Annotated in this window: 54 protein-coding genes, 1 pseudogene and 1 riboswitch (2 of these 56 only partly in view); of the genes and pseudogenes, 23 read left to right on the forward strand and 32 right to left on the reverse strand. The window is 41.2% G+C overall.

Annotated features, from left to right (window positions below):
* Positions 1-2315, reverse strand: partial view of a S8 family serine peptidase gene (locus tag ACXAFE_RS17180; protein WP_475155400.1) — the 5' portion only. It extends 190 nt beyond the left edge of the window; 2315 of the gene's 2505 nt are visible here — the first part of the coding sequence; the start codon lies at positions 2313-2315; the stop codon falls past the left edge of the window.
* A 397-nt stretch (positions 2316-2712) separates the two neighbouring features.
* Here ACXAFE_RS17180 and ACXAFE_RS17185 point away from each other — a divergent pair, with 397 nt between their 5' ends.
* From ACXAFE_RS17185 to ACXAFE_RS17210, 6 genes and pseudogenes are all read left to right on the forward strand, one after another.
* A complete protein-coding gene (locus ACXAFE_RS17185) occupies positions 2713-3195 on the forward strand; it encodes a curlin subunit CsgB (RefSeq protein WP_054979285.1) in 483 nt (160 codons plus the stop codon).
* Positions 3196-3213: 18 nt separating this feature from the next.
* On the forward strand, positions 3214-4722 hold the full coding sequence (locus ACXAFE_RS17190) for a curlin (RefSeq protein ID WP_475155407.1): 1509 nt from the start codon (positions 3214-3216) through the stop codon (positions 4720-4722).
* A 33-nt stretch (positions 4723-4755) separates the two neighbouring features.
* Positions 4756-5151 carry a CsgE family curli-type amyloid fiber assembly protein gene (locus ACXAFE_RS17195; protein WP_475155412.1) on the forward strand — a complete coding sequence of 132 codons (396 nt, stop codon included), beginning with the start codon at positions 4756-4758 and terminating at the stop codon, positions 5149-5151.
* An 8-nt stretch (positions 5152-5159) separates the two neighbouring features.
* Positions 5160-5582 carry a curli assembly protein CsgF gene (locus ACXAFE_RS17200; protein ID WP_475155415.1) on the forward strand — a complete coding sequence of 141 codons (423 nt, stop codon included), beginning with the start codon at positions 5160-5162 and terminating at the stop codon, positions 5580-5582.
* A pseudogene (locus tag ACXAFE_RS17205) lies at positions 5579-6349 on the forward strand (CsgG/HfaB family protein); the annotation flags it as partial. The gene ACXAFE_RS17200 and the pseudogene ACXAFE_RS17205, both read left to right, overlap by 4 nt.
* 120 nt (positions 6350-6469) lie before the next feature.
* On the forward strand, positions 6470-6793 hold the full coding sequence (locus tag ACXAFE_RS17210; RefSeq protein WP_475157764.1) for an OmpA family protein: 324 nt from the start codon (positions 6470-6472) through the stop codon (positions 6791-6793).
* Positions 6794-6883: 90 nt separating this feature from the next.
* On the opposite strand, the gene ACXAFE_RS17215 is transcribed toward ACXAFE_RS17210, so the two are convergent.
* The 9 genes from ACXAFE_RS17215 to ACXAFE_RS17255 form a co-directional block, all read right to left on the reverse strand.
* Complete coding sequence (locus ACXAFE_RS17215; RefSeq protein WP_475155422.1) at positions 6884-7561, reverse strand: hypothetical protein; 678 nt, start codon at positions 7559-7561, stop codon at positions 6884-6886.
* A 185-nt stretch (positions 7562-7746) separates the two neighbouring features.
* Positions 7747-8445 (reverse strand): helix-turn-helix transcriptional regulator, encoded by a 699-nt coding sequence (locus ACXAFE_RS17220; RefSeq protein WP_475155427.1) that lies wholly within the window; start codon positions 8443-8445, stop codon positions 7747-7749.
* A gap of 397 nt (positions 8446-8842) precedes the next feature.
* Positions 8843-11605, reverse strand: coding sequence for a tetratricopeptide repeat-containing sensor histidine kinase (locus ACXAFE_RS17225; RefSeq protein WP_475155433.1), 2763 nt, complete (start codon positions 11603-11605; stop codon positions 8843-8845).
* A gap of 151 nt (positions 11606-11756) precedes the next feature.
* A complete protein-coding gene (locus ACXAFE_RS17230) occupies positions 11757-13712 on the reverse strand; it encodes a methyl-accepting chemotaxis protein (protein ID WP_475155439.1) in 1956 nt (651 codons plus the stop codon).
* A gap of 337 nt (positions 13713-14049) precedes the next feature.
* Positions 14050-14718, reverse strand: coding sequence for an endonuclease III (gene nth / locus ACXAFE_RS17235; protein ID WP_475155441.1), 669 nt, complete (start codon positions 14716-14718; stop codon positions 14050-14052).
* Between the two features lie 344 nt (positions 14719-15062).
* Entirely contained in the window at positions 15063-15416 is a 354-nt protein-coding gene (locus tag ACXAFE_RS17240) for a GFA family protein (RefSeq protein ID WP_475155442.1), read from the reverse strand.
* A 118-nt stretch (positions 15417-15534) separates the two neighbouring features.
* Positions 15535-16002, reverse strand: a complete 468-nt coding sequence (locus ACXAFE_RS17245; protein WP_475155445.1) for an N-acetyltransferase family protein — start codon at positions 16000-16002, stop codon at positions 15535-15537.
* A gap of 6 nt (positions 16003-16008) precedes the next feature.
* The gene (locus tag ACXAFE_RS17250) at positions 16009-16422 is read right to left on the reverse strand and encodes a hypothetical protein (protein WP_475155447.1); all 414 of its coding nucleotides are present in this window, start codon (positions 16420-16422) and stop codon (positions 16009-16011) included.
* Positions 16423-16461: 39 nt separating this feature from the next.
* The gene (locus ACXAFE_RS17255; RefSeq protein WP_475155449.1) at positions 16462-17088 is read right to left on the reverse strand and encodes a hypothetical protein; all 627 of its coding nucleotides are present in this window, start codon (positions 17086-17088) and stop codon (positions 16462-16464) included.
* 172 nt (positions 17089-17260) lie between these two features.
* Here ACXAFE_RS17255 and ACXAFE_RS17260 point away from each other — a divergent pair, with 172 nt between their 5' ends.
* Both ACXAFE_RS17260 and ACXAFE_RS17265 read left to right on the forward strand, forming a co-directional pair.
* The gene (locus ACXAFE_RS17260; RefSeq protein WP_475155452.1) at positions 17261-18163 is read left to right on the forward strand and encodes a LysR substrate-binding domain-containing protein; all 903 of its coding nucleotides are present in this window, start codon (positions 17261-17263) and stop codon (positions 18161-18163) included.
* 487 nt (positions 18164-18650) lie between these two features.
* Positions 18651-20921 carry a tetratricopeptide repeat protein gene (locus ACXAFE_RS17265; protein WP_475155453.1) on the forward strand — a complete coding sequence of 757 codons (2271 nt, stop codon included), beginning with the start codon at positions 18651-18653 and terminating at the stop codon, positions 20919-20921.
* A 138-nt stretch (positions 20922-21059) separates the two neighbouring features.
* Here ACXAFE_RS17265 and ACXAFE_RS17270 read toward each other — a convergent pair whose 3' ends face one another.
* Positions 21060-21395 carry a zinc ribbon domain-containing protein YjdM gene (locus ACXAFE_RS17270; RefSeq protein WP_475155456.1) on the reverse strand — a complete coding sequence of 112 codons (336 nt, stop codon included), beginning with the start codon at positions 21393-21395 and terminating at the stop codon, positions 21060-21062.
* 301 nt (positions 21396-21696) lie between these two features.
* Here ACXAFE_RS17270 and ACXAFE_RS17275 point away from each other — a divergent pair, with 301 nt between their 5' ends.
* From ACXAFE_RS17275 to ACXAFE_RS17290, 4 genes are all read left to right on the forward strand, one after another.
* A complete protein-coding gene (locus tag ACXAFE_RS17275; RefSeq protein ID WP_475155459.1) occupies positions 21697-22224 on the forward strand; it encodes a PAS domain-containing protein in 528 nt (175 codons plus the stop codon).
* A gap of 10 nt (positions 22225-22234) precedes the next feature.
* Positions 22235-23716 (forward strand): methyl-accepting chemotaxis protein, encoded by a 1482-nt coding sequence (locus ACXAFE_RS17280; protein WP_475155461.1) that lies wholly within the window; start codon positions 22235-22237, stop codon positions 23714-23716.
* Positions 23717-23847: 131 nt separating this feature from the next.
* The gene (locus ACXAFE_RS17285) at positions 23848-24246 is read left to right on the forward strand and encodes a hypothetical protein (protein ID WP_475155464.1); all 399 of its coding nucleotides are present in this window, start codon (positions 23848-23850) and stop codon (positions 24244-24246) included.
* Between the two features lie 29 nt (positions 24247-24275).
* Positions 24276-24602, forward strand: coding sequence for an Imm58 family immunity protein (locus ACXAFE_RS17290; RefSeq protein ID WP_475155466.1), 327 nt, complete (start codon positions 24276-24278; stop codon positions 24600-24602).
* Between the two features lie 252 nt (positions 24603-24854).
* On the opposite strand, the gene ACXAFE_RS17295 is transcribed toward ACXAFE_RS17290, so the two are convergent.
* Positions 24855-25106: a DUF2999 family protein gene (locus ACXAFE_RS17295; RefSeq protein ID WP_010559531.1), complete on the reverse strand. Its 252-nt coding sequence runs from the start codon at positions 25104-25106 to the stop codon at positions 24855-24857.
* A gap of 100 nt (positions 25107-25206) precedes the next feature.
* Positions 25207-26526 carry an NAD(P)/FAD-dependent oxidoreductase gene (locus tag ACXAFE_RS17300; protein WP_475155472.1) on the reverse strand — a complete coding sequence of 440 codons (1320 nt, stop codon included), beginning with the start codon at positions 26524-26526 and terminating at the stop codon, positions 25207-25209.
* Positions 26527-26800: 274 nt separating this feature from the next.
* On the opposite strand from ACXAFE_RS17300, the gene ACXAFE_RS17305 reads away from it, so the two are divergent.
* Entirely contained in the window at positions 26801-27328 is a 528-nt protein-coding gene (locus tag ACXAFE_RS17305) for a DUF2799 domain-containing protein (RefSeq protein ID WP_475155475.1), read from the forward strand.
* On the opposite strand, the gene ACXAFE_RS17310 is transcribed toward ACXAFE_RS17305, so the two are convergent.
* Complete coding sequence (locus tag ACXAFE_RS17310; protein ID WP_475155478.1) at positions 27329-27637, reverse strand: DUF6419 family natural product biosynthesis protein; 309 nt, start codon at positions 27635-27637, stop codon at positions 27329-27331.
* Positions 27638-27659: 22 nt separating this feature from the next.
* Complete coding sequence (locus ACXAFE_RS17315) at positions 27660-28094, reverse strand: GNAT family N-acetyltransferase (protein ID WP_475155482.1); 435 nt, start codon at positions 28092-28094, stop codon at positions 27660-27662.
* Positions 28095-28225: 131 nt separating this feature from the next.
* Between ACXAFE_RS17315 and ACXAFE_RS17320 the strand changes: the two genes are divergently transcribed.
* Positions 28226-29302, forward strand: coding sequence for a type 1 glutamine amidotransferase domain-containing protein (locus tag ACXAFE_RS17320; RefSeq protein ID WP_475155486.1), 1077 nt, complete (start codon positions 28226-28228; stop codon positions 29300-29302).
* Positions 29303-29330: 28 nt separating this feature from the next.
* Here ACXAFE_RS17320 and ACXAFE_RS17325 read toward each other — a convergent pair whose 3' ends face one another.
* Complete coding sequence (locus ACXAFE_RS17325) at positions 29331-30497, reverse strand: GGDEF domain-containing protein (protein ID WP_475155490.1); 1167 nt, start codon at positions 30495-30497, stop codon at positions 29331-29333.
* A gap of 402 nt (positions 30498-30899) precedes the next feature.
* On the opposite strand from ACXAFE_RS17325, the gene ACXAFE_RS17330 reads away from it, so the two are divergent.
* The 3 genes from ACXAFE_RS17330 (at position 30900) to ACXAFE_RS17340 (ending at position 32999) form a co-directional block, all read left to right on the forward strand.
* Positions 30900-31724 carry a trypsin-like serine protease gene (locus ACXAFE_RS17330; RefSeq protein ID WP_475155494.1) on the forward strand — a complete coding sequence of 275 codons (825 nt, stop codon included), beginning with the start codon at positions 30900-30902 and terminating at the stop codon, positions 31722-31724.
* A gap of 67 nt (positions 31725-31791) precedes the next feature.
* Positions 31792-32643, forward strand: a complete 852-nt coding sequence (locus ACXAFE_RS17335) for a hypothetical protein (RefSeq protein WP_475155497.1) — start codon at positions 31792-31794, stop codon at positions 32641-32643.
* Between the two features lie 44 nt (positions 32644-32687).
* Complete coding sequence (locus ACXAFE_RS17340; protein WP_475155500.1) at positions 32688-32999, forward strand: DUF1330 domain-containing protein; 312 nt, start codon at positions 32688-32690, stop codon at positions 32997-32999.
* An 89-nt stretch (positions 33000-33088) separates the two neighbouring features.
* On the opposite strand, the gene ACXAFE_RS17345 is transcribed toward ACXAFE_RS17340, so the two are convergent.
* Positions 33089-34489, reverse strand: coding sequence for an arylsulfatase (locus ACXAFE_RS17345; protein WP_475155502.1), 1401 nt, complete (start codon positions 34487-34489; stop codon positions 33089-33091).
* Positions 34490-35045: 556 nt separating this feature from the next.
* Between ACXAFE_RS17345 and ACXAFE_RS17350 the strand changes: the two genes are divergently transcribed.
* Positions 35046-36341, forward strand: coding sequence for an MFS transporter (locus ACXAFE_RS17350; protein WP_475155505.1), 1296 nt, complete (start codon positions 35046-35048; stop codon positions 36339-36341).
* A 77-nt stretch (positions 36342-36418) separates the two neighbouring features.
* On the opposite strand, the gene ACXAFE_RS17355 is transcribed toward ACXAFE_RS17350, so the two are convergent.
* On the reverse strand, positions 36419-36967 hold the full coding sequence (locus ACXAFE_RS17355; RefSeq protein WP_475155506.1) for a YbhB/YbcL family Raf kinase inhibitor-like protein: 549 nt from the start codon (positions 36965-36967) through the stop codon (positions 36419-36421).
* 242 nt (positions 36968-37209) lie between these two features.
* Here ACXAFE_RS17355 and ACXAFE_RS17360 point away from each other — a divergent pair, with 242 nt between their 5' ends.
* Positions 37210-37614 (forward strand): hypothetical protein, encoded by a 405-nt coding sequence (locus ACXAFE_RS17360; protein WP_475155510.1) that lies wholly within the window; start codon positions 37210-37212, stop codon positions 37612-37614.
* Positions 37615-37629: 15 nt separating this feature from the next.
* On the opposite strand, the gene rimJ is transcribed toward ACXAFE_RS17360, so the two are convergent.
* The 3 genes from rimJ to ACXAFE_RS17375 all read right to left on the reverse strand — a co-directional run bounded on the left by rimJ (position 37630) and on the right by ACXAFE_RS17375 (position 40100).
* Complete coding sequence (gene rimJ / locus ACXAFE_RS17365) at positions 37630-38181, reverse strand: ribosomal protein S5-alanine N-acetyltransferase (protein ID WP_475155512.1); 552 nt, start codon at positions 38179-38181, stop codon at positions 37630-37632.
* Positions 38178-39092 (reverse strand): hypothetical protein, encoded by a 915-nt coding sequence (locus ACXAFE_RS17370; RefSeq protein WP_475155517.1) that lies wholly within the window; start codon positions 39090-39092, stop codon positions 38178-38180. Before ACXAFE_RS17370 ends, rimJ begins: the two co-directional genes overlap by 4 nt.
* A gap of 72 nt (positions 39093-39164) precedes the next feature.
* Positions 39165-40100, reverse strand: a complete 936-nt coding sequence (locus ACXAFE_RS17375; protein ID WP_475155519.1) for a LysR family transcriptional regulator — start codon at positions 40098-40100, stop codon at positions 39165-39167.
* Positions 40101-40263: 163 nt separating this feature from the next.
* Here ACXAFE_RS17375 and ppc point away from each other — a divergent pair, with 163 nt between their 5' ends.
* Positions 40264-42825, forward strand: coding sequence for a phosphoenolpyruvate carboxylase (gene ppc, locus ACXAFE_RS17380; protein ID WP_475155523.1), 2562 nt, complete (start codon positions 40264-40266; stop codon positions 42823-42825).
* Between the two features lie 74 nt (positions 42826-42899).
* On the opposite strand, the gene ACXAFE_RS17385 is transcribed toward ppc, so the two are convergent.
* From ACXAFE_RS17385 to ACXAFE_RS17405, 5 genes are all read right to left on the reverse strand, one after another.
* Complete coding sequence (locus tag ACXAFE_RS17385) at positions 42900-45581, reverse strand: DEAD/DEAH box helicase family protein (RefSeq protein ID WP_475155527.1); 2682 nt, start codon at positions 45579-45581, stop codon at positions 42900-42902.
* Positions 45582-45667: 86 nt separating this feature from the next.
* Positions 45668-47005: an N-succinylarginine dihydrolase gene (gene astB, locus ACXAFE_RS17390; RefSeq protein ID WP_475155529.1), complete on the reverse strand. Its 1338-nt coding sequence runs from the start codon at positions 47003-47005 to the stop codon at positions 45668-45670.
* 112 nt (positions 47006-47117) lie between these two features.
* The gene (locus tag ACXAFE_RS17395; RefSeq protein ID WP_475155533.1) at positions 47118-47936 is read right to left on the reverse strand and encodes a cobalamin-binding protein; all 819 of its coding nucleotides are present in this window, start codon (positions 47934-47936) and stop codon (positions 47118-47120) included.
* Complete coding sequence (locus ACXAFE_RS17400) at positions 47929-49296, reverse strand: cobyrinate a,c-diamide synthase (protein ID WP_475155538.1); 1368 nt, start codon at positions 49294-49296, stop codon at positions 47929-47931. The genes ACXAFE_RS17395 and ACXAFE_RS17400 overlap by 8 nt, the downstream gene beginning before the upstream one ends.
* Positions 49286-49912 (reverse strand): hypothetical protein, encoded by a 627-nt coding sequence (locus ACXAFE_RS17405; RefSeq protein ID WP_475155542.1) that lies wholly within the window; start codon positions 49910-49912, stop codon positions 49286-49288. The genes ACXAFE_RS17400 and ACXAFE_RS17405 overlap by 11 nt, the downstream gene beginning before the upstream one ends.
* Before the next feature lie 186 nt (positions 49913-50098).
* A riboswitch (cobalamin riboswitch) is annotated at positions 50099-50288 on the reverse strand.
* Between the two features lie 132 nt (positions 50289-50420).
* Between ACXAFE_RS17405 and ACXAFE_RS17410 the strand changes: the two genes are divergently transcribed.
* Positions 50421-51140, forward strand: coding sequence for a lipoate--protein ligase family protein (locus ACXAFE_RS17410; RefSeq protein ID WP_475155547.1), 720 nt, complete (start codon positions 50421-50423; stop codon positions 51138-51140).
* A 78-nt stretch (positions 51141-51218) separates the two neighbouring features.
* Entirely contained in the window at positions 51219-52709 is a 1491-nt protein-coding gene (locus tag ACXAFE_RS17415) for a dipeptidase (RefSeq protein ID WP_475155552.1), read from the forward strand.
* A gap of 163 nt (positions 52710-52872) precedes the next feature.
* Here ACXAFE_RS17415 and ACXAFE_RS17420 read toward each other — a convergent pair whose 3' ends face one another.
* The 3 genes from ACXAFE_RS17420 to ACXAFE_RS17430 all read right to left on the reverse strand — a co-directional run bounded on the left by ACXAFE_RS17420 (position 52873) and on the right by ACXAFE_RS17430 (position 54705).
* On the reverse strand, positions 52873-53178 hold the full coding sequence (locus ACXAFE_RS17420) for a hypothetical protein (protein WP_475155555.1): 306 nt from the start codon (positions 53176-53178) through the stop codon (positions 52873-52875).
* Between the two features lie 127 nt (positions 53179-53305).
* Positions 53306-54034, reverse strand: a complete 729-nt coding sequence (locus tag ACXAFE_RS17425) for a hypothetical protein (protein WP_475155557.1) — start codon at positions 54032-54034, stop codon at positions 53306-53308.
* 71 nt (positions 54035-54105) lie between these two features.
* Positions 54106-54705 (reverse strand): TetR/AcrR family transcriptional regulator, encoded by a 600-nt coding sequence (locus ACXAFE_RS17430; protein WP_475155562.1) that lies wholly within the window; start codon positions 54703-54705, stop codon positions 54106-54108.
* A gap of 123 nt (positions 54706-54828) precedes the next feature.
* On the opposite strand from ACXAFE_RS17430, the gene ACXAFE_RS17435 reads away from it, so the two are divergent.
* A complete protein-coding gene (locus ACXAFE_RS17435; RefSeq protein ID WP_475155565.1) occupies positions 54829-55956 on the forward strand; it encodes an MBL fold metallo-hydrolase in 1128 nt (375 codons plus the stop codon).
* A 65-nt stretch (positions 55957-56021) separates the two neighbouring features.
* Here the strand turns inward: ACXAFE_RS17435 and ACXAFE_RS17440 are convergent, their stop codons facing one another.
* The 3 genes from ACXAFE_RS17440 to ACXAFE_RS17450 form a co-directional block, all read right to left on the reverse strand.
* Entirely contained in the window at positions 56022-56816 is a 795-nt protein-coding gene (locus ACXAFE_RS17440) for a substrate-binding periplasmic protein (protein ID WP_475155569.1), read from the reverse strand.
* Between the two features lie 97 nt (positions 56817-56913).
* Positions 56914-57153 carry a hypothetical protein gene (locus ACXAFE_RS17445; protein WP_475155572.1) on the reverse strand — a complete coding sequence of 80 codons (240 nt, stop codon included), beginning with the start codon at positions 57151-57153 and terminating at the stop codon, positions 56914-56916.
* Positions 57154-57343: 190 nt separating this feature from the next.
* Positions 57344-57671, reverse strand: partial view of a S8 family peptidase gene (locus ACXAFE_RS17450; protein ID WP_475155576.1) — the 3' portion only. 1529 nt of this gene lie beyond the right edge of the window; only the last 328 of its 1857 coding nucleotides appear in the window; its start codon lies off the right edge, out of view — the gene reads right to left on this strand; its stop codon occupies positions 57344-57346.

Below are 57671 nucleotides of genomic sequence, written 5' to 3' on the forward strand. Positions count from 1 at the left end.
ACGCGCATAAAGCCTGTACGCGATAAGTTTGCACGTTTCACATCAACCACAATATTGGCGTCTGAGATTTGGACATCTTTACTTGCAGTATCACTTAGGCCTTCTGCATCAGTTGTGGTTAACGACACGCTGTAACTACCCGCAGCCGCATACGCATGAACGGGGTTTGCTTCAGTTGATGTATTGCCATCACCGAAGTCCCACAGATACGACACAATATCATTGTTGCGATCACTACTTGCATTAGTGAACATCACATTGTAGCCATCACGCTCAAAGGTAAAATCAGCAACCGGTGCTACTGGCGCAACATCACCAATTGCACTGAAGGTTAACGACCAGCTGTCTAATGAGCCAGTGTCTGCGCTGTAGGTATCTTCAACATGTAGGGTCCAATCGCCAGCTGCATTTTCACCATTGAAAATAACTGCTTCATACGTTTGGTTAATATTGTCACTCGAACCGCCCGATTTATTGTGCAGTGTTGTCACAGTGCCTGTCGGTGAAGTAAGAGTAACAATTAAATCACCAATGTAGGTGTGAGTAATATTAACCGTCGCGAGTGTGTTAAAGATGGTGATTTCATCTGGCACAGTAATGACAGACGATACACCCGCTGGGTCATTGTCTGGAATTGATACTGCGTCGCTGTTGTCGTAAGTGAAATCAGCGAGCCCTTGTGGGTTAACATATAAACCAACTGTACTTGATTTCTCTAACGCGCCACTTTGACCTGTTACCGTGAAACTATAATCACCCCACTGCGTATCAGCGGCAGTAGGTACTGTTAGCGTAACGATCTGACCCGGTGTGGCAGTGTCAGTTGACAGTGCTGCACCAGCAATTGATGAGTCTAACGTAAGTGTTACTACGTCATCCCAATTAGCAACAGACGCAATTTCAAACTCATACGTTGCTGTTTGACCTGCTGTTACGGTTTGTGATGTTGGGCTTGTGATCAATCTAAATCCAGGCTCAGGATTAGACTGTTCAAGTGCGCTGTATACGTTTAGTCGTGTACCAGCAACTGTTTTACCTTGCAGTGCCGCGTTTGCGTCACCTGAGTTCATTAATAACTCTTTTAACTCTAATGCACTCAGCGTTGGGTTTAACGATAATACTAATGCTGCAGCACCCGCAACATGTGGTGTTGCCATTGACGTACCTGAGTAAGTTGCATAGCCATTACCTGGCACAGTAGACAAAATACTTGAACCTGGTGCGCCCATATCAACGCTTGTTAAACCCCACTGTGAGAAACTCGACATATTGTCAGAGTGATCAGTACTTGCTACAGCTAATACGCTGTCATGCTCGTAACTAGACGGGTAATGAGGGTTCGCGTCGTTATCTACCGCGTCGTTACCTGCCGCGGCAACAAATAAGATATCAGCTTGTTCAGATGCTGTGATCGCGTCAGATAGCGCTTGGCTAAAGCCACCGCCACCCCAGCTGTTATTTAGTACCTTGATATCGACACCAGCATTTTTTAAGCCAACCATGTAGTTGATACACTTAATTGCATCTGAAGTTGAACCCGTACCCTGTGCTGATAAGAACTTACAACCAACCATAGACACAGTGTGGTTAACACCCACTACACCTTGGCTATTGTTACCCGTTGCACCAATTGTGCCGGCAACGTGCGTACCGTGACCTTGGTCATCCATTGGGTCGCCCACATCGGTGATTGCATTAATACCGTGAATATCGTCAATGTAGCCATTGCCATCGTTATCGATGCCATCGCCTGCGATTTCATTTGGGTTAACCCACGCATTGGCTTGAATGTCTTCATGTGTATGGTCAACACCGGTATCGATAATGCCCACGACAACGTCGCGACTACCGGTTGAGATATCCCACGCTTCTGGTGCATCAATATCGGCATCATTGGTGCCACCGGTTTGACCTGTGTTGTGAAGGCCCCATAAATCACTGAACTGTGGATCATCAGGTTGTGCATTAATCGACACAATATGATCAGGCTCTACATAGTCTACAGCTGGGTGATTTTGCAGTTTTGATATTGCGCCTTTTACATCGTTATCGTTCAACGTGTATTGCGCCATACGACCTTTAAGAATGTGGTTATAACGATCATCTATTTCATCAAGGTTTGCATCTGAAATAGTCGCTGCTACAAGTTTACGTGCAGCTGCTTTATCTGCTGCGCGAGCATGTTGTTTGTACACAACAATAACTGAATTATTTTTGTAACCATCAGCGCTTTTAACCGCTGGTGTCGTTATTGCTGATGCGCTTGCAACCAAAGGAAGCAAAGCAAGTGAAATTGCAGAAAGTTTCGCTTTCATTATTGAAATTCCATTTTTTTATAAAATGTACGCTCGACAATCGAGCACCTATCTCAACAACTCATCAATCTAAATTTTTAAGCAACCTTTTTATCAAACACAGTTCCCAACAAAGGCGCAAGCGTTAATATAAATAAAAACTGATAAAACCTTTAACAAGCTGATTTTTATTGGAATTAATTTCTTTTAGCTATTTTTAATCAATTAAATATGACTGTTTTATGACTAGCACTTTTTTGGTAGCTGGCCTTTCACAAATATTTAAAACCACCGTAAAAAACAACATAAGTTATTGTTTATTAGCTGAAATTCAAGAAGCACAAATTTGGCTGATAGCGCTCGCTTTCGTAAAAATAGTAATTTAATCGCTGTCGTGTTCTTACTCTAAAGCTCTGTGATGAAAGCAAAACTCTGTAAAACTCAATCTGGTATATGCAAATCGTTAGGTACGGTTTTGTGTACCTCTGTATTTTACTTAGCAGCGCTTAGTAATTCTCACTTAGCATTAGCGAAGGACCTACAAGAATCTCCTCTCTCTCTCAGTCTAAATACTTCCCTGCAATACCGAGTAGGTGCGCAACAGCATCAAGTGGTTATCACTCAGTACGGGATTTTAAACAAAGCAACAGTTAATCAAATAAACGAAACGTCCAATCAAGCGCATGTTACCCAATACGGTACTAACAACGAAGCTGCGTTGTTTCAGTATGGCGCAAATAACGTTGTAAACCTGTTACAACAAGGAAATAACAACCAAGCACATATACTGCAACAAGGCGACGGCAATACCGCCAATATCTCTCAAGCTGGCGAACAAACCTTTACAGTTCAGCAAATAGGTAACGGTATTGAAGTGAATGTGACGTTTTACAAGCAATAATTTTACAGGAGATACTCCGTGAATAAGAATAAATCTTTATTAGCCTTAGCTGTAGCACTGGCTGTTGGCTCTACTTCGGCAATGGCAAGTACAAAAGACGACAGTAAATCGGTTAAAGCAAATAACACAGTGCAAAATGTCGCAAACACTATGGTTGTAAACCAAACATCTGAAACCGGTGCGGCATTTGGTAACGATTTAGTTGCACTGCAAGAAGGTGATTTGAACTACCTTAAAACTGAAACGCAAGGTAGCGCGAACAGCACACAAACCACACAAGTGGGCACTTCTAATATGTTGCTGCTAAACACACAAGGTAATGACAACCTTGAATCGTACGACCAAAACGGCTCATCACACATTGCGCTAACTGAGCTAACAGGTGACGCAAACCAAATTACGGTTAATCAGTCTGGTGCTGACTTTTTTGGTATTTCTAATGAAGCGGTAAACATTGTGACAGGTGATAATAACGATATCACAATTGAGCAAGGTGACGGCGGTCATTGGGCTTACAACCAAGCAATGGAAGGCAACGACAATACGGTTTACATTAATCAGTCGGGCGTGTGGAATGAAACTAATCTAGAAAGCGTGCAAGGCGATGTAAACAATATTGAAGTTGAACAGTCTGGCTTTTGGAATGTGCTTGGCGTTCAAGAATTGGTTGGTCACAATAACGAGCTAAGTGTTAATCAACAAGGCGATGTGCAGCGCGTTGCAATTGGCTCAGTTACTGGCGACGATAACGACATCAGCATTGTACAGGAAGGTGCTGAGAATGATTTCACAGCAGCCATTGTTGAAGGTTCAGATAACACTGTTTCAATCGACCAAGAAGGCACAGGCAACAAGTTTGATAGCACTTACATTATTGGTTCTGATAACGAATTAATCGTTGAACAAAATGGTGACGGCAACGAATCAAGCAGTGACATTGTTGGCGACAACAATGATTTCCAAGTAACACAACTTGGCAATGACAATAGCTCATATGTTGGCGCAATTGGCGATAACAACGAACTAATCGTACACCAAGACGGTGATGCTAACGCAAGTCACCTAGCACATTTCAATGGTAGCGATAACGACGTTAACATCACGCAAGTGGGTAACGAAAATAGCAGCTATGTTCAGTCGTCTTACCCTGATCAATCACTTACTAGCTACAACAACGACATTAACGTGCAGCAGCTAGGTAATCAAAACGAATCAGCGGTGACATTTAGCACAGCGGTAGACAGCAATGATAATACCCTTGATATTGCCCAAAACGGTGAAATTAACTCGCTTGACCTACTAATTGAAGGCAGCGGTAACACGCTTAATATCGCGCAAACAGGTAACTACAATATGATTGGCGGTATGGGTACCGGCGGATTTGTAGTGCAAGGATCTGATGTTGAACTATCAATTTCACAAGTTGGCGACGGCAACTTAGTGGATGGTGGTATTTACAGTGCATCAGGTAGCGTAACTGTAACGCAAACAGGTGATTACAACACTGCAACGATTATTCAGCAGTAACAAAATGGTAGGGCCGCCCGCGGCCCTTTTCTAATGTATTCAATTATAAAACTAATCATAACGCTAACGCTTTTGGGCGCCTCGTTTAGCCCTCAAGCAAATGGCGAAGATATTGAAATTAGCGGCCTGTTACTCGACAGAACATTGAGTCGCTCGGGTAAAGAGTTTTACCACACGTACAGTTTGTTATGGCAAGACATGCCAAGCACTACTGGCATTAATGTCGTAATAAAAGAAGCGGTTGTACCGCGCGCTGGTACTAAATTGTTTGTTGAAGTTAATAGCAAAGCAATTTATGCCACTTACATGGGTCGTCGTATCGAGCCGGTAAAAGATAAAGTAGAACAAGCGATTTTCGCGACAATTGACGCAATCGCCAAGTCTAAGTTTTCTGAGCAAAGTGAAGACTTAGCAAGTAGTGGATGGTAACCATAAAAATGATAAATAAAATAATAGTAAGCAGCGTTTTATTGGTATTTTCAAGCTCTGTTGTCAGCACCGAGTTGGTGTATACGCCGGTTAATCCAAGTTTTGGTGGCAGTCCGCTCAATGGCGCGATGCTGCTAAATAAAGCACAATCACAAAACAAACACCGTGCGCCCATCAACGAAAAAACCTACGCCGAAAAATTTCAAGAATCATTAGAGCGTTCTTATATTAACCGCATGGTGCGCGAAATCACCGATCTCGCGTTTGGTGAAGGTGTAGAAGACAGCATGTTCAATCAAGACTCCATTTTCACCAGCGGTGACTATGAAATTCAAATCTTAACCAGTGGTAGCGACACCATCACGGTGCAAATCACCAATATGGTTACGGGCGAAGTAGTGGTTGTTGAAGTACCGAGGTTTGGCGAATGATTTGGCGTGTATTTATTAGTATTGTGTTGGTGTTATTAGCAGGTTGCAGCACCATCAAAAAAACCTTACCACCCGAGCTTGAGGTGGCACAGCAGCTTGCTCAAACAAAAACCTTTAGTGAGCTGAGTGGTCTTCCGGCGCCCGCTGGCAGCATTCCTGTATCGGTTTATTCTTTTCGCGACCAAACCGGACAATACAAACCGCAAACCAATGTCAGTTCATTTTCTACCGCAGTAACGCAAGGGGCGAACTCGATTTTAGTGCAAGCACTGCATGAATCAGACTGGTTTATTCCGGTTGAGCGTGAAGGTCTGCAAAACATTCTCACTGAACGAAAAATTGTGCGTGCTGCGCTATCGAACAAAGAAGATGAAGCTTCCCAATTACCGCCACTTACCACAGCAAAAATTATTCTTGAAGGCGGTGTGATTAGCTATGACTCAAATGTAAAAACCGGTGGTTTAGGTGCCGAATATTTTGGTATTGGTGCATCTGAGTTATATCGCGAAGACATTATTTCAATTTACCTGCGCGCGGTTGATGTACGTACCGGGCAAGTGTTGCTTTCCGTTGCGACCACCAAAAAGGTACTCAGCGTAGAAATGCGTGCGGGCTTTTTCCGTTATGTAAGCTACAAACGTTTAGCCGAAGCGGAAGCGGGCTTTAGTGAAAACGAACCTATGCATATTTGTGTCAAGCAGGCGATAGAAAAAGCACTCTCTGAATTGGTACATAAAGGTATTGATAAAGGGGTGTGGACTACTAAACAGCAAAGCATTGCCCTTGCTAAAGCCCGTCAGCAAAAACAGCTGCAACTTGCCGCGTTAAAAGCAAAACAACAAAAAGTACAAAGTGCGAAACGTAACGTCGCACCAAGCATTTCATTTATGGTGCAATTTAGAACGGCTACTGCTGAAATCGAGCCGCTATATAATACCCAATTAGAACAAGTATTGGCATTATTATCACAGCAAAAATCAGCTCATGTTGAACTGTTTGGTTACGCAGACAAACGTGGTAACGACCAGAACAATCATGCGCTCTCGCTTGCTCGTTCAAATGCCATCGCCAACTACCTCATTACTAACGGCATTGCCAAAGAGCGCGTAAGTATTATGGCCCGTGGCGATGATGATGCCCAGTACGACACAGCAGATAACGAAGGTTTGTTTTTCGACAGACGCGTAATTATTAATTTAAAGTCGAGCTAATTTAGCGAGGCGCAAATTAACACGCATCATGCCGACTGAAACAAGGCAAAAAGTCGGCATGATTACTTTTTTACTTAAGCTAAATACGCGCTAGTTGGAATAACCAAAAACCGATTCGAAACGTTCACCTTCGTTTAACCTCTCGATGCCTTTGTAAAACGTTTTTGGGTTTACGCTCTCAAATGCAACTCGTGATGCTTGATAAGCCCATGTATCGCTTGGCGAAAAATCGGATAACATTGTCACTTTTTCTACTACAGCTTTATCAAGCGCAATATTTTCTAACTTTAGGGCAGACCTGTAATCAACATATGTGCCAGCCCCTTCCAGCAACCATGGTTTTATTTTGAACGTTTGAGTAATAAAATTTGCGCGATAAAACACTTCTGCATGAGATGTTTCATGGGCGATAACATCGACATTGATGCCTTTAGGACCAATAAAAACACACTCTCGTGTTAATGAACTCCTGGCCATGCCTGTTGGGTTAAAGCCAAATTGAGCACTCTTTTTTGTCACTATATAACGAGGTGTTGAACTCATATCACCAAAAGCTGTACTCACCCTTTCTTTCGCTTTATCAACAAAGGTTATCAGGGATTCTCGTTCTGTTTGACTTAATGTTGCATCGACATAAATTTCCGCATCAATTTGCTCAAACCCAAGCAGCGGCGCTGCTTCGCATGCAATCCCATGCTTATTGTAAAAAAGCATAGATGAAAGCAGTAAAATACCTGTAACGGTCATCGCTAGTTTAAATAACCTCATCTAATTTCCCGTTGAAGCCCTTTTTTGTTTTACATATAAGATTCGAATCATAAAGCTAGTGTATAACTAAAGACACGGGCATAAAAAATCCGATGTTGTTAGCTCATCGGATTTTGCTTTTTTTGTATTAAATGTCAATCGCTTAACCGATTAATATCGCTAATCCAAAACGCTATTTATTGGATTTAACTTTGGTGACTAATATCAATGCCGCTTTTAACCAGCGAAGGCAAAAACTGTTGTGCCCAGTTAACCAATTCAATGCGGTTTCGCGCTTTAGTTTTGCGAAACGCACTGTAAAGGTGGGTTTTGACCGTATGATCACTAATATGCAGCTGCTCAGCAACGTCTTTATTTTGTGCGCCTTGCGACACCAAGCGAATAATGGTGCGTTCGCGGTTGGTAAGCTTGTCTAACGCCTCATTGTGCCCGTTACTATCTTGCCGTTGTAACTGTAGCGCCAACAGATTTGAAAAAGCATCACAAATTGCACCACGTTGAAACCACAACTCGCTATTCAGTACTTTTTGTAAACCTTTAAACAAGACATCGGGTGTGTCGTTTTGGTAAAAAACGCCTTTAACATTAGCAAGCAGTAGTAATTGTTCGCAAATATTATCTTTATGCGCGTCATAAATCACTACTTTATGGCGGCGCGCCAAATTAATCAGAGCACTGGGTAACATATCATTCCACGGCGCATCTTTAGCGCAAATTAAATACAGCTCTGCACTATCAGTTGATTCGATTGTTGCGGGGAACAGCGACTCTACCTTTACGTTTAAGCACAATGTTTCGAGTACTTTAAGTAGAATTTCCGTTGTGTTTTGTTGTTGCGTATTAGCTGCAACTTGTAAATAAACTTGAGATTTCGTCCTTGTCACTTATAACGTCCTTTAGTTAATTGTCATAAGAATGCCATCTCCAGATTATGTGATTTTACACAGCAAGTAAAACAATAAGTTATAACAATATGTAATTAAAACGGGTACTAAAATTCTTTTCATATTGAGGTAAATTAGCAACTTTATACTAGGAAAGCGTAAGGCATAAAACGCAATTAAACGTTAGTTGTAAATTGTCTATATTTAAACGTATTTAATGACGCTTACAAATGATAAAGGCACTTCACTAACTTAGATTTAAATGGTTGATAAATATAACCTTAGTTAATTACTTTTGTCTTGAAAAGCTGGCATTCTCTCGTTTCATTTTGCACTTAAGGCAGGCAATAAAGACGTCCAGATATCATTAATTCTGAACACCTAGCCAGTTAAATTTTTAACTTTCAATAGAGGGTAACTTTATTTTATAACCGAGCCCTTTGCTTGCATCGCGGTAACACTCAATACTGCCATTAAGGTCTTGGGTTACGTTATTGTAGGCAATGTGCAAACCAAGTCCTGCATATCCGCACTGCCGTTTTCGTGTATAGAAAGGCTCAAATATCCGTTTTTCATCGCCAACCTGAATGTTTTTACCGTTATCATAAAAATTTATTTCAGCACCTGAGCCTACTTTAGATAGTTCACAGGTTATTTCTACATACGGTACCTCAGCATGCAGTAACGCATTTTCTACTAGAATATTAAATACTTGCGCTAATGTTGCCGTAAAACTAACTAACTCCACATCACCACTGATGGTTAAGTTGGCAGTTTCGGGGTCACGTTGCAACGTGTTTAACGCCACTTTAAAGCTTTCTAATAGTAGGGTCGCAAGGTTTATCACAGTCGGCTTTTGTGCGCTATTTTTACCGGCAAGTAGTTTAAAGCGCTCTACCAGTTCGCCCGCCTTACCAACCCCACTTTCAATCAATTCGCTACTGTTATTTACATCATTTAAGAAACTCTCAAACGCTTGGCTTGATAAGGTTTTACTTTTAAATTGCGACTCTGTGGTCACTGTTTGCATTTTAAGATGGCTTACTGCGGTGATCGCAGTGCCGAGCGGCGTATTTATTTCATGGGCAAGCCCCGCAACCATACTGCCTAGTGCTGCGTGTTTTTCGGCTTCAATAATATACTCTTGAGCAACTTCTAATTTTTCAATTGTATGCATCAATTGCTGATTCATAGTTGCAAGTTCAGTCGTTCTTTGAGCAACGCGCTGCTCAAGCTCGCTGTTTAACTCTAATAGCGCAACTTCTTGTTGCTTTAGTTTGGTAATATCTCGTTGCGTTCCGGTAATGCGCAATGCTTTACCATGCTCATCGGTATCAACTACTTTCCCCCTATCAAGCAGCCAGCGCCATTCACCTTGTTTGTCTAGCACCCGATAACTCGCTTCAAAAAACGGCGTTTTATTGCGAATATGGGCGTCAAACGCATCGGTAAGTGATGAATAGTCGTCGGGGTGCACAAATTCTTTCAGTGCTTTTGCATCAAGCCCGGATGCATTTGATGAAAAGCGCGAGTAAGTCGGTAAGTTTTCGCGCGTAATTTCGCCACTAGTTAAGTCCCAGTCCCAGAGCGTATCGCCGCTGCCCCAAAGTGCGAGGTTGAGTCTTCGCTCGCTTTCTTCTAATGCTTTGCGCGCTTCGATCTCTACTTTTATACGATTATGCTGCTGCACTTTTCGATAAATTAACCAGCTAATAATAAAAACAACAACCAGGGTAAAAGCGCTCCAGTTTCGGTGTGTTTCTACCCGCTCTAACTCGGCCTGCTTTAATTTACCCTCTTGCTGAGCAAACTTTAGTTTTTGCTGGGCGTTAAATAATTGATTTTCTACAATTAAGGATTCAAGTCGCTGTTGGCTTTGCTTATCGAATAAGGCCGATTTTAACCCTTGATAGACAATCAATGCGTTAAGTGCTTTTTGGTAATTTTGCTGTTGTTTTAACGCGTTCACTAAGCCCTCATAGGCGGCAAAAGTCACGACATTTTTTTGCACAGCCTGACTTAATTCAATCGCTTGTTGATAGCTATTTTCAGCTTTTACAAAATCGCCTTGCGCGAAGTAAATATCGCCATATTCAACCCATGCTTCCGATATACGTGCTTTTGAATTTCGTTTTTGGTAAATCGCCATGGCATTATCTAGATGCGTTAACGCTTGCTCTAACTGTTTGTTTTGTTTAGCTATGCGCGCTCGATATAAATAAGTAGAACCAAGTAACATGGTATTATTAAGCTTTACCGCAAGGGCTTGTGCTTCATCTAAGTAGCGCTGCGCCTGTACTTTATCACCTTTTAGTCGATACGTTTCGCCCAAGTTATTGTAGGAATAAACCATGCCACGCTGATAACCAATTTTTTCTTTTAGATTGAGCGATCGTTTGTGTAAGTTAATCGCTTCATCATAGCGGCCTAAGTCTTTATAGATAATTGCGGTGTTGTTATAGGTAATAGCAACTCGCCTTTCAGCCTGGGTACCCTCTAATGCTTTGAGTGATTTAAGCATATTTTCAAGGGCTTTATCGAAATCCCCAATTGAACGATACACCGAACCAAGGCGACCATAGCTCACAGCGAGCATGGTTTGATCTTTAATTGCCTTAAAAACAAATTGGCTTTTGTATAGCGCATCAAAGGTATTTTTGTAGTCATTTATCTGTAGATACGTATCTGCGAGGGTTTGATAAGCCTTACCAATATTTTTGTTATTACTATCTTTAGGGTAAAGTGCAATAATCATATTTAAATTATTTATTGCTTGTGTGTATTGTGTCGTTTCACTGCTTATTGCAGCGCGCACAAACAAGGCAATAGCCTGTGTGTCTGCTGATACAGAGCCCTTACTGATTATGGTAAATGCTTCAGTTAACATAGCGTTGGCTTTTTCAATTTCGCCTATAAATTGATTTGCCTGAGCGTAATAACTTAATACTTTAATTTTCTCTTCATTGCTAAACGCTTTTTGCGTTAACTTGTTGTCTTCTATATAACTTATGACTATTTTTGGACTGTTGATGGAATTCTTTTTAAGAAAATGGATCACTTCAGAAATATCGGCGTTATTTTTTGGCAGCGAAACCTCGTTGGCATGCACAAAAAACGCTAAGCAACACATAACAAAAAAACATAATACACAACGTGACATAGCATTAACCTACGGCTGATTCATCTAAAGTGTAGACCACTTTTTCACCCTATGATGTGCAGAAAGGTAAAGTATAGAGGTAGATTTACGGTTTTTTTAAACGGGAGATTAAAGCTTGGCAACAGTGTGTTTGCCAAGCTCAATAGGCGTATTACTTCACGTGAAAGCGATTTACCAAACTGCGTAAATCTTCCGATAATGCAACGAGTTGCTGAGAGCCTTCAGCGAGTTCATCGGCAGAGCCAGCGGTGTATTTTACCGAATCGCTAATACCTGTTATGTCGCGATTAATCTCATCAGCAGCGTCATACTGAGACTGCGCGGCATCTGAAATTTGTGAAATCAGTTGCTTAACTTTACTAACCGCACTACTAATGTCATCAAACGAGTTATGTGCTTTTTCTGCCTTTTCGATGGCGTCTTGTGAGCGCGTAACACTGCTTGCCATTTTATCTGACATCAAGCGGGTTTGTTCAATTAAGCTGTTGAGAACTTTATCGATTTCTTCGGTTGATTCGTGTGAACGTTTTGCCAGTGTACGTACTTCATCAGCAACCACCGCAAAGCCTCGCCCTTGCTCACCAGCACGCGCTGCTTCAATCGCCGCATTCAGTGCTAACAAGTTGGTTTGTTCTGCAATTCCACGGATCACATCAAGTATCTTGGTGATATTTTCACTTTCTTTTTCAAGTTGCGTCATGGCCTGTGATGATTCGCTTAACGAGTCGTTTAAACTAGTTACTTCATTCACCGCGAGCCTGACATCATTATTACCTTCATCAGCAAAGTTTTCTGCTTGCACAATATCACTCATAGCAATAGTGCAATCATCAGAGACTTGTTTTGCTACGTCAGCAAGTGATGCCGTGCCTCTTGCAGCTTCTTCACTGCTTCCCTCTTGCTCGTGACTTGCGTTCATAATCTCTGTGACTTTTGCGCCCGACACAGTGGCCGCATCATTTAGAATTTGTGATTTATGGTTTATATCTTTAACAAGATCGTTAATTGTTGATAGGAATTGATTAAACCATTTTGCTAACTGGCTAATTTCATCGTTGCCAATCACATCAAGGCGTTTCGATAAATCACCTTCACCTTGTGCTATTTCTTTAAGACCTTCAGAAACTTTTTCTATCGGATAAACAATGCGATTAGCCAAAATCACGCCAACCACTACAAATAGCGCAATCATTATCAATGCAATAATGCCAATAAATACCTTCATTTCTGATGCTGATTGCAGAATTTCATCTTGCTCGATGACAGCAACAAATCGCCAATTTAGCTCATCTGAAAAATAAGTGGTTGCTTCTAACGTGTTATTACTGGTTTCAATCGTAAATGATTTGCTTGATAGGTTATCCGCGAGCGATGTATAAATCGGTGACGACAATTCAGAAATGGCTTTAAAATTGTTATCAGCATTTTTGGGGTCAGCAAGCACAGTGCCCGAGCCATCAACCAAAATTAAATAGCCTGTTTCCCCAATATTAATGCTCGATACAATATCGGTCAGTGTGGCTAAGGTCACATCAAGGGATTGCACACCAACAAATTGACCATTGTCGTTATTAATCGCTTTGGCCACTGACACCATGGCTTGCCCTGTTACACCTTGATAAGGTTCGGTAATAACGGTTTTGCCTCTGGCGCTTTGTGCTAATTTATACCACGGGCGCTGACGCGGGTCATAATTTCCAAGTGGCTCTGCTGGGTATTGAATAAAGCCACCCTGCTCTGTGCCCAAATAAACAAACAGCAACTCTTGATGCGTTTTGCCAAAGGTTTCATACAGAGTAAAAATATCTGCCTCGCCGGCCACTGCTGCCAGCGGGTCCATCGACTTTTCAGCGCCCAGATATGTGGTGACATCTGTTGGCACATTTTTTACAACATTGGCCTGTGCTAAAAAGTCAGCATTATGTTTAACTTGTTGAAAAAATAGATTAAAGCCTTTCTCTACTTGGCGGATCTCAGCATGGGTGGTTGCTAAAAACCGAGTGAAACCATCACTTTTCGCCTGCGAGAGTGCGAGCATTGCGATTGCCAGAATAGGCACAATTACGGTGATGGCGAATCCCGCAATTAACTTGGTGCGCATTTTCATAATACTGCCTTTATTATTGTTTTGTATAACAGGTTACAAATTTAATATACCTATTTGGTATCGGTATTAACACTCAAAATGTTAACGATATTTACACCTAAATATAACATTCAATGAATAAATATTAGAGCATGCTGCTGCATTACGATTTATGTATTAGTAATACAGAATACGAATTGATATGAAGTACTGGGGAACTGCTTACCTTTATTGATATTTTAGTTTATGTTTTTAACAAAACAGAAAGAGTATAGTTTGCTTGTTTTAAATGAACTAAATGACAATAAGAGGAAATCGCTATTTACCTTCGGGGTAAAGCTACACTATTAAACAGACCTTAAGGTTTTTTAATCACTTTAGGATGCTTTCGATTAGGATAACATGTTGTGCAGATCGGGCATACTAAACCGTGGCATCCACGGGCAGTGCAAAACTCACGTCCATAATAGATAATTTGCAGATGCAAATCGTTCCAGCGCTCTTTCGGGAAAAGTCGTTTTAAATCTTTTTCGGTTTGCGCCACATTTTTACCATTGGTTAGCCCCCAACGTTGTGCAAGGCGGTGAATATGTGTATCGACTGGAAACGACGGTACACCAAATGCCTGCGCCATTACAACACCAGCTGTTTTATGGCCCACACCTGGCAGCGTTTCTAAAATAGTCATATCTTGTGGCACTTGCCCATTATGATTTGCAACAAGCATTTCAGACAGTACTTTAATGGCTTTGGACTTTTGCGGCGATAGCCCACAAGGTCTTATAATTGCTTGGATATCCTCAACCGTTTGCATTGCCATATCAAACGGGTTATCGGCTAGTTGCCATAGTTTTGGCGTGACTTGATTTACCCTTTCATCAGTACATTGCGCCGACAAAAGAACCGCAACTAATAAGGTATATGGATCGCTGTGGTCAAGCGGAATGGGAGGATTTGGGTAACGCTTTTCAAGTTCATCTAAAATAAACGCGACACGTTCAGCCTTTAATAAATTTTTTTGCGTCACAATGACAACATCCCTAACGGTCTAAAATAAAAGGGTAAAATACACTGCTTTGCAGCTAGCTTCCAGCGTAAGCAGTGCATTATATTGTCGCAATTTTCAGTTAAGCGATTATTTACAACATTGGTCGCCATAGTAATTGTTGGGGTAATTGCATACCTGCTTTGGTGTCGTTGCACCTGGCGTCAGTGCTTGTTTTAACGAATTGATTAATGTACTCATTTTGTTCTCCAGTGTTATCTAAGTAACAAGGCTATTATGAGCAACTCGCTGCTAACAATAAAATTAATTAATACGAAATTTACGTTCAGTTTTATCAATCGAATAAAACTCAACAACCCACTTTGCTACAATTCATTGCGACCATCAAAATAGGTAATTGTTAAATCACGCGGTTCAAGATTATCAACACACCCCAAGTTCAAACGATACTCGCCCGGCTGGTATAGGGTGTCGTGGAACGGATAAATGCCGCAGTGTTTACAAAAATAATGATGTACATCGTGATCACCCCAGTGATAGGTGTTCAAAGCATCTTTGCCAGAAATCAGTGTAAACTGCTGCGCGCTAAAACATTGTTTAGACATAATCGCATTTTTACGAATGCAAATTGAGCAATTACATTGCAACGCATCTTTAATAGGTGGACTTTCAAATTCAAATTGCACCGCTTTACAGTGACAACTACCTGTATATTTCATAATCGCATTCCTTTTATTTTTCACTGTATATCTGACCAGTTGAAATAGAAAGCGATTTATACAGATTAATGTGTATATGTTGTTGTAACGCGTTAATATGAAGCTGACTTTTGGTTGCTTATAACGCTTTATACATAATATGTTGCGGGCCAACAGGGCCACCTAAATAAAAGGATTCAGCCTCAGTAAAACCGCTTTTTTGATAGCATCGTTGTGCAATGTCATTTTTACAATTAACGGTTAGGTAAAGCCAATTATAATCGCCATAGTACTGTGTTAAATATTTAAGTAATGCAGCAATCGCCTGCTTACCTAAGCCATTTCCTTGTTGCTTTTCGTCAATTACAAACGATCTCAGCCCTAAACCGTCAGTTGGGCAAAAATCGTAATGCTTACTGTAATGGGTATCGAGCTTAAAAAAGCCAATGATCTCATCATCTTGTTTAATTACATGTAAATGCACCGCTGGATCGACTTCTTGAATAAACTCCTTAGCACTGCACGCAAACTTTAATTGCTCACTTGCCAATGTTACGTTGGCAAGTCGAATAACATGGGTTTGGTTTAACTTTTCAATCGAAACCATAGGGGCTTACTCTCCTCTACCGCTAAAAACCGCGCGGGTCCAGTTGCCGTTACTCTCAAGTTTAAAATGGGCATTTTCACGGTCAATGCATGTAGGCGTAACGCTAGTAAAATCAATATTGCTGCGTGGTGTTTCAAAATAATGTTCTACCTGATTGTCCTCGATAAAAACTAACAGAGTCACGCCATCATTGGTTTTGATACGAGTTAATTTTTCAACATCGAAGCTAAACCCTAACACCTTCTGGGCTCGCTGATTATCTGTGTATGGCGTAATAAAACAAACCCGCTGCCACGCCCCTTCAACGGTATTGGCTAAATTAAGCTGTTTAGCCGTGGAATCAAATTCGCGCTCAGGTGCTCCAAAATAACCACATGCAGCTAACATACAGGCAGCCAATGCACATACCCAATTTTTCAAAGTGATATCCTTATCAATATCGAAAAGTACTTTCACGTATTACAGTTCTGTCGAGAGGGTTACATTCTCTTTACGTGCAACTAATTTGCCCGTGTCGCGGTATTCTTTTAAACGTGAAAGCGCTTGCTGTGAACTCATTAACGCATAATCCACATAAAACTTAATTTGTTTAAATTCGCGCTCCACACCGTCTAAGTAACGTTCATTTAAATCGCTATCTGAGAATTCACTTAAATCGTCATGGCCTTCAAATATAAAGGTGTTCACCATATGTTTGGCTTCAGTATTACTGCGATTGGCAAGGTCGAGCGCGATTAACAGCTCAACAGGTAAGGTATTTAACTCCTCACGACTTTGTGAAAAACGCCATGCCCCTTGATCAACATTGAGCATTTTTAATACAAACTCAAACCTTTGCGATTCACCGGTTTCTTCCAGGTCGGCGACATAACGCTGCGACTTAATAATGTTATCGTTATAAGCAGTTGCAGCACTCTCTAATCGCTGTATGTTTTGCGTGAGTTCGTAAGCAATTTTACCCAATAACACTTCGGCTTGTTGTCGTTGTTGATAAGTGTTGTACCCAGCGTTAATGCCAAGTGCGACCAATACACCTAAGGTGATTACAATTAACTCAAACGCCACCTTGCTTATTATTTTTCTCACAGCGGTCATTTTACAACTCATTAAAATTTATGATTTTTTATTGTACCGTGTTTTTAAACTAAAGCCATGATTTGCTCAGGCAAGAAATAGAGACTGTAATTAAAAGGTTGAATACAATTCACCTTAAGCGTAAATTAATTGTGCTAGTCAATACGTTCACATGGTGTTTTCGATGAAACATAAATACCCGCCGCTTCATCTACTCAGTATTTTTGAAGCAGCGGCACGTCACCAAAACTTTAAAGCGGCCAGTAATGAGCTATGTATAACGCCCTCTGCGATAAGTCATCAAATAAAAGCCCTTGAGCAGCAATTAGGGTTTAGCTTGTTTCATCGCAAAAGCCGGGGAGTTGCGCTCAATAACGCGGGCGAGATGTATTTAAATTATGTGCAACAAGGGCTTGATTGCTTTGAACTAGGTACACGTAAAACCCGTAATCGCTTTTCATCACAAGCATTAAAAATCTCATGTTTTACAACCATGGCCAGTAGTATCATTATTCCAAACTTAGGTGATTTTCAAGCACAACACCCAGACATTGAACTCAGAATTGAAACAGGTAACCAAGTTGCTGATCTGCGCCACGATGATATTGACTTATCTATAAGGATCGGTAACGGGCAATGGCCCAATACTGTCAGCCAAAAACTAATAGACTTGTCTATTGCTGCTGTCTGTTCGCACACATTCCTAGCAACGCAAAAAGCAAGTAAATTGAGCGATGTTAATAAATTACCGCTAATAGACTTAGCTGATATGGAGGATATTTGGCAACAATGGGCTCGCGCTGTGAAGGTGGAGCTGACAAACACCAAACGAGTACTCACTTTTAGTCAATATGACTCTTCCATTAATGCCGCAAGCCAAGGTTTAGGTTTAGCATTAGCTATATTCCCTATAGAAAATAAAAAATTAGAAAACGGAACATTAGTAACACCTTTCAACGAGTTTGTGTCATTTGACCGTGGGTTATACGCTGTGTGTCGTGAAGAAGATGAGGGACGTGAAGAGATTAGGCATTTTATAAATTGGCTAAAAACATCTCCTGAGTTATATGGCACAACAAATAGATGAATGTAATTCACCATCATGATGAATATTATCCTTTTGTCACTGACAAATTTAGGCTCTAAAGTATTAACCATTCAAGCAAGTACTATGAGCCTATGCAATGTTTCAACTAATATTAATCAGTTACCGATTATTTGCCGCTATCGTTATTTTAATACCTTTAATAGTTAACCTAACTCTTAAAGGTGATGTGATTGCCTCATTTATATATGCCCCTTCAGTTACCTTACTCGCACTTGTTCTAGCCATATATTTTGATGGCAAAATTACTGATAAAATTAACCAGAAAATTACGCGTTCAGAGCACAACACATTAACCATTAAACTCATTCACGCACGATTATGTTTACTATTCACTCGCTTTACAAACAAACGAGGTTGTTATTAACATTACATAACTTTAGAACCGTTTAATTACCAACACTTTTGCCTTTGCGTTTACACCTACAACTTGTTATAAGATTGAAAAACAATAAAAAGACAATGGATTATGTTTAGGGCTTGGCTCGCTTTTTTTATTTTAAGTTACAGCGCATTTTGTACCTTTGCCTATGCGCTACCAACGCAAAAGCCGGAACAGGTTTGTGCTACATGCCACCAAAGCCAAGTTGCTGATTGGCAGACTTCACACCACTTTCATGCCATGGAAGTCGCAAGCGACTCGTCAATTTTAGGTAACTTTGACAACGCAAACTTAGCTTATAAAAACCAAACAGCACGCTTTTTCAAAAAAGACAGTGGCTTTTATATTGAAATGCCAAACCTTACTGGCGAATTAACAACTTACGCCGTGGCATATACCTTTGGCTATCATCCTTTGCAACAATATATGTTTGATTTTGGTAACGGTCATTACCAGTTTTTTCCATTTGCATGGGACAGCCGAAGTAAACAACATGGAGGTCAGCGCTGGTTTGTACTTCATCCACAGCAGAGTGAAACCGACGCCTTTCACTGGAGTCAAAAAGGGCAAAATTGGAACCATATGTGCGCCGATTGTCACTCTACTGACTTTCAAAAGAACTTCGACTTCAAAAGTAACACCTTTAACTCAACGTTTTCCGCTATTAATGTCAGCTGCAACGCATGTCACGGCGACAGTGAACAACACTTAAAGTGGGCGAGTGGTAATAACAAAATCAAAAACAAAGGCTTTACCCATGTTATTGGGCAAAAAACCCCGCTATTTCATAGCCAGGCTGATGGCACGATGAAAAGCGTATCGCCTTTAAAAGAATCCAAACAAGTTACTATGTGTGCCACCTGTCACGGCCGACGTTCAAATTTGGCTGACCGCCAAGGACCTCATGATTTTTTCAATGCATTTCAACCGGCATTAATAACCCCAGAACTCTACCAAGTCGATGGTCAAGTATGGGATGAAAATTATGTTTGGGGCTCATTTGTGCAAAGTAAAATGTACCAAGCAGGTGTCACCTGCACTAACTGCCATAACCCGCACAGTGGTAAGTTAAAACTTCAAGGTAATTTAACCTGCACTCAATGCCATGCAAGCACCACTTTTGATACACCAAAACATCATGGCCACACAACTAATGAAATTGGCAGCCAATGTGTAGATTGCCATATGCCCACCACGACTTACATGCAAGTTGATGCCCGTCGCGACCACAGTTTTAAAGTGCCAAGACCCGATTTAACGATTAAAACAGGTGTCAGTAATGCGTGTAATCAATGTCACCAAGATCAAACGGCAAGCTGGGCGGTTTCGCAAATTAAAACGTGGCACCCAAATAGTAAACATATTGGCAAAGCACACTTTGCCACCAGCTTTCACCGTGCCGACGAGCGTGCGCCAAACGCCGCTGAATTACTGACCCGTATCGCGCAAGATAAACAGTATTTGAGCATTGTTAGTGCCTCAGCACTCAATCGTATGCGCGATACTCCCGGTAATAACGCGTTAGTTGCGATTGCGCGGGCAGTAAAAGACCCATCGCCACTCAAACACATCGCCGCTATTAATGCTGCAACCCCCTATCCAGTGACCGACCGCTGGCGTCTTTTTAATGTTTTATTAGATTCAACTCACCACAGTGTACGTATTGAGGCAGCGCGCGCACTAGCCGGCATGTTGAACGCGCCCTTTCCAAATGAACTATCAGAGCAAGATAAGACGCGTTTAAACGCCGCACTAAACGATTACAAAAAAAGCCAAGAATTTAACGCGGAACGTGGATTTTCACACTCTAATTTAGCCTTGTTAGCGCTTGAGTTGGCAGAGCCTAAAGCCGCAGAAATGCACTATTTCGATGCGATAAACATTGAACCTATTTTTATGCCAGCGTATGTAAACCTTGCGGATTTATATCGCCAGCAAGGTGATGAATCAAAAGCGCAAAATATTCTTAAGCAGGCGCTCAGTGTCAATCATGAGGCAAGCGATGTTTTCTACGCATTAGCAATGAGCCAAATACGCAGCAATGAAAAGAAAAATGCACTTAAAAGCCTAGAAAATGCCACTCGGTTTGCCCCTGAAAATGCAAATTACTTATACACTTACGCGTTATTGCTGCAAGACCAAAAGAATATTCACCAAGCAATTCGTTATTTTGAAAAGGCCTATGCGATTACCCCGAAAAACCCAGATATTAGCTATAGCCTGACGCAAATTTACATTGCGTTAAACCAGTTTAAGCAAGCGTTATTTTATGCTGAAAACCTTGCGCGTCTAATGCCTAACGACCGACAAATAGCGCAAATGGTTAATCAGCTAAGAATGATGCAAGGGGTTAATTAACCTTCGAGCTCAAGCAAAGACTAATGGAAGAGTACCGTTAAATAGGCTTGCGAAAAATTGCTCAAACTAAATTGAAACGCTATAAAAAAACGGCAAGCTATTACGCCTGCCGTTTTTTATAAATTTGGTGAAACGCAATTATGCTTTTTTAACAAACTTCGCAGTTACCATCATTTCGCCAACACCATCTACTTTACAGTCAAGCTCGTGATCCTTTTTATCGAACACGCGACGAACTTGTGCTTTGGTGCCAATTTTAATCACTTGCGAACTGCCTTTGATTTTTAGGTCTTTAATTACGGTAACTTTATCACCTTCAACCAATAATGCGCCATTCGCATCTGTTACCTCGATAAGATCCTCTTTTGCTTGCTCCTCAGGATTCCACTCAAACGCGCATTCTGGACAAACAAGATTATCTTGATCTTGATATACATATTCTGATTTACAACTAGGACATGGAGGTAACGACATAACAACTCACTACTGCGAAAAAATTTGCGATATTTTAATTGATTTAACCCTATTAAGCGAGGGGCTTTTAGTTAACATTTAAGTTTTTTTTAGCTAATGCCACCCCACTTTGAAAGAATAATTCTCATTTAAACATATAGTTAAAATAATTATGTGGGATTAACTTGATCAAACACATAAAAAATACGCTTTTCACAATCAAAGTTTTATAAATGCACTAATTTTTTGATTTAGTGCAGTTTTAACACTTGCCAACAAACATAAAATACCGTTATTAAATCAATTTGTTGGAACACTCGTCGTGACCAAATTAGCAAGCGCTTCACAGCAAATTCATTTTGCTGAAGACGAACTCATCATTAGCAAAACCGATATACGTGGAAATATTACCTACGCCAATCGCACCTTTATGCGGGTAAGTAACTTTCCTGAATCAAAACTCATTGGCCAACCACATAACATTATTCGTCACCCAGATATGCCAAGAGGTGTGTATTACGGCATGTGGAAAACCCTAAAAGCCAAGCAAGAATTCTTTGGTTTCGTTAAAAACCTCACTGCCGATGGCGATTATTATTGGGTATTTGCAAATGTCACACCTGATCTGGTTAACGGCGAAATACAAGGCTTCTTTTCTGTAAGGCGTTCTCCGCCTGACGCAGCAATAAAAACAATTAGCGAGATGTATAAAAAAATGCAGCAAGTAGAAGCGCAACACGGTAAACGTGATGGGGCCAACGGCGCATGGTGTTGGTTAAATGAGTATTTGCAAACCCACCACAACACCAGTTATGAAGCCTTTGTATTAGACCTTTACGCCGCAGAATAAGGAGATTTTTATGCCAAACCATACAAGCAATGTAAGCAAAAACATTCCTTTTTTGAGCCAAAAACTGTTTATTGCCTGCGTAACCTTTGTCGCCTTAAATTTACTGGTTGCCATTAATAATATAGTCACCAGTGGCATCAGCTTAATTAATATTTTATCGCCGCTTTTGGCCATGGTGTTTGCCTTTTTTGCGTACCAAGATCAAAAACACCCACTTAACGCGCTAAAAGCGATACACCTGACACTCACTGAAGCAATTGCAGGCAAAACACATGTGCGAGTAACCCGCACCAAAGGGCTTGGTGAAATTGGTCAAGTTGCATGGCAGCTAAATGATTTTCTCGATATCGTAGAGACCAATTTTAAAGAGTTTTCGAACAGTTTTTCGCGCGCCGGAAAACGCGAATTTCACCGCAAGGGGTTAGTGCAAGGCTTGCCCGGAGAATTCGCTTACATCATGAATAACGTTAATGTGGCGATTGAAGCAATGGAACAAGCCGATAACTTTGCAAGGCAAAATCGCCTGCTAAGCGAAATGCACCACCTTAACACCAGCAATTTACTTGATAATTTAAAAGACACGCAACACCAAATGGCAGCGTTATCAACCGATATGGACGATGTTGCGGCGATGGCTATCGAAAGTAAGCAAGGCGCTGATTTTAGCCACAAAACCGTCGCAGAATTAAAGCATGCTATTGAGCAAGTTAACGAGCGCATGCATACGGTAGAAGAAACCGCCAATGTATTAGCGAACGACAGTAACCGTATCGAGCAAACAATACGATTAATTAGCGATATTTCTGAACAAACCAACTTATTGGCGTTAAACGCAGCAATTGAAGCCGCACGTGCTGGTGAATCAGGCCGCGGATTTGCTGTAGTTGCCGATGAAGTGCGTCATTTAGCGGTAAAAACACGTGAATCAACCGACGAAATTACTGCAATTATTTCAGGGCTAACCTCACGCGTAGAAAGCATGGTGCAGCAAACCTATGAAGTGAGCAACAGCGCGAAACAAATTGGCGATGAAATGACGACCTTCTCGGCCGAATTTGACACTATAGCCACATCGGCCGAGCGCACTATCAATGTTGTGGGCCAAACCAAAGATCGTGCATTCGCCTCACTGGTTAAAATTGATCACATCATCTACATGCAAAATGGCTACATTGGCGCTGAAAAAGGCGGGCTTGGTGCAGAATCTGATGCTGTGCAAGAATCTCACACTGAGTGCCGTCTTGGTCAGTGGTATCATCACGGGGAAGGCAACGCGGTATTCTCGCGTCTAGCTTCCTTTAAAGCGCTTGATAAACACCATAAAACGGTGCATCAGCATGTACGCCAAGCCATAGAGCTGGTGCAGCAAGACTGGCTTAGAGACAATGGTATTTTTGACGGCATCATACATCATTTCGAGCAAGCGGAAGTTGCAAGTGGCAATGTGGTACATTGCTTAAATGAACTGGTGTTACAAAAACACGCACAATAATCAAAGCCAACGACGCGTTTTTAAAGGCCGTGTGGCTTATTGCTATAACGCCGCATCATATTGATGTAACATACAAAAACTTCACTTATGTGAGGTTTTTGTATTTCAAACAATGCTGAATAAGGACAATCATGCGTTTTTTCTTTCTCGTTACATCCCTGTTACTCGCTGCAAGCCCTCTTTATGCAAACCCATTTTTAGGCAAATGGCATGTCACTAAAGTTGAAACACCAAACACTTACTTTGGTGAAATTAAATACCCTAAACACTTTGAGTTAACTCAGCAAAACGGACAACTTAGCGGACAATATCACGACCAATATGGCTATGGGTGTGACTTTTCCTTAATCGAATTAATCAATGCTGATAATGAGCTGTTATTAATCGGTTGTGGTGTGACTAAACATGCCAAATCTTGGATGCCAGTGCATAAAGTAAAACTCATCAATGATCAGCTGGTCGGTAAAGTGATCACGCATTCAACACAATTCACTTGGTACGCCGAGGCCGTAAAACCCGACTCACAATAAACCAGAAACGTCATCATAAGGACGTGTTTATGAAAAAATGGAAAGTGCTCTTTTTTACAACCTTGTTCGTGCTATTCACAAGCAACCTGTTTTGGCTCTATGTGGTGATTGATCAAGGTGTAAGCTACACCTACTTAAGCCAATCATATCAAGATGCAAACCACACTATTGACCACTTAAGCAAGTTAATCGTGAAAGGCAGCGCGCAATACAGTAAAAGCGATATACTTCATTTGCTCAGGCAAGCCGAGCCCAATATGTTGATTAGTGAAAGTGACAATACCATCGTCACTGAGTTTGCGACATTTAAGTTTAACAACAATCAATTGATTGCCATCAAACAATCCCAATTTTAATAAGTATGTTGGCAATCATAGCGCTAGGTAAATTAAGTAGTGCCAAGGAACACTTCTTAACGTGTTGTTCTAAAATAATAAATATCATTCCCATTAGCTGGGCATTTAACTCGCCAGAATCATCAACTCTCAAACTGAGTTTGTCTTAGCAAAGCGCAAGATAAATTAAAAAGGCCAGATTACTCTGGCCTTTTATACGTTTGCTATTGGATATAGCAATTAACTCAGCGATGAAACCGCTGATAAATACTGTTACTTGTTAAGCTGCGCTTTTGCGGCTTCAACCTTTGAAAAGTCAAGGCCGAGTTCCGCGACTGCTTCTTTAATAAGTGCAGGGTTTTGCATCACCTGTCCCATCACTAGTTGCAGTTTATCTTGAGGTAAGCCTAATTGACTAATGGTTAGCATTGCAGCCATTGGGTTTTCAGTAAGCACCTGAAAAATCTCATTAATACGCTCATCGCTAATGTTGTTTTCTTTTAACAGTGCAATAATTGGATTCATTCTACTACCTTGAATAACATTATTTGTGTTGCAGTGTAGCAGGTGATTAACATGCTGTTAATCACCAAGCTAAAAATCTAATAGACTCTGCGCTGTTGTTCTAATGTAGTTTCATTTTTGGCCTTACGCTACGCATTAGCTTTTCACACAGCCAAAGCGCCATGGTTTTTAAAGGTCCGTGAATGGCATTTTGATGCATGCGATACAAAGATACGTACATTAAGCGTGCTAATTTTCCCTCAATAAACATACTGTTATTGGTTAAATTACCCATTAAACTGCCTACCGCACTAAAGCGCGATAAATTCACAAGCGAGCCATGATCCTTGTACTTAAACGGTGTTTTAGCTTTGCCGCTAAGTTCAGCAACAATATTACTCGCTAAATTACTTGCCATTTGATGCGCTGCTTGTGCACGCGGCGGCACAAAACTACCATCAGATTGCTCACATGCCGACGCATCCCCAAGTACATAAACATGCTCTACTCCTTTGGCTTGCAAATACGGGTCGACCAATACTTGGTTACTGCGATTAAACGCTAATCCGTCAATATCTTTTATAAAATCAGCCACTTTTACACCCGCTGCCCACAGCATTAGATCAGCCGCAATCTCCTCGCCCTCAGCGGTGACAAAACCATGCTGATTGGCTTCGCTAATACGTGTATTTTCAAGCACCTGAATGCCTAAATTGAGTAGTTCACGCCTCGCTGCATCACTGATACGCTTTGGCAATGCGGGTAAAATAGTCGGCCCGGCTTCAATTAAATGAATACGTAACTGCGTACTTTTAAATTCACTTAAGCCATAGTGTTTTAACAAACCAGAAACATGAATAAGTTCAGCGCTTAGCTCAACCCCAGTTGCGCCACCACCCACGATAGCAATTGAAAGTGAATTTGATTTAGTATTTTCTTCACCGTTTGAGTTTTGATGAACGCGCGTAAAGCTATTTAGCAGCGCATGCTGAAAACGCTCTGCTTGTTGTTGAGAGTCCAAAAAGTAGCAATGTTCGGCAACACCTGGGGTATTAAAATCATTACTAATGCTGCCAATTGCAATAATGAGTTTATCGTAGTGAATAGTGCGCTCAGGCAATAATACTTTGCCGTTATCGTCATTATGTTGTTTTAAACTGATAGTTTGGTCGTTGGTATCGAGTTTTATAAACTCGCCCAAAATGAATTGAAAACCGTGGGTTGCTGCGTGAGCTGAATACGACACGCCATCTAAACTGGTGTCGAGCGAGCCTGTAGCTACTTCGTGCAGCAAGGGTTTCCATATGTGCGTGCGGTTTTTATCAATTAACGTAATGTTTGCGCGTTGTGACTTTCCTAATTTTTGTCCTAATTTACTTGCAAGCTCAAGGCCGCCTGCGCCACCGCCAATAATAACGATATTAGGATGTGTGTTAATCATAATTGTGCCCTTTAAAAGTTATAAAGAGCTGAATACATAAATTTTTACCGTGGTTATAACGTTGGCTAGGTGAGCCGCTTAATCAGTAAAAATTGGTATAATTAGGCATTCAGGTCATTATAACCTGACACAATACCCTTATGTTACGCCGCAACGTACCTAAGTTAAAGCCATAAAGTATTGCAAAATATGTCGTAAATGGTTGCGCGTGTTCAGTTAATATTCATGGCGTATTTTCTATTTTTGAAACAATTACTCAAAACTGTGAAAGACTATGACCTTATCGACACTTTATAAAACAGCTAGCCTCGCCGTTATTTATTTATCACTTAGCGCTTGCGCAGCTATTTCACCAGAAAAATGTAAAACCGCTGATTGGTATAACTTAGGATACAGTGACGGTCAAAGCGGCTATAAGCGCAGTCGGGTCAATGACTATCGTCAAACTTGTGCGGAAGTAAACATCGATGTAAACACCAAAAAATGGCAAGAAGGATACGAACAAGGCAACAAAGTGTACTGCACGCCAGAAAATGGCTATCGCATTGGTCGTGCCGGACAAACATACAACGGAGTGTGTTTAAACGAGTCATTCGTTAAAAACTACAACAAAGGTAAACGACAATATGATATCGACGAGGAAATCAAACAGCTGGAAGAGCGCTTATACCGCCTCAAAGAGCAATATCGTAATGAAACAAACGATGATATTAAGCGCGAAATTCGCCATGATATTCGTGATTTAGAACGCGAAATTGACCGTTTGCGCATTCCACAAGTCATTTACCAAGTGGTGTTTTAGTTATGATGACCCAAGTGCGAACTGTTTTTTAACACCTAGCATCACACCACCAAATGCCACGCTAAAAATGCCAGCCAGCATTGCCAACGACGATAGCGTGGCGTTAGCGATGCCAGGACTTGCCAACACGGCTAATGTGTTAATAAATACTAACATCAACGCAGAGAGCAAATAACCTTGATAGCCAATTACACCGGCAAATATCAAAAACAAAAAGGTAAAACCAAGCGCTGGCGTAAACGCTGCGGCAGCAATCACCCCAACAACTAAAGAAAGCGCTATCACCAACCCTATTACTATTTTATACATCTTTGCCTCCGTGCATATTTTTTTAGCCAAGTAATTTTTCAAATCGAATTTTATGGTCTTGAAAACTTGGCGCTTTTTCAAGACCAATTATTGCATAGTTGTTTTTGACAAGCATTGCCAACATCGCTCGAAAACGATTCATGGTTTTTACCTGAACAGCAGTAAACCCATGTTGTTGTAGCCAACTCTCTTGCTGCAATAACATTTTTTGAGCAAGACCTTGACCGCGATGATTTGGCACCACAGCACCTAACCAGCTGTAAAACGTTGTATCGTTTAATGCATAACCGAGTTTATAACCTATCGGTTCGCTATTGTGATAGGCAATAAGCAATAAATGGCGTTTATCAGCAAGGCGTAATTTAATATCGGCGAGTTTTTTTGGCGATGAAAATTCAGGAATCGCCTGCTCGATTTGCACCATTTGCTCAAGTTGCCCAATTTCAATTGTATACATAGTTCTTGCTTATTTGGCTTTAAACTGCCGCCAGTATAGAGAATTTAAAAATCTGAATCGATCTTCCTTCACGCTTTTTTCACACCTGGCACGTTAGTGTAACGGCAAACAACGTAACAGGAACTGAAACTATGATTAAAAAATTAGTCATTACAATAGCTGTCATTGCCGCGATTGGTATTGCTTCACTTTACGGCACCAAAACTTGGCTTAAAAGCTTACTGCCCGATAAAGCCCACTTTACGGCGCTAAAAAATACGCAAGTCAATGATTTACCTTATATCACCGAAAACCCCGTACCCTATCGCGGAAAAATCCTCGCAGTTGTCACCAGCACTGACAAAATGGGGCAAGATAAACCAACAGGCTACGAGCATACCGAGCTTGCCAGAGCCTATTGGGTGTTTACTGCAAACGGTTTTAAGGTAGATATTGCAAGCCCTAAAGGTGGTAAGCCGCCTGTAGTTATTGATGGTGAAGATATGGGGGCTTACGATTACGCATTTTTAAACGACAAAACCATTCAAGCACAGGTCGCAAATACCTTGTTACTATCACAAGTTGACCCAAATGATTATCAGGCGGTTTATTTTGTTGGTGGGAAAGGTACCATGTTTGATTTTCCCGATAACAGCGATGTGAAACGGATCACCAAAGCCTTGTATCAAGATAACAAGGTTGTAAGTGCCGTTTGCCACGGCCCTGCGGCACTGGTAAATGTTACCTTGGATGATGGCTCGCATTTACTCGAAGGCAAAACCGTATCGGGCTTTACCAATGAAGAAGAGTTATTTTTAATTTCCGATGCAAAAACCCTCTTTCCGTTTTTGCTCGAAGATAAGCTGATTGCACGTGGCGCAACATTTCAGCCAGGCCCGCAATATCTAGAGCAAGTAGTGCAAGATGGTAAGCTTATAACGGGGCAGAATCCATGGTCAGTGTGGACCTTAGCTGAGCGCGTAGTTGCTGAATTAGGTTATACACCCAAGCCAAGAGCGCTCACTGGTGAGGAGCATTCCGTTAGGCTGTTAAAAACCTATCAACAAAATGGCTTAGCCGCAGCAAAAGCAGATATCGTTAATAATCCAAAAGCGCATCAACAAATATTAGTTGTAATGCATGCAATATTGGCGTTTATGCAGCTCGATATAGGTAAAGGATTTGATTTATTGAGCCTCGCCAAAGCAATCAAAGCCCAACACGCATAAATTGCTTAGTAACGTAACTCTTCAAGGGTTACGTTATGTCCGATACTACTCTATCACGGCCAAGTTCTTTGGCGTCGTAAAGCAAATCGTCAACACGTTTGAACATCATTTCAATTGCTTCACCACGTTGGTATTGGGTAACACCAATACTCGATGTGATTGTAATGCTGTTTTCATCACTCATTTTTATCGGCTCTGCTTTTAGCGCCAATGCAATTTGCTCAGCACATCTAATTGCTTGTATGGTTTGTGTATTCGGTAAAATTGCCACAAACTCTTCGCCGCCATAACGTGCAACAATATCATTACGTGTTAATTTGCTTTTAATAAGGTGCGACGCCACCTTTAACACATTATCGCCTGCAAGATGCCCATAGGTATCGTTAATTCGTTTAAAGCGATCGAGGTCAAACATCACCACACTAAAGCCGATATTTTGTTGTTTAAGTTGTTCAATACGACGCAACATGACGCGTCGATTAATCAGTTTTGTTAGCGGATCAACCGTTGATTCACGATACAAATTCATCAACATTGAAAGCTGTGCAATTTGCAGCCACAGGCTAATACCGGCAAACAAACCAAATAGCCAAACGCCATTAAACAAATGCCAATAATCACCGTTAAAAAAGTGCGCTTGTACTAGCATAAATGGAATAAAAATCAGGCTAATTAAAATCACACCACCGCGAATAGTCAGTGGAAATAACCCGATCATTGCCAATGTTAAATACGGCATCATGGTAAAAATTAACGGCACACTATCAAGGCTGTTAAACGTCAGCATAATGCACAAATAAAACAACGATGGACATAAAAATGACAGTGCAATCACATGTTTTATTAAACTCACCGAAGACGAGCGTTTTACGCGATAAGCCATAATAAACAGTGCCACCGAGAGCGAAATACGCGCCACAAGTAAGGTTTGTGCATGTGCTTGCGGGAGTGTTAGAAAATCAAAAAAGCCAAATAAGGGCACCGAAAATGCGAAAAACAAACACATAATCCATAAACGTCTACGAATATAATCCGACCGTTTATGCGTAAAATCAGTTGAATGGGAATGCGATGAAATAAGCTCGACGAGAGGATTGTTTTCTAAACGAAGGTAGGTTTTGAGTTTTAACGATTTAAACTTAGATAAGGGCTCTTTTTTGTCACTATACGGCTCGCTTAGTGCGGTTGGCTTCATATTTAGTCTCACTTACGTCTATTACAACGCCAAATAATGTTGACGCAATAATCATCAATTCGAAGCAAGTTTAACCGTTGAGCACATTTACGTGATTATTCTAGATCAATAAAAACACAGTAAACAAAGTACCGAAATTAAACACATAGCCTCTAATTTAATACACCCCTAGAGGTATTCGCATGCAAGAATTTGCTAAATATAAAATGCACTTTAACGCAAGCTTACAATCTCTTACAAAAGCGATAAAATTGAGCGGTAGCAGTACGTTGCAATATCTGGTACAACTATAAATTGTTAAAGCTAGCTAATTACACAGGGATTGCTGCCATTCACACAGTGTAAAAAAGCACAACGGCATTTGAACCATTGTTTGTAACGCAATACTTGCAAGGAGCGCGAATGAAATACCTGTTAACCTTACTTTTAAGCATATCCGTTTGCGCACAAGCAATAATCATTAGGCACGATATTGCTGATGCACAATACAAAGTACCAAGCACTGAGTTACCTCAATTAGCTACATTTTATTTTGACGGCGCACATGGCACGCTTATAGCGCCAACTTGGGTATTAACAGCAGCCCATGCGACATTTTGCGTGAAGCCTAACTCTCCCATATTACTTAACAAAAAACACTACGCGGTTAAGCGTGTTTATATTCATAAAGATTACACTCCGGGGCTAAGCCACGATATTGCCTTAATTGAATTACAACAACCCGTTTTAGGCGTCACGCCTTTCTCATTCAACACAAAATCTGATGAGTTAAACAAAAACCTGTGGTTTATTGGTATTGGTGGCACAGGAAATGGGTTAACGGGCCAAACAGTTGATAATTTTGAAAACAAAGGTCAAATGCGCAAAGCACAAAACAAAGTGACATTGGCGCAAGGTCCGCTGTTAAAGTTCACCTTCGATAAAGGTGAGAACGCGCTGCCACTCGAGGGCGTATCCGGTGGCGGTGACAGCGGCGGCCCGGCATACACATTTCAAAATAATACAGGCGTTATTTACGGTATTAGTTCACGTGTCGAGGGCGGTAATATTGGCAAATACGGTGTTAGCGAGGTTTACAGCCGAACATCATTTTTTGCGCCTTGGATAAACAAGATTATAAATGGTACGAATATAGACGCGCTTTCAGACGCCAAGTTGAAGCAGTTGCCTGCAGGGTTAACAGAAGACATTTTGCCACGTGTCTGTAACGACATTCGTATTAAATAAAGCAAAACTAGTGCGGCACATATAAATGTGTTGTATCACCTTAGATTTTAAAAAAAAGAGGGATCTTATGAAACGAAATTACATCTTGGCACTAGCGTTATTGACGACTACTCACACTAGCTTAGCCTTTGATTTAACCGCCAAATGCTTAAAAGTGAAAGAAATTTTCAACAAGCAACCTCACACTGCAACAACGTGGCAAAACTACTCAGCTGGCGCTGCAACTCCCTTTAAACAAATAAACGCAAACGATTTTGGCGCGCCCGTAGTGCTTAAAAATGATAAACAAGTTACCGTTGACCTATTGGGCCTGCATCCATTGTTAGTGTTCAACTACGCTGAGGAAGAAAAAGCAAACACGTGGCAAAAAGTCGACCTATACGCTCACAAAACCTACCAACAACATACCGACGTTACTAAACAGCTAGATATAGTGACTGTGCTAAAAGAATCGCTCGATTTGTCACCAGAAAGCATAAAATGCAACTACGACACTAGCTCTCCAAAGGACCTACGTAAAAACTTAAATGAACAAGTTTCATGGTCGACATTACTGACAATTAAGTCGTTTATGATGCCAGAAGATGTGATTGGTGCGATAAAAATTAAAAATCGCAATGCAGTGATTATTCGCAGTAAATCGGGGTTTGAGTATTACGAATCAAACGACGAGAAAGCCATTAAAATTACGGTGAACAGCGAAGAAAAAAGTGATCTAGATAGCTTTATTGCCACAGTTGAAAGTAACCCGCCGTTCACAACACCAACAGAAATTACAGCAAAGCTCATTAGCGGTATTCACAATAATAATATTGCAGACTGGCAAAGTGCACTGACCCTAATGAAACGTGAACAATACACAGTACCCGCGATGGAACCCGTCCACATACGCATTGTAACGCTCCAACATCAACTTTGATATTCGCGTAAATTTTATCAGCCCATAGCAAAAGGAGTTATTAGATGTTCGAATATTTAGTTGGGTTAGAAGTAACAAACAACCAAATGTATACGCAGTATCGAAATGCGATGACGCCCATACTTGAGCAGTATGGTGGCGGGTTTGGTTACGACTTTGTGGTATCTGAGGTTTTAAAGTCCGCAGTAGATGTGCCGATTAACCGCGTGTTTACCATTGTGTTTCCAACAAAACAAAGCGCTGATAGGTTCTTCTCGGACGACTCGTACTTAGCGGTAAAACCGAATATTTTGATTCTTCTGTTGCGCATACCACGATTATTGCCGGTTATGAAAAGGCGTAAGAATAACTGCTAACCGTCACTTTTACCGCACGCTAGACTTGCGCATTACGATTATATCGAAAAGGTAAACCCACTTAGCAAACGCCAAGTGGGTTTATTCGATTATCGTGTTGTCGATACCGATTTCGCTTTTTTAATCGCTTCATTAATATTTAGCGACGCTGCTTCTTGGCGCGGTGGGAACTTTTCAAATGTTTTAATATGCTCCGTTAGCATCGCAATGGCAGGTTGAAATACCCAGCTCTTTTTCATGATTTGATGAAAGCCTGTTACGCCATCGTAATGTTCCATTGGATCTTTACGTAAGTTAAACAGTTTAGGCATGGTATGGGTAACCAAATCTTCGTAATAACGACCACCTGGTTTTGATGCAAAGTGCATTTTCCAAGGGCCAACACGAATTGCGGTTAACTGCGATTCGTAATAATAAAAGAAGTGATTACGCGCAGATTTTTTGCTTTTGCCACGCCAATAATTAAGGTTGTTTTCACCATCGATATATACTTTAAACTCTTTTTCCATTGCTTTTCGTAAGTTTTTCTCACCTACTGCTGCTGCAATCGTTGGGAATACATCTTCATGCGAAGAAATACCGTTCAGCTTTAACCCTGCTGGAATTTTTTTCGGCCAACGCACCATAAACGGCACACGCACACCGCCTTCCCATGTCGTCATTTTTTCGCCGCGGAATTTGGTTGTACCCGCATCAGGCCACGAACTTTGCTCAGGGCCATTATCTGTGGTGTAGATTACAATGGTATTGTCGGCAATTTTTAGCTCATCGAGCTTATCGAGAAGCTGCCCTACATGACCATCATGCTCTAACAAGCCGCTACCAAACACATCTTCTTCAGAACTAATATGAGTGGCAAGATGACGGCTCTCTGGTTTCAAGCGCGTGTAAACATGCATACGACTAGGCGCATGCCAAATAAAGAAGGGTTTATCTGCTTTAACCGCGCGCTCCATAAAATCTAGGCTTCGCGCCAACACTTCTTCATCAAATGTTTCCATGCGTATACGCGTTAGCTGACCTGTATCAATTATACGGCCATCGGCATACGCTTCAATCACACCGCGCGGGCCAAACTTCTTCTTAAATTCTTTAGTTTTTGGGTAATCTTCCTGCTCAGGTTCTTCTGACACATTCAGATGATACAAATTGCCATAAAATTCATCAAAACCATGGCGCGTTGGCAAGTGCTCGTCAAGGTCACCCAAGTGGTTTTTACCAAATTTCCCCGTCATGTAGCCTTTATCTTTTAAAAACTCAGCAATGGTTGGATCGGCTTCTTTAATGCCCAAAGGATTGCCGGGCTGACCAACCGCTGTCAGTCCTGTGCGCACCGGTAATTGCCCCATTAAAAACGCTGCACGCCCTGCGGTACAACTTGGCTGGGCATAATGATCGGTAAATAAGGCGCCTTCATTGGCAATTCGGTCGATATTGGGAGTGTTGTAGGTCATGCCATGTGAATAGGCACTTAAAGAAACCTGTGCCACATTATCCACCATAATGGCGAGAACGTTCGGGTCTTTCGCGTGGGCTGACAACGAAAGTAGCCAGCTAACACACTGACTAATGGTAATTTCATTACTTCTCCTTGTATTATTGAAGTATAAGTTGAATTTGTTTCTCAAAAGCACTCTCACAGCAAACCTTGATTACATAAAGCCATCGTCGGCCAGATGTTTAACATCCTAAAAATAAACATCACTTTTGTTGTTAACCAAGATTAAATGCTCATTTTACGAGCATTTTCAATTTCTACCTTACAAGAAAATAAGGAACAAGCACAGTGAAAAACGATACATATTACGAAAATTTACTAACGTTTATTTAATCAAAAACAATGCGATACAAGCGCTAAACACCTAGTATTACGTGCAGCTAATTGCTCATGTAAATTTAAGTTATCCACTGAGCTCACGCGAAACAATAGACCTGCGCATTAAATATGAGCAGCGCAATAGTGCAAGGTTTGATTAAAAACTGGCTTGATCTAAACCAAACTTGAGGTTTTAGCATGCCATTTTTCACAGTAATAAGAACAAAATAATGAACAATGATATTTCAATTTCTAGTATAAAGCAGTTTCCGCCATTAATGTGGATTATGCTATTTGGCTCGTTTATAACGCGCGGTAGCTTTTATATGGTGTGGCCATTTTTGGCAGTGATTCTGTATAAAAAGTTTGCCCTTTCTGCAACCGAAGTGGGCTCGGTATTGTCGCTCGCTGCGGTTATTTCGGTGTTTGTCAGTTTTGTTGGCAGCACCGTGTCAGATAAACTTGGCCGCAAACCTATGATGTACGCCACAGGTGTGCTTTATATTATCTCGTTTAGTTTGCTTGCTATTGCCGACACAATTGTCATGTTCACTATAGTGATTACACTGTGTTTTATTGCTACCTCTCTTTGGCGACCGCTTGCATCGGCTTTAATTGGCGATATTATTCCAGAAAAAGCGACCCGCGAACTTGCGATGCAATCACTTTATTTTGCGGTTAATGTTGGCTGTGCGGTTGGCCCAATGCTAGGGGTTTGGCTTGGCTTAACCGGCGAGCAATCAAGCTTTTTTATCACTGTTTACGCCTTTGCCTTTTTACTTGTGTTACTAACCTGGGGGCTTAAACATCATGATAAAATCCAATCAAAAGTGGATATAGATAACGCACAAATTGCGCCAAGCAACGAAACTCCAAAAACAAAAACGTGCTTTAAACAAACATTCAGCGTGTTAGTACAAGATAAGCTGTTACAGTGCCTTATTTTGGCAAACATTTTGTGCTTTTTTATTTATGGTCAAATGGATAGTTCACTGGTGCAATACCTTACTCGTGAGGGTGCAAATAACTTGCTAGAACTTATTTCATCAATGATCTTTACTAACGCGTTAGTGATTATTACCTGTCAGTTTTTACTGCTTAAATTAATGGCGTCGCGGCCAATTTTAGTGCGTATTCGTTTTGGCTTGGTGTTACTTATCATCTCGCAAATCTGGTTTGCTTTTAATCCACTTACGTTTTTTGCAGGTTGGTTAGGCGCGGTTGTAATCATGAGCCTTGCCGAAGCCATTTTATTTCCTACCATGAGCGTACATGTTGACCGCATTGCGCCAACTAACCTTCGTGGTGCATATTTTGGCGCAACCGCATTTTACGATTTAGGCTATGCCTTTGCGCCCATTGGCGGTGGTTTACTGTTTGATATGTTTGACGGTCGCACCCTGTTTTTAGTGTGTAGTGCCATTGCTGTGGTGGTATTTTTACTTTACCTCATTATGAATAAATTAAAGCGCCCAGCGTTTATCACAGAGCAGCTTGCAACTGAACAAACGGCTAAAACAGCGTAAACATCTTTGCTTTTTTACAGTCAAAACAAAAAAGCCAGTATTCATTTACTGGCTTTTTACTTTACAACTTAAATAAGTTAATCGCGTTTATACACCGCCTCAATTGTTGCTTTTGCCAGTGTATTGGCATTCACCACATACCCTGCCACCGCGCTTTTGCTATTTTCTTTTAAACCAAGCGGCTTTGCTAACGCAAACACAGTAAATTGATAACGATGAATACCGTGCCCTTTTGGTGGACACGCGCCACCAAAGCCATTTACTCCAAAATCATTATTAATTTGCACCGCACCCTCGGGTAGTTGTGGACCTGAACTACTGCCAGCGCCAGCTACTAATTCGGTAGTGCTCGCGGGTAAATCTGTAACCTGCCAATGCCACCAGCCGCTACCAGTTGGCGCATCTGGATCATAGGCAAATACAGCAAACGCTTGGGTTTCTTTGGGTGCACCGCTCCACTTCAAATGCGGCGATACATTTTCACCTTCACAGCCAAAGCCCTTAAAAACGTGCTTATTTGAGAGCATTTCACCGTTCGCAATATCATTACTTGTAAGTGTAAAGGTATTAGCCCAAAGCTGCGCGGCTGATAACAATAACGTACCGCCTATAATCTGTTTTAACATGGTATGTCCCTTTTATTAATTACTTGCTCATATTAATCATAAACACGTTTAAAATCATAGTGTTTTAAGGGGGTGAATATTTTATCTGATTTGTAAGGTTAAAAAACGAGGCTTTAATGTAACTAGATCACTTACACAAGAACTGGAATGGTTCTATTTTAAAATATCTGTTACAAATAAAGCTGTGATGAAAAGCTTAATCAAGCTAAATTCAGGAGTACAAAGCTAGGGAGCATATATTTATGGATAAAGTCAGCACAGTTAGAATTTACCTGTTAAGGGCAATGTATGCGTTTATTGCGTTTGGCTTAGGAGTAACAACGCTACCTGACGTGGTTTCTGGCTCGGGCCGATTTGCCGATTCAGACACCATTATCAATGCCATGTTAATGGGATTTTGTCTTCTCTCGCTGCTTGGCATAAAGTACCCACTTAAAATGTTACCAGTACTGTTACTTGAACTTATTTGGAAAGTGTTTTGGCTTTTAGCCTATGCTTTACCTATGTATTTAAATCACTCTCTCGATGAATACACACAAGAGCTGGTATTTGCCTGTGCTTTGGGGGTTATTCTTACACCACTCGTACTGCCATGGGGCTATTTAATAACTCACTACATAAAAGCCCCTGCAACACCTTGGAGATGAATTCAAACAGGCCTTTTAGTCATCTATAAACTGAGGGTTAATTTTGGCAGTCAACACGTGATCTTGCCATATGCCATTTATTTTTAAATAGCGTTTAGCCAGCCCTTCTTTTTCAAAACCTAAACGCGTTAATAACTGGGCACTTTTTGTATTATGTGGCATATAGTTTGCCATCACACGGTGCAACTTTAACTCGTTAAAGACATAATCGAGCCCAGCCTCTACTACCTCAGTCATAATGCCCTGCCCTTGGTATTTTTCAGCAACACAATAACCTAGATAGCACGCTTGAAATGGCCCACGCACCACATTAGTAAAGTTACACATTGCCATTATTTCGCGGCGCTCAAAATCAAAAGCGGCAAAATGATACGCGTTATGATTATTAAGGTGCGTTTGATAACCATTAGTTAGATTCTGCACATTCACTTTAGTGTAATAGTGCTTATCGCGCGTTGGCTCCCACGGTGCTAAGTGCGCTTTGTTCTCATTAATAAACGACAACAGGGCTTGTGTATCATTACTGTTTGGCACATCAATCAGTGTACGTTTGGTTTTGAGTATCATTGCCTTTGGTCAAGTGCCTGTTTGTCGGTGGCATGCTGAATTAAATTAACTAATAACCGACCATGCATTGGGGTAAAACCGGTTTTCTCGAGTTTTTTCTCAAGGTAGTTAGCAAAGTTTTTACGCTTATCGTGATGGGTGCGAAGCGTAAACAGCAGTTCATTTTGCTTTTGGTTTATGAGTCTCGTGTTATAAATTGGGTCTTCATCAGGCCAGTTTTCTACTGGTACGCCTTTGGTTTGATATACATAGCTTGAAAGTGTTTGATTGATCCGAGAGTAATCACTTTGACCAATTAATAATTCCAATTCTTTTAATAAGCCGCGGTACAATACACGCGGAAATAAGCTGTAAAAATCTTTATTTTGGAACGCTTTGCCTTTTTCAGTTTGCTGCCAATCGGCAAAACTCGATTTAAGCGCATGGACAAAAATACGCCCAACAAAATGTACTTTTAAATAGCTGCCACCTTGGCTATCTGCACTTTGTAGCAAATTACTTAAACGCTTACGATAGCTTCGGTTCTCTGCTTTTAAACGGCTTACTTCGGCTTCTAACGCAAGTTCATTTTCGCCTTTCTCAAGCTGCTGTTTTTGCAATTGGGCAATACGCAATTGGGCACTTTGTAATACATCGCGGGTGTCTTTAAGCTCTTGTAGCACACTACCATTTTTAATCTTGAAATTAAAATTGTGCGTATTGTGCTGAGTGGTTTGAGTTACTAAAGGGCTGGCTGCTTTGGTAAGCGCTTGGTTTAATTTTCTTTCTAAAATTATCCCTGACTGGCTGCCTTTTAGCAGCGTTGTTAATTGACTATTTATCTCATTTAAATACCAAGTATGTAACTGCTTACTTTGCTCTGTGCTTAACCCAGTAAAAGGATTACTATTTTCCTTATCAAATTCAGACACCTACTGCCTCAGTTCCATTAGTTCTAATTATTTATTCTGAGCCGGATAGTAGCAGAAAAACCCACTAAAACTCTAGCTGGATAATGCACTTTTAGTACTCACTTGCGAGCGTTCTAAAATGGCCACACCTTGCTCTTTCATAAAGGTTTCAAACGCACTGGCAAGTAAGCTTTGTTTTCTATCTTGGCGTTTAGCTAAAAACCACGTACTACGAATAGGAAACCCTTTTACATCTAATTTTACCAAACCCGGTACTTCACCATAATCGAGCGCATGACGGCTTAAAATAGATAAGCCTAGACCCGATGCAACCGCATATTTTATTGCTTCGTTACTTTCGATGGTCATTTTTTCATTCAAGGTTAATTGCTGCTCTTTACAAAATTGCTCAATTAAATTTCGCGTACCAGAACCTTTTTCACGCATTATAAATGGGTAATGCGATAAACGGTTTAAACTAACTTCGTGTTGCAAATGCAGTTCATGCCTTGCAGGGGCGATTACTACCAGTTCGTTATCGAGTAGCGGGGTTTTTATAATTTCGGGACGTTCAGGGCACTGACTAAAAAAGTAAAAATCGTCTTCGTTGGCTTCTATGCGCTCTTTAACTTCTTGGCGGTTACCAATCTTTAAATTGATATCAACTTTTGGGTGTTTCTTACAAAACGCCCCTAAAATTAGCGGCAAAAAATACTTGGCAGTAGAGACTACACATAAATTAAGCGAGCCGGATGTCACGCTTTTAAGCTCATCAATCGATACTGATAAATTATGAAAACTGGTAAACACCTCATTAGCGCACTTTAGTAGCGCTTTTCCTGCGTCGGTAAGCACAATGGTTTTGCCATGCTGGCGATACACCGGCATATCCATAGTCTCGCTTAATTGCCTTAACTGAATCGACACCGAGGGTTGGGATACATGTAACTGCTGCGCCACCAAAGAAATACTTTTGTATTGGTCGAGCGCTTTTAAGAGCTGTAATTGCCTAACTGTGGGTAACCGCATAGCTATATAGATTTTTATTTATACATATTTACATAAATATATATTAGCGTTTATTAAACTGCGCGCATAGACTAATTTTTGACTTATAAATGCATAAAATACAACCTGCATCTCAGAACAACAACGCAGGTGGTGATGCTTTGTATTAGGGAATGAGGAAGTTATGTTAGAAACCATATCGAATAATGTACGCGCGTTAGGTGAAGTACTCGGCCAAACAATTGCCGAAGACAAAGGCGATGGTTGGGTTGATAAAATTGAAGAAGTACGCCTTTTAGGTAAGCGCATTGTGGCAGGTGAAAACCATGCAATTGATGATCTACAAACGATCTTTGCAAACAGTACTGAACAAGATTTATTAATTCATGCTCGTGCATTTAGCCAGTTTTTAAACCTCGCGAATGTGGCAGAGCAACAACACACAACCAGTGAGCAAGGCTTAGCAGAGCTTGATTTGCCCCACCCGCTTGACTCTCTTTCAGACAAATTAACCGGTATTGATGCAAACGCGTTTAAACAAGCGCTTAAAAAGCTGCATATCGAACTGGTGTTAACTGCGCACCCAACCGAAGTTAACCGCCGCACTTTTATTCATAAATACAACGAAGTTGCCGATGAACTCAGTAAAGGGGAAGCACCACTGAGTGAACGCGTGCAAGAAATCATTGAGCAAGCATGGCATACCAATGAAATTAGACAGCAGCGCCCAACACCGCTTGATGAATCTCGCTGGGGCTTGCACGCCATTACCGACAGTTTATGGCATGCGGTACCACAATTTGTTCGCGAATTAGATGATCTTTCACAAGCCCTGATTGGCGAGCCGCTGGCTGAAGATATTGTGCCAATTACTATGGCCAGCTGGATGGCAGGCGACAGAGACGGTAACCCGTTTGTTACCGCCAAACTCAGTAAACAAGCCATTTTACAAGCGCGATTAATTGCCGCAGAGCTCTACTTAACGGACTTTGAATCACTTTATTTAGAATTATCTATGCATAAGGCAACCGATGATTTAATTGAAGCGGATATTAATAATATTGGCCCGTATCGCGCGGTGATCACCAAGTTAATTAGTGAACTTAAAGAGTCAATCACGCTGTTGCGTGATGGCAAAACCAAAGGTGCAATTTCATCTTCTGAAGATTTACTGACGCCATTAAAAGCATGCCGTAATAGCTTATTAGCCGTCGGCCTTACCCGCGTTGCAAATTCACAAGTGCTTGACTTAATTCGCAAGGTGCAATGTTTCGGCATTTCACTGGTTAAGCTGGACATTCGTCAACACAGCGAACGCCACGATGAAGCCATTGGCGAGATTGTAAACGCGCTCGATTTAGGCGGTTACGCTACTTGGGATGAAACTCGCCGCGTTGAGTTCTTACTCGGCGAAATAAATAACCCGCGTCCATTATTACCCAATGTCACTTGGAGTGAAAATACACAAGAAGTGCTCGATACCTTTGCCATGGTGGCTAAGCAACCGCGTGAAGTGCTCGGTATTTATATTATCTCGATGGCCAGCAAAGTAAGCGATGTACTTGCTGTTAATCTTTTAATGAAAGCCACTGGGTTTAGTTGGGATATGCCAATTGCACCGCTGTTTGAAACATTGGATGATTTAAACAACGCGCCAAAAGTCATGGGCGACTTGCTAAACATAGAGCAATATTTAACACGCTGTAAAAAGCGGCAATATGTGATGATTGGCTACAGTGATTCGGCAAAAGATGCGGGCGTATTAGCGGCCACATGGGCACAATACCAAGCGCAAGAAGCGCTAGTACAGGTATTTAAACAATTTGAGGTGGAACTTAAATTATTCCACGGCCGTGGGGGTACCATTGGTCGCGGGGGTGGTCCTGCACACGATGCAATTGCATCGCAACCGCCGGGTACACTCGATGGTGGCCTACGTGTCACCGAACAAGGTGAAACTATCCGCTATAAGTTTGGTTTGCCAAACCTTGCTGTGCGCAGTTTGCACTTGTATGCCAGTGCGATTTTAGAAAGCCTAATTCACCCACAACCTGTGCCGCCAGCATCATGGCGAGCGCTTATGAACAACATGGCATCGCTCAGTTGTGAAATTTACCGCGGTTATATTCGCGAAGAACCAAATTTTGTGCGCTATTTCCGTCAAGCAACACCTGAGCAAGAGTTATCATCGTTGCCACTTGGCTCGCGTCCAAGCAAACGCCGCTCAGATGGCGGTATTGAATCACTGCGTGCTATTCCGTGGATATTTGCGTGGAGCCAAAACCGTTTAGTATTGCCAAGTTGGTTAGGACTTGGTCAAGCAATTGAAGCGTTTTATCAAGAAAATGCCGCGCTGATGAACGAAATGTTGGAAAACTGGCCGTACTTTAAAGCCCGTATTTCATTAACTGAAATGGTGTATTTAAAGTCCGACCCGCAGTTATCAGCACTGTATGACGCAGCCCTTGTAGAACCTGAGCTACAAGGTTTAGGTGAACAACTACGCAGCCAATTACAGCAAGATGAACAAGCAGTACTGACATTGCTTAACCAAGCTCATACGCTCGAAAGCGATCCTTGGAACTTAAGCTCGTTTAGATTACGCCAGCCTTATTTATTGCCACTGCATTTGTTGCAAATTGAGGCTTTAAAACGTTTACGCAATAAACCTGAGCACCCTGAAAGTGAGCAAGTGCTAATGGTTACCATGGCAGGTATTGCTACTGGTATGCGAAATACTGGGTAACCACGTGAAATTAGCATGAGACTATGTGATTAGTGTTGTATCAAGCACTAATCACAATTTTAATAAGGTATTGCTTAATGCCATTTATCAACACGCCTCATATCGTTGGCAAACACCGACGAAAACGCATGCATTTTCGCTTTAAGTAACGATTTTCTTCCCTCAAAGTTACGTGTATAAATCAAATCAGCTGACCCTACGTATTTATTCCATGCAACCACATAGCGCTCTGCAAATTGCTTTTTTACCCCAATACACGTTGGGACCGCATGATAGTCTTTTCGTGCAAGCCCCGCGAAGTCACCTTCTCGAACAACTAAATAACGTGGGTTATCAATTGGTGCCAGTACCTCAGCCACACAATCTGCAAATAACGACGATTCATAAAATGTACCGCCTGTAAGTGCAATTGTTAAGCCTCCGTCATAACCCTGGGATGTTTTTATATCAAGCATTCTGAGCGGGGTTGTAAGCTTATTTGTTTTCGCTAATGTTTCAATCACCGCGTTACCAATTTGCTTCAATGATCCATCGACAGGTAAATGCAAAAGCATTATGCGCAACGCTTTGAGTGTTTTAGGTAAGTTTTTAACAAATCCATACGTAAATCCGCCTGCTAAAAACCATAACATTACTGTTACTGACTGCGGGTATTTCATAAATGACAGACTCATTGCAAGGGCGCTCATCATTCCCAACAAGAGCTCTTGCGTTAAGTACTTAAACGTATTTTTTAAATGGACTGTTTTAAACCGCGTAACTGCTTGGGTTTCAACGGATGGCAAGGTACGGCCTGTTTTATCAATAGTTAATGCACGTTGCCATTTGGCTGGTAGCTGCTCAATGTTTTTAAAGCGTTTGATCATCTGCTTGTTGTTGGCATATACCGCAAACTTCATTGAACTTGTTGTGTTAAAATAAAACGCTAATTTTGAATCAAGCCGCTCAAATCCGCTTTCTATCGCGTTACTGTTTTCAGCTAACCCAACGAACGTTAAAAAACGCCTTTGTAAGTTGTTAAAGTCAATTAATCCGTAATAGCTTTCTTTATCAACCGCAACCAAATGCCAGATACTACTTGCTTTTTGAGGTGACGACTTATCAAGACGAATAGCCCTTCCTCGCATTTGATTCGTCAACATAAACGAACCAACCGAACTTGCTAACACTAAAGAATTTACTACTGGTGCATCCCAACCTTCTCCAAGCAATGCCCGTGTCCCAATCAAGGTTTTAATATCACCATCACACAGTAACTTGGTAAATAATGAAGTAAGTACGTTCAAAGAGCCGGTTACCTTTACATAACCATTAAGCCCAGTGATAGGCGTAAATCCCAGCTTTTCACTTGCATCATCACTTTTGAAATACGCTACTTTGCTTTCATGAACAATTGATAAACGTCCTGTCAGTAACGCTACATCTTCATTAATGTTTGAATGCTTTGCGAGCATCTCAAATACCGGCCAACTCCCAAGTGTTGTTTCACCAATTTGAGTATTATTGGACAGTGACTCATCTCTAATAAAATCAGTCAGGATCACTTGTCTAAGTTGCTGCTGTCTTTTCTTGTATTCAATGCGATGAATATCAAGGCACCCTTTAATTTTTGCTGAACTGAGTGAAAGTGAACGTTCGAGCCGATTAGAATGCGCTAACATTAAATCGCGTTTGTGCAGAAGTTCGGAAGCTCTAAGCTGCTTTTTTAGCTCAGTAATAAAACGCTCTTGTTCATCATTCTGTGCAAATGTTTTTGAAAAAAGCATTGCTTCTATTAACTTTTGCCACCACGACCGAGTTAGCTTAGGAACATCTTCACACGTTAAATCAAGCAGCGCTAACGCGTTTTGTGGTAGTGCTTGTTTGGTGTGTTTAAGTAACACTAAAATTGCAATCAACGCATGCGGAGACTTAATAATATCAGCGGTACTGACTTGTGGTTGTGTAAGCCAAGTATGATGCTTACACATGTCTAAAAATGTCTCGTTCGCCAATAAATGCTTAAACAACTGTTTTACGCGCGCATCAAACTCACGCAATTTTGACCGCTCATTAGCGGACGCATCAACAGCCCAAACGTAATCTTGATGAGGACACAAGGTATTTGCTTTGACCAGCTCTGGTACTGATATTTCTTCGTCGATAGTACCGCACAACTGCTCGTACTTTCCCCACTCATGACCATCAGAATCATAAGGTGGGGTAGCAGTTAAAGAGACCAGTGTAATCTGTGGCAGTGCGTCACATACTGCGGTAAGTACTTTCCACCACTCCTGTCGTAAATGGTGTGCCTCATCTAAAATAAGTACGCTTATTTCTGCATTTTTCAAACTTGAAATAAACGCATTTACTTCACAAGAATCGAGTGTTGCTGGCTCATTCTCCTGCTCATCACACTCATATTGTGCGTCTTCATTTTGAGAGATTTTAGCGTGTAATGCTTGGTAGGTAATTGATGTAAAGCTTCTAGGAGTATGCAAGTCATTACTGACCCAAGCCAATTCAAATGGATTATCACAGTCTACAAAATCAGCTAAACGTTCAATCCATTGATCGCGAATGACACGCGTCGGAGACAAAATTAGTGCGTTTTGTGCTAATCGCTTGAATACTTCAATGCCCAGTGTGGTTTTTCCGGCCCCTGGCGCTGCAACGATATGCAGCTTGTCATCTTCAAGATGTTCATCAACAGCGTTAAGCACTCGGGATTGATACGGACGCCAAGAATATTTAAAGTTTAACTGCGAGAAATCCATTCGTTATATAACTTTAATGATTACAGAGCCGTATAGTAATCATAAATCCGCTTCAAGCCAACAGCGCTATTCTTAGCTCATTATCGTCAGTCCATTTGAAATGGGTAAATTGAACCAAGCTTTAAAATTTGGCTTAATTCGTCAAGGGCTGTTTGGCTTTCTACAAGTAAGCTTGGGTCGGCTAAATCATCTTCTGCAATCGCATCTCGATAATGCTTCTCAACCCAGGCTGTTAAGGTATGGTATTTCGCTTCATCCATTAAACATTCAGGGGCAACGGCGCTTAATTCCAACTCATTTAGTGGCACGCGAAGACGTAAACACGCTGGACCACCGCCATTTTTCATGCTTTGTTGCAAGTCAAAATAAATCACTTGAGAAACGGGATTGTTTTCATCACAAAGCGTCGCAAGATAGGTCGCCACTTTATCGTTATTTTGGCATTCGGTAGGGGCTACAATAGCCATAGTGCCGTTTAGTAATGTAATAAGCTGGCTGTTAAAAATGTAGCTTGAAACTGCATCTTCAACACTCACATAATCGCTACTGACTTCAATTAAGTGTAGTGGTTTATCACCTTGGTATTTTGTGTTTATAGTTTCAACCGCACGTGCGGATTGATAAAATGCCATTTCATGATAAAGCAGCACATTTTCATTACCAATTGCGATTACGTCATTATGAAATACACCTTGGTCAATAACATTTGGGTTTTGCTGCACAAATAAGCAATTTGCTTCGCTCAAACCATGTGCGCGAGCAACGGCCTCGCTGGCAGCTAACGTTTGCCTTGCAGGGTAAATGTTTGGTTTTATTTCTGATAACGCATCTTCACCATAAACAAAGAGCGATAGCCCTTTTGCGTTATGAGAATTGGCTAAACGTGTGTGATTTGCCGCCCCTTCATCGCCCAATAATGGATGATGTGGTAGTGGCTCATGATGGGTAAAATACTGTGCATTGTTAAAAATAGCTTTAAAAGTACGGCTTGTTTGCTCGGCTTCTATGGCGCGGTGTAGTTTGTTACTTAAATTGGCAGGTGTGAAGTGCACTTTGCCATCGTCACAATCCAAACTATTCGATACCGTTGCCGCATTTGCCGACCACATTGAGGATGCCGAATAACAGGCTTTTAAAAACTGCGGCGCGTGTTTGGCTGCTTTTGTAATTACGTCTTTATCGCTACCTGAAAAACCCAACTTTCTAAGTGTGTAAGTATCTGGGCGAACCTGCGGCGGTAAAATGCCCTGCTTTAAGCCAAGCTTTGTCATCGCCAGCATTTTTTCAAGGCCTTGCAGCGCAGCTTTTTTCGGATTGGCGATTTGCTTTGCGTTATTTTTAGATGCGACGTTACCAAACGATAAGCCGCTGTAGTTATGGGTTGGGCCAACCAACCCATCAAAATTAACTTCGTACACTGTCATCTTTGCATCCTTTTAGTGCAACATTGCACTATTATTAGGCGTTTTTCGTGTTTAAAACCGAAAAAACATGAATACAAAGCTAAGTTGCTAAATACATGCCAGACCCTAGAAATTAAGTTGCGTACTGTGTGCTCCAGTTTTTAATAATACGATGAATTTGATTTATGCCATCCGTTAGCGCGGCCGGACCTGGCTGCAGAATATCGCTCGAATTGATTTCATAGACATGCTTGTTTATCACTGCCGGAATGGTTTGCCAGCCCTCGCGCGATAACATTTTCTCAGGCACAAAAGGGCGACCACACCAGGCTGCAAAAATAATATCCGGCGCTTTTTCAATTACTTCGCATGGGTCTTTAATAATGCGATTTTTGGCAAGGCTTTCACTGGCAAATTCCTTGTAACAATCAATGCCACCGGCGATTTCTACCAATTCACTGACCCAAGTAATGCCAGTAATAAGTGGATCAAACCACTCTTCAAAATACACCTTAGGTTTTACTGTAAGCTGAGCTGCACTTGCTTTAATCGTGTTTAGATTATCCACCAATTGATTAACTAGTTTTTCGCCTTTTTGTGGCTCGCCAATCAATGCCGACAGTGTTCGGATCATTTGCAACACCTCTTGAATACTGCGGTGATTAAAACAGTGCACATTGACGCCTTGCTTTATTAAATCACGCACAATATCAGCCTGAAGATCAGAAAATGCCAATGCTAAATCGGGCTCTAATGACATAATTTTATCGATGCGAGCGCTTATAAACGCCGAAACTTTAGGCTTTTCACGTTTAGCTCTTTCAGGGCGCACAGTATAAGCAGAGATGCCAACAATACGGTGTTGCTCACCCATTAAATAAAGTGCTTCTGTGGTTTCTTCCGTTAAACAAATTATGCGCTCAGGCCATTCCGCTTTTCTAAAATCACTCATCCCGTGTTACTTCTCCATTAAAAAACGTAACAAAAAACGCCATGTTGCTAGGAAAATACCAATGCATATAAGATGCGAGTATTTTGTCACACGCATAAATTGCCTCAGCTTGCGTGTGACGCGGATAAAACTGTGAATACGCTAAAGCGGTTAGGTTAATTTCGGCGCTTGAATAATGAAAGCTGTGCCCTCGCACTTCACAAGGTTCAGCAATATTTTGATAAACAGCGCTTAAATCGACATATTGTTGACCAATGCTAGAGAGGGTTTTATTCATGGTTGCTTTGCCATTTAACACGCCACACATAGTAAAGTGTGTATTTTCACTTATTAATTCATCCAATAAGTAGAGCATACCGCCACACTCCGCTAAGACCGGCTTGTTACTTTGCGAAAACTGTTTTACCCCTTGTTTAAACGCATTATTTTGGCTTAATTGCTGAGCATAAAGCTCCGGATACCCACCTGGAATATAGAGCGCATCACCCTTTGGCAAGGTTTTATCCTGTAATGGTGAAATGTAGCTTAGCTCTGCGCCAAAATCTGCCAGCATCGCCAAATTGGCACGATACAAAAACGAAAACGCATTGTCTTTAGCAACCAAAATACGTTGGCCTTTTAGTGGTTTAGCACGTTTAAAATCTGCGTATTGCTTTGCATCATCTCCCTCTTTTGAAGGCCAAAACACCACGTCATTGGGTAATTGATTAAAGTGTGAGTTAGCAAATTGCTGTGCGGCTTGTTCTAAATACAAGTCGATATGTTGTAACTCACCTGCTTGCATAATGCCAAGGTGGCGCTCAGGCAAACTAATTTGGGAATTTCGTAAAAAGTAGTCTTGCGTTAATGCCTTTTCGTTTATTGATTGCAAAACCATTTCGCCATGTCCTTGACCTGCGATCTTATTGGCTATCACACCGTAAAAATTAAGCCTTGGCTGATAATTAACTAAGCCATGAACTAAGGCGCCAAAACTTTGCGCCATGGCCGAACCATCAATCACCGCCAAAATCGGAATACCAAATAAGTCACTTAAATCGGCAGTATTTGGTGTGCCATCAAACAGCCCCATTACGCCTTCAATCAAAATAAGATCTGCAACGATAGCGGCTTGGTACAGCATACGCTGACATTCACTTTCGCCCACCATCCAAAGATCCAATTGATACACAGGGCGGTTTGATGCCGCTTCTAAAATCATTGGATCAATAAAATCAGGCCCGGTTTTAAACACCTGAACCGTTTTACCCATATTTGTAAAATAGCGTGCCATGGCCGCGGTCACTGTGGTTTTGCCCGCCCCCGAATTTGGCGCACTAATTACAAGTGCTGGGCAAAATACCGGCGAATTAACTGCCATGGTGAGTTGTTTTTAAAATGCTGGTGTGTGGTTTTAAGTAATAACAGGCAAGGTACAATGCCAACGCAATCGCCACATAGCCAAACGGGCTAGTAACATATGGCGCGTAATACTGTGCTACACGCTCTGAGTAAGTACTTAACGACATATCGCTAAATTTACCCGATAACCAATAATAGCTCGCGTTTGAGGTTAGAAATGCAATTGAGCTTGCAAGCCATAAGTTTACCAGTGCCATTAGCGTTTTTGCTGCAACCGAACGCTTTGTTTCATCGAGCTTTAGTTGCAAACTTTTATGACCCGCCCACCACAGCACATAGTAGCCAACAAATAAAAATGGGTATGAGCGCGTAATACAATCGCCAAAATCACCGCGATAATAGCTGCTGGTTAAATCAATCGACACACTTAGTACCACAAATACGGCAAAAGTACGGTGCTTAGACCCCAGCAAACCTAAAATAAAGAAAATTGCTGTACTGGCACTTGGCAAATGAAGCGCAGACGCAAAGTGATACTGGCGGGTGGCTATCATCAATAGCGCTAACAACGCATAAATCAGCAACGAGAATTGTTGCACTTTAATTGGGGTAAATAAACTTGAACGATCTGTCATTATAATTTTTCCACATACTAGAATTGATGCGATAGGACATGACAAGATACAAGGCACACGCCTTTGCCTGTTACTGCAAGGAATAACAATATCGGTTTCAGGTAATTAGATGATCAATTATCGCGACCACAAATTACTGCAATTGATATAAAAGCGACTGTGTTCTCGTTGCTCACCGCCCACCGCAGTACTCGAGTGAACTAGGCCGGTCTCCGGACTCCTGATCATCGCTTTGACAGCACCTTCCCATCATAAACAGACAGTGGTGGTTGTCGCTCACAGTTACCGTTGCGGGGGCAGTTCCAGATTTTAACTGGATTCCCGTTTAAACATTGTTTATAAAAAAACAATAGTCACCTAATTACAACGCAAATATATGTCAGCTAGCATTATTAAATCAAGCTAAGACATTATTCTTATTAAAACTTTTTGTTTGTTGATATAACGAGGCACTGTCAAAAATTACAAACTGCGGTATGCTAAGCAAAAAGTTAATCTTTAATTAGCAATGTCAAAAGTAAAAGCCAAAGTACTTCGTTTCAACCAAATCTCAGTTGAAGCGGTTTTTGAGAAAGAAAATGAATTAATTAGCCAACTGCAAAACGGCAATTTAGACCAAGCACTGTTACTTTGGCAAAGCGATAAGCCAACTTTGGTTTTACCATCAGGTAATAAATGGCAACAAACTGAAGCGCTCGAAACAAAGCTAAAGAAAACCGATTGGCAACTCTACGCCCGCAAAACTGGCGGCGCCCCTGTACCACAATGTGATGGGGTAATTAATGTATCTTATATGTATGTTTTAGAAGAACATATTCCCTACTCTATTCCAAACGCCTACAAAGATTTTTGCGCTATTTTATCTTCGTTTTTTGAACAGTTTAATATTAAGGTTGAAACCCACGCCACCCCCGGTAGCTATTGCGATGGTGATTACAATCTTAATATTAAAGGTAAAAAAATCGTCGGCACAGCCCAACGTGTATTACTAAAAAAAGGTGGTGGAAAAATTATACTGGCGCAGGCCTGCATTTTAGTAAATGCTGATATGCCAACCTTAGTTGCACCTGTAAATTTGTGTTACCAACATCATCAACAAGGTGATCGTGCAATAGCCGATGTGCATACCAGCTTGTTTGAGCACACCCAAGAGCGACCCGATATAAGCGAATTATTTCAGCGCCTATTTACCAGTTTTATAAATCATCAAAAACATAAATCGAGCTGATCGTAAAACCCTTTTTTTAGTGTTCAGCAGTGTTACACTTGGGGCTTATTACACCTTTAATTACCTTTGGAGTGCCCCTTGAAATTCGCTCTTCTTCCATGTGCTGCATTAGTTGCAAGCCATGCGTTTGCATCTGTTAGCCCATCTACCGATGAGTTGGCACAATACGCCGTAGCAGAATACCAAAATGCGCAAATACATACGTTAGCCAATATGGTGTCGTTTCCGACCGTTAATAAGAAAGACATCGATACACCGCAAAATCCAGATTTTATTGGCTTTAAATCGCTATTAAAAATTAAAGCGGCGGAGCTTGATTTAGATTATCAAGATTTTGGCCATACCGTATTAATTGGCATGGGTGAGCAACAAGACAAAGTAACCATAGTGACCCATGGTGATGTGCAACCAGCAGACCCTACAAAATGGCAGCAGAGCCCATTTGTACTCGATAGCACCTCTGAGCCAGGTAAGTTAATTGGCCGAGGTACCGAAGACGACAAAGGCGCAATTGCTACTGCACTCTATGCCATGAAAGCGCTAAAAGATAATAATGTTACGCTAAACAATCGTATCGAACTGATGGTATACCTTGCTGAAGAATCAGATTGGGAACCACTAAAGCGCTTTATGAAACGCTATCAACAACCAAAATATGCTGTGACCATTGACGCTTCTTACCCTGTGGTTGTTGCCGAAAAAGGCTGGAGCTTAGTTGCCCCAACATTTACAGGTTCATCACCACAAACCGGTGTTTATGTTAGCGAGTTAAAAGGCGGTGCATTTGTTAGCCAAATACCTGAAGATGCCAGTGTGGTACTTCATAATGCGGATGCGCAAGCGCTTAACATACTTAAGCAAAACATAAATGCACTGAAAGATGTACAAGTAACACTTACGGCAAAAGGCGATAGCGTACTTGTCAGTGTTAAAGGGGAATCAGCGCACTCATCTGAGCCAGAAGCAGGACACAATGCCATCGCTCACTTGGCAGAAGTGTTCAAAGGTATTGATCTAGAGAATAACAGCGACGGTCAGGCCATTGAATTTATTAATCAACTTTTCGGCCTTGATTTATACGGCGCACAATTTGGTGACATTGCCTACCGTCACGATTTTATGGGGCCAATGACTGTCGCGCCAACACTTCTAAAACGCAGCGAAGAGGGTCTTAAATTATCGGTTAATTTACGCCGCCCAGTTGGTAAAACAGAATCGCTATTAAAATCACAAATTGATACCGCGCTTAACAATTGGCAAGCTAACAACAATGTGACGTTGAACGATGTGGAAATTCATATTGGCACGCCGATGCTGCTTGATGATGCACCGCACGCCCAAGCGCTTTTAGACATCTTTAAGCATTTTACTGGCGATGAAGATGCAAGCTTTGTTTCAATTGGTGGGGGCACTAATGCTAAGCTATTTGATAACGCCGTGTCGTTTGGCCCGTCAATGCCAGGTAAAAAATATACAGGTCATTCAGAGCACGAGTATTTAACACCAGAGCAAATGGCGCTTAACTTAAAAATGTATACCGCCATGATGGTGAAACTTGGCAATATGTAAACGACCAATTTAGAACAACCATAATTTATAATGAGGCAACGTTATGCTTTGTGACAAAAGTATGACGTTCCTTAGTACCTTGATTGCATTTAAAAAGTAGCACTTTTAAACAGACTTACACACCATTTCTGGGGATAACCTTGATACCAAATACCATTCTTATTTACGCCTTATCTAATACCCCTTTAAAGATTAGTGGGTAACGTCTTATACGGTTACCAATGTAATCATCTGCCATTATTTGTTGACAAAATTCATCAATGGTTAGGTTTGCTTCAAAAAGCCATTCCATTCGTTCCAGTGCACGCAAAAAACCACGTTTTAAAAATGCTTGGTTTTGATAATGCGCAATATTCTGCTTTACGATATTTAGTTTTTCAGGATCAGCTTGCAGCGCCGTAATCACCGCTTTTAAATATTGCTGCTGTTGCGGGTGTGCTTTTTCCTTGCGAGGGCGACCTAATGACACGTATTACTTCTCTTAATTAACCTTTAATAAAAAAACCTGAGTTCGGAGTAAAAATGGTAAGTTAACTGCTTAATCCGATCTCAAATTAGTTATATGGTGTTGCCATTAAGTTGGATTACTTTTCGCGTTATTTATTGAAAAACAGACTCGGGAAGTTAGCATACTCATAATGCTCACCAAACACCTCTGCCAGCTTCTTTGAGTGATAAAGCTTCTCAAACGCTAACTCAAATTGATTTTTGAGTAAGCGCCCTCGATCATTGTCATGAAAAACCAACCAAATTGGCGTTTTTCCCTGTAACTCGAGGGTTTCGAACATCCGTTTTTGCCGTTCCGTTAAGTTGTAAATATGATCGACTACGACATCTACTTTACCTGATTCCAATAACACTAGCGCTTTGTGAATATCGGTAAAACGGTAGCTCTGCGCATGTTCTGGCACATAACGGTTGTAAGCGTATTCTTCAAACCACCCAACAGTTAAATCTTTAAAGTCCTCACTGTGGCGCAGTTTTGTTGTGCGCGGGTTGTAGATAGCAATAATGGGGAATTCCATATCTATATAATATTTTGGATAAACTACATCACCCAATAGCTCGTTATCGCTCTTATAAACACCAACAAGCACATCTGCTTTTTGATTTTTAAACAGGCGCTTGGCGCGCGCATAGCTGCCAACGTCAAATTTTAACTGCTTATTTACCAAGGTTTTCTTGACCAATTCAAGGTAAATCCCCTCACCTCCTGGCTCTGAAAATTCGCGCCAATGTGCCGCTGCAACAGTGATTTGTTCGGCCTTTGTAGGTAATGCACCTAACAAAGAGATAAAGCAGATTATACAAACATCAAAACGCATAAAATCCAGTTTGTTTATTAAATCAATATCCAGAAAGTATAGATATATTCTGAAATTGTGCAGTAACAGCGTTATTGCCCACAGCCATAGCGCGCTAGAAACAGTTCAATCGTTTGATCTATTAAATAGGCTTCTTGTTGCTCACTGAGCACATCGAAACCGTATAAACGTGGATAAAAGATATGAGACTTCAACTGATAAACAAACTGCTTGGCTGCAAGTTCTTTGTCATCAATCTGCATTTTATGTGCTGACACTGCATCAGTTAAAAACTGTTCTAAATACGTCATACAGCCAATTGAATTGGCGCTCAGTTGTTTAGCAAATTCGGGGGCTTGCAACATTTGCAAAAAAGCAATTTTAGCAACACGTAAAAAATTGTCGGAGCGAAACAGCGAAACTTCATGCTCCGCGATAGTTAAAAGCTGTGCTTTAAGCGGCTTATTTTCATCAAATATAACTGTTTGAATATTATTAAGTTGCCCCATCATGCGTTCAATAATGGCGTAAAAAAGCGCATCTTTTGTTTCAAAATGGTTGTACACAGTACGTTTAGATACCACAGCCATTTTAGCCACTTCATCCATGCTGGTATGCACTACCCCATTTTCAAAAAACAGCTGCTCTGCAGCATCTAGAATATGAATGCGTTTTTGCTCAGATAATTTCATAGTTTTCTCATTAACAGTCTCCCTAATTTTAAACTTAATTAAAAAAAACTGCACTACACAGTTTACTTTTTTATCATTTAATGAAAAACTACACCGTGTAGTTTACATCTTTAGAGAAACTCGATGAAAACGATTAAGTGGTTAAGCCTTTTACTCATTATTTTATTTATTGGAGCCTGCACTGTGAACAATAACTTAGCAACTGACGGCACAAGAAAAACGCCCAATCAAAGCCTATACAAAAATGGGAAGTTCTATAACGCCGACGCAATGGAGCCAAATAGTTTACGCAAGGTTGCTGGTATTTTTGTCCGCTACTTTACGGAGAAAAAGCTCAATGCAATACCAGAACAGCCACTACCGATGAATACCTTATCGCGCGAACAGCTTGAATTACTTGACGATAACGAAATCCATATTGTAAAACTTGGTCACTCATCTATTTTACTTAAAGTATATGGTGAATTTTGGCTACTCGACCCTGTATTTGCAGAGCGCGCATCACCCTTTAGATTTATGGGGCCAAAGCGTTTTCACCCAACACCCATTTCGATAGAGGCGCTCCCTCCTATCGATAAGGTGCTAATTTCCCATAATCATTATGATCATCTCGATAAACACAGTGTGAAACTGCTTGCAGATAAAACTAAACAATTTTTAGTACCGACGGGGGTTGCAGGTGATTTAGCAAAATGGGGGATCAGCCCAACAAAAATAAAAGAGTTTGATTGGTGGCAAGAGTTAGCAACGACACGCGGTTTTGTTGCTTTTACGCCCACTAAGCATTTTTCAGGCAGAGCGCTGAATGATGGCAACAAAAGCTTATGGGGTTCTTGGGTAATTTCGGCCAACGCTAACACCTTATATTTTAGCGGTGACTCTGGTTATTTCTCTGGCTTTAAAGACATTGGCGAGCGCTATGGCCCATTTGATATGACCTTTATTGAAACTGGTGCCTACGATAAAGATTGGCCAGATGTGCACATGACACCAGAGCAAAGTCTACAAGCGCACCTTGATTTAAACGGCAAAATAATGACGCCAATCCATAATGGCACATTCGATTTAGCGTTTCACGCATGGTACGAACCACTCGAGCGGATCTTAACCCAAGCAACACAGCATGCTGTTAGTTTAAATACGCCAATAGTGGGTGAAATTCAGCAGCTCGGACAAGCGGCAAATACACATGCATGGTGGCAAGATTATATGCCATCTACCAAGCCAACAACTCTCGTTGCAACGAACTAAACTGTGATGTTTTGTTATTTAAGGGCGCACTGCGCGCTTAAATAACAAACAGCGATAAATAGCGTTTAGTTCATACCCTGTTTGTCGATTGATTGTTTGCTGTTTGAAGGCAATTGACTGACTAACTTCTCAAAAACCCCATTTCGTTTTATTTCAGCCAAGCCTTTATTAAATGCGTTTAGATACTCACTTGACGCTTCGCGATCTTTTTTAAACAGTAAATGGGTGGTGTCGCTGCGCAGCGGTTTTTTACGATAGGCTAGCCGCTTACGTTGACGCTCAGAAAACTCTCTTTTCAACATGTAGTTAGCAGGAATAAGCGACATTGGAAAAGCATCAATACGCCCTTTTATTAATCGCGCTAAATTTTGTTTATCGGTATTCGCCCAATCGAGTGTGAGCTTTGATTCATTTCCCGCTGCTAATAATTCTTTGGTATAGCTATAGCCAGTTGTAACGCCAATCAACTTGCCTGCAAAATCATCAATGTCTTGCCAATCCACCAGCGGCTTTTTGGTGTTGTAAAAAAAGTAGGTAGTTTCGGTGTAAAGTGGTTCACTGCAATAAAATTCCTGTTGTTTTTCCTCGGTACAAAACCAATAGGCAGCAACATCGAAATGACCTTTTTGCACTTCTACAAAACTGCGTCCCCACGGGAAATAACTAAATTTTACGCGATAACCTTGTGTTTGAAATGCGGCGCGAATAACCGCAGGTACAAAATTAAACTCGCCTTTGGCACGACTTGAATAAGGCGGATATTCGCCGATAGCAATGCTCAGAGTTTTTGCTTGGCATGGCATAGCCAACAAGCACATGGCAATCAATATACACGCTATCAGTTTTAAAAAGGTGGTCACATTTCTATCAAGCTAACACGCCTGAACCATAAAAACCAAAATAGGTACAAAACAGTAACCCTAATCGCCTTTATTGGCAAGTTCAGAAGATTTAAATCTACGATTTTTTACGTGCTTTTATATAAAGATAAAGCATAAATAGCCAAATCGTATTCGCACCAATTATATGGAACCAAAATGACACTGGAGACTCTTCTCGTAAAATTGCCTCACCGCTACGCCCCGCAGGAATAGCGCCGCTTTCAATACAAAAAATAGTGGGAAGGAGAAAAAGCAACATAATGATAATCACCCAGCCGAGTGTTGGCGCTTTTGCGTTTTGAATAAGCGGTGGCATCTGCATCCATACAGTAACGTGTTAATGTGAAGAGAATTATACTGGCAAGGTATAGCGCTAATTACAATACAAACAACCATTTATTTCACATACTCCGATAAACACAAACCAGCTACAGTGTCGTCATCTGAAACGTCAGCTCATAAAAAAGCCAGCGAAAACGCTGGCTTAACTTCAGAGAACTTAATGTTTAATAACTTGCTGTTAGCGTAACACCTGCGTAAGCAGAGTAAGCGTTAAGTAAGATGTGGTAGGTGCCACCCGTTGCGCCACTGCTTAAACTACATGACTCATTATTGCCCCAACGATAAGGACGACATTCATAATCGGTTGTCGTAGGTTGAGCGCCTTTTTTCACGTACAGATCTACGTCACCGCTACCATCTGCTGTGGTTACCGTAAGTGTTTGGTTTGCTGGCACTTCAATTTTGAAGAACACTTGACTATTGGCATCGCCCGATAAGTTTGCCATCGGTACACCGTTGTCTAAGCAATCCGTACAACCACCATCAGCACTA

It is taken from the genome of Pseudoalteromonas sp. ABV4_021, assembly GCF_056159365.1.

Bases quoted from the DNA above. Each gene is read 5' to 3' on its own strand.
- ACXAFE_RS17185 (WP_054979285.1), top strand. From the start codon at position 2,713: ATGAAAGCAAAACTCTGTAAAACTCAATCTGGTATATGCAAATCGTTA.
- ACXAFE_RS17195 (WP_475155412.1), top strand. From the start codon at position 4,756: ATGTATTCAATTATAAAACTAATCATAACGCTAACGCTTTTGGGCGCC.
- ACXAFE_RS17200 (WP_475155415.1), top strand. From the start codon at position 5,160: ATGATAAATAAAATAATAGTAAGCAGCGTTTTATTGGTATTTTCAAGC.
- ACXAFE_RS17210 (WP_475157764.1), top strand. From the start codon at position 6,470: ATGGTGCAATTTAGAACGGCTACTGCTGAAATCGAGCCGCTATATAAT.
- ACXAFE_RS17215 (WP_475155422.1), bottom strand. From the start codon at position 7,561: ATGAGGTTATTTAAACTAGCGATGACCGTTACAGGTATTTTACTGCTT.
- ACXAFE_RS17225 (WP_475155433.1), bottom strand. From the start codon at position 11,605: ATGTCACGTTGTGTATTATGTTTTTTTGTTATGTGTTGCTTAGCGTTT.
- ACXAFE_RS17230 (WP_475155439.1), bottom strand. From the start codon at position 13,712: ATGAAAATGCGCACCAAGTTAATTGCGGGATTCGCCATCACCGTAATT.
- ACXAFE_RS17240 (WP_475155442.1), bottom strand. From the start codon at position 15,416: ATGAAATATACAGGTAGTTGTCACTGTAAAGCGGTGCAATTTGAATTT.
- ACXAFE_RS17245 (WP_475155445.1), bottom strand. From the start codon at position 16,002: ATGGTTTCGATTGAAAAGTTAAACCAAACCCATGTTATTCGACTTGCC.
- ACXAFE_RS17260 (WP_475155452.1), top strand. From the start codon at position 17,261: ATGAAACATAAATACCCGCCGCTTCATCTACTCAGTATTTTTGAAGCA.
- ACXAFE_RS17265 (WP_475155453.1), top strand. From the start codon at position 18,651: ATGTTTAGGGCTTGGCTCGCTTTTTTTATTTTAAGTTACAGCGCATTT.
- ACXAFE_RS17270 (WP_475155456.1), bottom strand. From the start codon at position 21,395: ATGTCGTTACCTCCATGTCCTAGTTGTAAATCAGAATATGTATATCAA.
- ACXAFE_RS17280 (WP_475155461.1), top strand. From the start codon at position 22,235: ATGCCAAACCATACAAGCAATGTAAGCAAAAACATTCCTTTTTTGAGC.
- ACXAFE_RS17285 (WP_475155464.1), top strand. From the start codon at position 23,848: ATGCGTTTTTTCTTTCTCGTTACATCCCTGTTACTCGCTGCAAGCCCT.
- ACXAFE_RS17290 (WP_475155466.1), top strand. From the start codon at position 24,276: ATGAAAAAATGGAAAGTGCTCTTTTTTACAACCTTGTTCGTGCTATTC.
- ACXAFE_RS17295 (WP_010559531.1), bottom strand. From the start codon at position 25,106: ATGAATCCAATTATTGCACTGTTAAAAGAAAACAACATTAGCGATGAG.
- ACXAFE_RS17300 (WP_475155472.1), bottom strand. From the start codon at position 26,526: ATGATTAACACACATCCTAATATCGTTATTATTGGCGGTGGCGCAGGC.
- ACXAFE_RS17305 (WP_475155475.1), top strand. From the start codon at position 26,801: ATGACCTTATCGACACTTTATAAAACAGCTAGCCTCGCCGTTATTTAT.
- ACXAFE_RS17310 (WP_475155478.1), bottom strand. From the start codon at position 27,637: ATGTATAAAATAGTAATAGGGTTGGTGATAGCGCTTTCTTTAGTTGTT.
- ACXAFE_RS17315 (WP_475155482.1), bottom strand. From the start codon at position 28,094: ATGTATACAATTGAAATTGGGCAACTTGAGCAAATGGTGCAAATCGAG.
- ACXAFE_RS17320 (WP_475155486.1), top strand. From the start codon at position 28,226: ATGATTAAAAAATTAGTCATTACAATAGCTGTCATTGCCGCGATTGGT.
- ACXAFE_RS17325 (WP_475155490.1), bottom strand. From the start codon at position 30,497: ATGAAGCCAACCGCACTAAGCGAGCCGTATAGTGACAAAAAAGAGCCC.
- ACXAFE_RS17330 (WP_475155494.1), top strand. From the start codon at position 30,900: ATGAAATACCTGTTAACCTTACTTTTAAGCATATCCGTTTGCGCACAA.
- ACXAFE_RS17335 (WP_475155497.1), top strand. From the start codon at position 31,792: ATGAAACGAAATTACATCTTGGCACTAGCGTTATTGACGACTACTCAC.
- ACXAFE_RS17340 (WP_475155500.1), top strand. From the start codon at position 32,688: ATGTTCGAATATTTAGTTGGGTTAGAAGTAACAAACAACCAAATGTAT.
- ACXAFE_RS17350 (WP_475155505.1), top strand. From the start codon at position 35,046: ATGAACAATGATATTTCAATTTCTAGTATAAAGCAGTTTCCGCCATTA.
- ACXAFE_RS17355 (WP_475155506.1), bottom strand. From the start codon at position 36,967: ATGTTAAAACAGATTATAGGCGGTACGTTATTGTTATCAGCCGCGCAG.
- ACXAFE_RS17360 (WP_475155510.1), top strand. From the start codon at position 37,210: ATGGATAAAGTCAGCACAGTTAGAATTTACCTGTTAAGGGCAATGTAT.
- rimJ (WP_475155512.1), bottom strand. From the start codon at position 38,181: ATGATACTCAAAACCAAACGTACACTGATTGATGTGCCAAACAGTAAT.
- ACXAFE_RS17375 (WP_475155519.1), bottom strand. From the start codon at position 40,100: ATGCGGTTACCCACAGTTAGGCAATTACAGCTCTTAAAAGCGCTCGAC.
- ppc (WP_475155523.1), top strand. From the start codon at position 40,264: ATGTTAGAAACCATATCGAATAATGTACGCGCGTTAGGTGAAGTACTC.
- ACXAFE_RS17385 (WP_475155527.1), bottom strand. From the start codon at position 45,581: ATGGATTTCTCGCAGTTAAACTTTAAATATTCTTGGCGTCCGTATCAA.
- astB (WP_475155529.1), bottom strand. From the start codon at position 47,005: ATGACAGTGTACGAAGTTAATTTTGATGGGTTGGTTGGCCCAACCCAT.
- ACXAFE_RS17395 (WP_475155533.1), bottom strand. From the start codon at position 47,936: ATGAGTGATTTTAGAAAAGCGGAATGGCCTGAGCGCATAATTTGTTTA.
- ACXAFE_RS17400 (WP_475155538.1), bottom strand. From the start codon at position 49,296: ATGGCAGTTAATTCGCCGGTATTTTGCCCAGCACTTGTAATTAGTGCG.
- ACXAFE_RS17405 (WP_475155542.1), bottom strand. From the start codon at position 49,912: ATGACAGATCGTTCAAGTTTATTTACCCCAATTAAAGTGCAACAATTC.
- ACXAFE_RS17410 (WP_475155547.1), top strand. From the start codon at position 50,421: ATGTCAAAAGTAAAAGCCAAAGTACTTCGTTTCAACCAAATCTCAGTT.
- ACXAFE_RS17425 (WP_475155557.1), bottom strand. From the start codon at position 54,034: ATGCGTTTTGATGTTTGTATAATCTGCTTTATCTCTTTGTTAGGTGCA.
- ACXAFE_RS17430 (WP_475155562.1), bottom strand. From the start codon at position 54,705: ATGAAATTATCTGAGCAAAAACGCATTCATATTCTAGATGCTGCAGAG.
- ACXAFE_RS17435 (WP_475155565.1), top strand. From the start codon at position 54,829: ATGAAAACGATTAAGTGGTTAAGCCTTTTACTCATTATTTTATTTATT.
- ACXAFE_RS17445 (WP_475155572.1), bottom strand. From the start codon at position 57,153: ATGCCACCGCTTATTCAAAACGCAAAAGCGCCAACACTCGGCTGGGTG.